A 57,671-nucleotide genomic window follows, 5' to 3' on the forward strand; every position below is an offset into this window, starting at 1 on the left:
TCCTCTAAGGCATACGAATCTTGCGCAAAGATCGCTCCTGTTAAGGCATAGGCTGAAGTTTCATCAACTAATTTCAGAGTCTGATTCCATTCCGCATCTGGATATACATAAACCGTCAACACCGGTCCAAAAATTTCCTCCACCATCGTTCTCGATTTTGGATTATTTGTTAATAAAACCGTCGGCTCCACAAAATAACCCTTCGAATCATCGCAATGACCACCTGCTACAACTGACACATCCGCATCTTGTTTAGCATCCGCAATAAAGCCCGAAATCTTCGCAAAGGCTTTCGCGTCAATCACGGCATTCACAAAATTTCCAAAATCCTCTGTTCCTCCCATGCGAATCGCTGCCAAATCTTCTTTTAAATAAGCCTCCACTTGGGACCATAAAGATGCTGGAACATACGCACGCGACGCAGCCGAACATTTCTGCCCTTGGTATTCAAAAGCTCCACGGATAATCGCTACAGCTAAAGCCTTTGGTTCCGCAGATGGATGCGCAACTACAAAGTCCTTCCCTCCTGTTTCTCCCACGATACGTGGATATGATTTATAATTCGAAATATTATTACCTATGTTTTTCCAAATCGTTTGGAACACGGCTGTAGATCCTGTAAAGTGTACCCCTGCAAAATCACGGTGATTAAAGACGACATCGCCCGCCTCAGGACCATCCGCAAATACTAAATTGATTACACCCGCAGGTAATCCTGCTTCCGTCAAAATATCCATCAATAATCCTGCCGAATACACTTGACTCGGCGATGGCTTCCAAACAACTGTATTTCCCATCAACGCTGGAGCCGCAGGTAAATTACCCGCAATCGCTGTGAAATTGAATGGAGTTAGTGCATAAACAAAACCTTCCAATGCGCGATACTCCACGCGATTCCACACCCCCGGCGAAGATATCGGCTGGTCCGCATAAATCTGCGAAGCATAATGTACATTAAAACGCAAAAAATCTACCCACTCACATGCAGCGTCAATTTCTGCTTGAAAAGCGTTTTTCGATTGCCCCAACATTGTTCGAGCGTTTAAATCCATGCGGTATTTGGTTGCCGACAATTCTGCTGCTTTCAAAAAGATTGCTGCGCGGCGCTCCCAAGGTGTCGCCGACCAGGCTGCATGGGCTGCTAAGGCGGCATCAATCGCTTGGCCAACTTCCTTTTTCCCTCCTTCATAATAATGACCCAAAACATGTTGGTGATCATGCGGACAAGTCATGGCTACCTTTTGAGCACCTTGAACGGATTTCCCGCCGATATACATGGGAATATCGATTTGTTTGGCACGAAGTTCGGCTAATTTATTTTGCAATTGCTCCCGCTCTTTCGATCCGGATGCATATGCTAAAATAGGCTCATTAATAGGTGTAGGTACTTGAAAGAAACCTGTTGACATGGCTTTGTATATTTGTTGATGTGTAATTCCCTCGCAAATTACGGCTTTTAACATAAAATTCAAGGCTCAAAGTTTAAGTAGGGCCTTAGTCGCTCCCAAACGGAGGGCTCAATCAATTTGATTTGAATCAATGCCCCATAATCAGAAATAACGCCATGTTGTTTTCGAAAATTCAAAACGACTTTGGCCTGTGCATAGGGTAAATAAGGATGACGAAATTCATTCCAAATCGCCCGATTCACAAACAAGGGCCGATAAACCCCTTTGCCGAGTTGGAATTTCCGCAAATGCTGCTTTACCCAAATTGTATCTATTCCATATACCTCTTTCAATTGTTCGGCGGATGCAAAACCACCCAAACGCTCACGAAAGGTCAATATACGTTTGGCAAAGCCTGGGCCAATTCCCGGCAAAGCCACCCAGGCCGCGGAATCCGCCTCATTGATATTGATCTTCCATTCTTGGGATTTTTTGACGTAATGCGGATAGGTAAAAGTTCGCTTATATATAGGATGACTTTTGTATACAAAATTCAGTTTTCGATTTGCGGTCTTTTGGGCAATGTAAATTTCCTCAAAGTGCTTGGGATTAATCAAGTCGACTTCCGACTGTAATTCAACATATTGATATATCGCATGTATCCCCATCCCAAGCATAACCAAGCCCATCAAGAAATAAATGCCTAGTATTTCTTGTCGGGTCATACCGAGCGTAAAGCGGAGGTAAAATTTTAGTCGGGGGAGCATGGGGGAACAGTTATCAGTGGGCAGTAATCAGTCGTCAGTCGCTAGTCGCTAGTCAAATGTATTTTAAAATTCATAACGAAAGAGCTCCTATTGCATTGTATCAATTAGTTGATAAACAATTCATGGGTTAAGAGGGAAGAGTTGAGAGGGAAGAGCGAAAAGTGAGGAGCTGAGAGTGAAGAGTTGAAAGGGAAGAGTGAAGAACTAAGAATTAAGAGTGAAGAGTTAAGAAGTAAGAGGTAAGATATGTTCGGTGTTCGGTGCTCACTGACCACTGACAACTAGTGACTTCCTCCGGACTTCGGACAGCCCACTGACAACTGATGACTAGTGACTAGTGACTAGTGACTATCGACTACTTCGGACTTCATGCTAGGTAAGAACTAAGAGTGAAGAAAGAATATCTTCCTTCGGACTATTTCCCTCCGGACTTCGGACTATTTCCCTTCGGACTCCGGACTGCCCACTGCCAACTGATGACTAGCGACTGCCGACTAGCGACTAGTGACTACTTCGGCCTATTTCCCTCCGGACCTCGGACTATTTTCCTCCGGACTTCGGACTGCCCACTGCCAACTGATGACTAGCGACTGCCGACTAGCGACTAGTGACTACTTCGGCCTATTTCCCTCCGGACCGTCGGACTATTTTCCTCCGGACTTCCCACTGACAACTGATGACTAGCGACTAGTGACTAGTGACTATCGACTACTTCGGACTTCATGCTAGGTAAGAACTAAGAGTGAATATCTTCCTTCGGACTATTTCCCTTCGGACTCCGGACTGCCCACTGCCAACTGATGACTAGCGACTGCCGACTAGCGACTAGTGACTACTTCGGCCTATTTCCCTCCGGACCTCGGACTGCCGACTAGTGACTGCCGACTAGCGACTATTGACCAGCGACTGAAAAAAATCCCTCCCCTATTTGGCAATTAAAAAACTTTTACTAATTTTGCAGGCTATTTTAGGATTAACGCCTCCGGGCGAATCCGCAGATTGTTTTTCTGAAACACAATTCTCTTATCGTAGGGGAGGCGCAAAGGGAAATCCAATCTGATCTCTACGAGGCATTCAGCTTTTAATTTTCGTCGGAAACGGCGAGAAATTGCGCCCACGGGCCATTTTTCATTTTAATTTAAAACGTATAAAGCCTTGAGTAACATCACTGCCACAGGAAGACACAGCTTTGCGAAAACGCAGTCTGTGATCAATTATCCAGATTTTCTGGATATCCAAGTCCAATCCTTCCAGGATTTTTTCCAGCTAGAGACAGCTGCTGAAAACCGTACTGACGAAGGTTTATTTAAAGTGTTTGCTGAAAATTTTCCTATCGCGGATTCGCGTGAAAATTTCGTTTTGTCGTTTGTCGACTACTCAGTAGATCCACCGAAATATTCGGTAGATGAGTGTATCGACCGCGGTTTGACGTATTCAGTACCTTTAAAAGCGAAATTGCGTTTGATCTGTAACGATACAGACAACGAGGATTTCCAAACCATCGAACAAGAGGTTTTCTTAGGAAACATCCCTTACATGACCGAGCGTGGATCATTCGTGATCAACGGTGCGGAGCGTGTAATCGTTTCTCAGCTACACCGTTCACCAGGTGTGTTCTTCGCGCAATCGAAGCACACAAACGGAACGAAATTGTATTCGGCGCGTATCATTCCATTCAAGGGTTCTTGGATTGAATTTGCTACGGACGTTAACAATGTGATGTATGCGTACATCGACCGTAAGAAAAAGTTCCCTGTAACCGTATTGCTTCGTGCCATTGGTTACGGAAATGATAAGGATATCTTGGATTTATTTGGCTTAGCTGAAGAAATCAAGGTTGATAAAAAAGCTGTGAAAGGCATCGTAGGTCGTCGTTTGGCGGCACGAGTTTTGAAAACATGGCAAGAAGACTTCGTAGATGAAGATACAGGTGAGGTAGTTTCTATCGACCGTAACGAAATCTTGATCGAACGTGATACCGTTATCACGGAGAACGAAGTAGAGACGATCTTAGAATCAGGTTCTGCAACGGTTATCTTGCACAAAGATGACGTGAACGTTTCTGACTACAACATCATTTACAATACGTTGCAAAAAGATACTTCAAACTCTGAGAAAGAGGCCGTTGAAGTTATCTACAAGCAATTACGTAATACAGATGCTCCCGATGAGCAAACGGCACGTGACATCATCCAAAACTTGTTCTTCTCAGACAAGCGTTACGATTTGGGTGAAGTAGGTCGTTACCGTATCAATAAAAAATTAGGTCATGATATCCCAATGGATGTTAAAGTCTTGACCAAAGAAGATATCATCTCAATCGTGAAGTATTTGATCGGTTTGATCAACTCACGTGCGGTAGTCGATGATATTGACCACTTATCTAACCGTCGTGTTCGTACCGTAGGTGAGCAATTATATGCTCAATTCGGTGTAGGTCTTGCACGTATGGCGCGTACGATCAAAGAACGTATGAATGTTCGTGACAACGAAGATTTCAAACCGGTTGACTTGATCAATGCTCGTACATTATCGTCGGTGATTAACTCGTTCTTTGGAACAAACCAACTATCTCAATTCATGGATCAAACGAATCCATTGGCTGAGATTACGCACAAGCGTCGTATGTCGGCACTAGGGCCAGGTGGTCTTTCTCGTGAAAGAGCAGGTTTCGAGGTTCGTGACGTTCACTATACGCACTACGGTCGTCTTTGTACGATTGAAACACCCGAGGGACCCAACATTGGTTTGATTTCTTCTCTATGTGTTCACGCGAAAGTAAACTCAATGGGCTTCATCGAAACACCTTACCGTTTGATCGATGGTGGTAAAGTAGATACAACAAGCCGCGTAGAATATTTAACTGCAGAAGAGGAAGATGGTAAAAACATCGTTCAAGCGAATGCTCCTATCGACATGAAATCAGGTAAATTCTTATCTGACCGTGTGAAGGCTCGTTTTGAAGGTGATTTCCCATTGGTAAATCCAGCGGATGCACAATACATGGACGTTGCTCCTAACCAAATCGTTTCGGTTGCCGCTTCATTGATTCCTTTCTTGGAGCATGATGATGCCAACCGTGCCTTGATGGGATCCAACATGCAACGCCAAGCGGTACCGCTTTTACGTCCTGAAGCTCCTATCGTAGGAACAGGTCTTGAGCACCGTGTGGCGATTGACTCTCGTACGTTAGTTGTAGCTGAAGGTGATGGTGTGATTGAATACGTTGACGCATTGAAAATTGTTGTTAACTACGATCAAACTGAATCAGAAGCGCTTATCAGCTTTGACGGATCATTGAAAACATACGAATTGATCAAATTCCGCAGAACGAACCAAGATACAACGATCAACTTAAAGCCGATCGTGTTCAAAGGTGAGAAAGTGAAGAAAGGTCAAGCGCTTTGCCAAGGTTATGCAACAGAGGCAGGTGAATTAGCATTAGGCCGTAACATGAAAGTGGCGTTCATGCCATGGCAAGGTTACAACTTTGAGGATGCGATCGTAATCTCAGAAAAAGTTGTTCGTGACGATATCTTTACTTCGATCCACATTGAAGAATTCGAATTAGAAGTTCGTGATACAAAACGTGGTGAAGAGGAATTGACATCTGAAATTCCAAACGTATCTGAAGAAACAGTTCGTAACCTAGACGAGAACGGTGTTGTTCGCGTAGGTGCTGAAGTGAAAGAAGGAGATATCTTGATTGGTAAGATCACACCAAAAGGTGAGTCGGATCCAACACCAGAAGAAAAATTATTACGTGCCATCTTTGGGGACAAAGCGGGTGATGTGAAAGATGCTTCGAAGAAAGCGCCACCATCATTAAAAGGTGTGGTAATCGATACGAAGTTGTTCTCCCGTCCTAAGAAGGATAAAGAAGAGCGTGAGAAATCGAAAGCTGAATTGAAGAAGTTAATGAAGGAATACAGCAAAGACCTTTTGGAGATTCGTCGCCAAATGATCGAAAAAACTGTTGCCATCTTAGCGGGTAAAACTTGCGCAGGTATTAAGCACAAATTCGGTACGGTTATCGTAGAGAAGGGTGTTAAATTCTCAGCAAAGAACATCGAAGAATTATTATTCCCAGATAAAAACTTGTATCGTGATGAGTCTACTTACGCAGTTCAAGAAGAAGCAAACTTGCTTTCTGACTTGATCGTTGAAGAAGCTACTTCTGATGCAGTATTGAACAAATTGTTCATGAACCTTATTAAGAACTTCAACGTGAAGCGTAATGAAATCGCTGGTCGATTCAAGCGTGAGCGTTTCGTTCTTGAAGTAGGTGATGAATTACCTGCTGGAATCGTGAAGTTGGCGAAAGTCTACATCGCAAAGAAACGTAAGTTGAAAGTAGGTGATAAGATGGCGGGCCGTCACGGTAATAAGGGTGTTGTAGCTCGTATCGTTCGTGAAGAAGATATGCCATTCTTAGAAGATGGAACACCGGTAGATATCGTATTGAATCCACTAGGGGTACCATCTCGTATGAACTTAGGTCAAATTTACGAGACTGTATTAGGTTGGGCTGGTCAAAAATTAGGTAAGCGTTATGCTACGCCAATTTTCGACGGTGGAACTGAGGCAGAAGTTGCGGCAGAATTAACGGCAGCTGGTCTACCAGATTGGGGTCGTACTTACCTATACAATGGTTTAACGGGAGATAAATTTGATCAACCGGTCACTGTGGGTATCATTTACATGTTGAAACTTGGTCACTTGGTAGATGATAAAATGCACGCACGTTCAATTGGACCATACTCATTGATTACACAACAACCATTGGGTGGTAAAGCTCAATTCGGTGGTCAGCGTTTCGGTGAGATGGAGGTTTGGGCACTTGAGGCCTTCGGAGCAGCGAATATCTTGCAAGAGATCTTAACTGTGAAGTCGGATGACGTGATCGGCCGTGCCAAAGCGTACGAGGCAATTGTGAAAGGCGAGAATATGCCTAAGCCAAACATTCCAGAATCATTCAACGTATTGATTCACGAATTGAGAGGTTTAGCTCTTGAAATCACACTTGAGTAATCATTTATCGGGCCGCTAACACCGGCCCTTAAAAAGAAATCATTTTCCAATTAAATACATCGAAAATGTCATTTAAAAAGACGAGAAAACTGAACAGCGATTTCCAAAAAGTGACCATCTCATTGGCATCACCGGAGTCGATTCTTGAAAGTTCAAACGGTGAGGTAACTCAACCGGAGACAATTAACTACCGTACCTACAAACCCGAAATGGGTGGTTTGTTCTGCGAGCGTATTTTTGGTCCAACAAAGGACTGGGAGTGTCATTGCGGGAAATATAAGCGTATTCGTTACAAAGGCATCATCTGCGACCGTTGCGGTGTAGAGGTGACTGAGAAAAAAGTACGTCGTGAGCGTATGGGCCACATCGAATTAGTGGTTCCAGTTGCACACATCTGGTACTTCCGTAGCTTACCGAACAAAATCGGTTACATGCTTGGATTATCAACGAAGAAATTAGATCAAATTATCTACTACGAGCGGTATTGTGTCGTTCAAGCAGGTATGTACGCGGAAGAAGGAAAGATTGGTAGCCAATACCTTGATTTCTTAACAGAAGACGAGTACTTAGATATCTTAGACAAATTACCACGCGAAAACCAACACCTTCCTGATGAAGATCCACAGAAATTCATCGCGAAAATGGGTGCTGACGCATTAAATATGTTGTTGACGCGTATCGACTTAGACAGCTTATCGGCTGATTTACGTCACTCGGCGGACACAGAATCTTCACAACAACGTAAGGCTGAAGCCTTGAAGCGTTTGAAAGTGGTAGAAGCGTTCCGTGAGTCGATCGGTCGTATCGACAACCGTCCAGAGTGGATGATCATCAAAATGGTTCCTGTAATTCCACCAGAATTACGTCCATTGGTGCCATTGGATGGAGGTCGTTTTGCGACATCTGACTTGAACGATTTATATCGTCGTGTAATTATCCGTAACAACCGTTTGAAGCGTTTGATCGAGATCAAAGCGCCAGAGGTAATCTTACGTAACGAAAAACGTATGTTGCAAGAGGCTGTTGACAGCTTATTTGACAACTCACGTAAAGTAAATGCGGTTCGTTCAGAAGGTAACCGTGCCTTGAAATCTCTTTCAGATATGTTGAAAGGTAAGCAAGGTCGTTTCCGTCAAAACTTATTAGGTAAGCGTGTCGATTATTCTGGTCGTTCGGTTATCGTCGTAGGTCCAGAATTGAAAATGCACGAATGTGGTCTTCCAAAAGATATGGCGGCTGAATTATTCAAGCCGTTTGTTATCCGTAAGTTGATCGAACGTGGAATTGTAAAAACAGTTAAGTCTGCGAAGAAAATTGTTGATCGTAAAGATCCAGTGGTTTGGGATATTTTGGAAAATGTGATGAAAGGACACCCCGTTCTTTTAAACCGTGCTCCTACCCTTCACCGTTTGGGTATCCAAGCTTTCCAACCGAAATTAATCGAAGGAAAAGCGATCCAATTGCACCCATTAACGTGTACGGCATTTAACGCCGATTTCGATGGTGACCAGATGGCGGTTCACGTTCCACTAGGACATGAAGCGATTTTGGAAGCCTCGTTATTAATGCTTGCATCACATAACATCTTGAACCCAGCGAATGGTGCGCCAATTACGGTACCATCTCAGGACATGGTGTTAGGTTTATATTATGTAACAAAAGGACGTAAGTCGACTCCAGATCACAAAGTAGCAGGTGAAGGATCTCGTTTCTACGGATTTGAGGAGGTTGTTATCGCCTTGAACGAGAAGAAATTATCGAAGCACGCGAACATCGTGGTGAAAGCTACGGTTCGTAAGGAAGATGGTACATTGGTTCAAGAAATGGTGGAAACTGTTGCGGGACGTGTATTGTTCAACTTATGTGTTCCAGAGGCAGTAGGTTACATCAATGAGTTATTGACGAAGAAGAAGTTGCAACAAATCATCTCACATGTTCATAAGATCTGTGGTATGGCTCGTACAGCACAATTCTTGGATGATATCAAAGAATTAGGTTTCCAACAAGCCTTCCACGGTGGTTTATCGATGGGTATTGGTGATGTTCAAATTCCTGCTGAAAAAGCTTCATTAGTGAAGAAAGCACAGGAAGATGTTCAAGCGGTTTGGGACAACTACTTAATGGGTTTAATCACAGATAACGAGCGTTACAACGCAGTTATTGACATCTGGACAAAAGTTAACTCGAAAATTACCGAGACTTTGATGAAGCAGATGGAAGAGGATAACCAAGGATTTAACGCCATCTACATGATGATGCACTCGGGAGCCCGTGGTTCTCGTGAGCAAATTCGTCAACTAGGTGGTATGCGTGGTTTGATGGCGAAACCTCAGAAGAACTTACAAGGTTCAGTAGGTGAAATCATCGAAAACCCAATCCTTTCTAACTTTAAAGAAGGTCTTGACGTATTAGAGTACTTTATCTCAACACACGGTGCGCGTAAAGGTTTGGCAGATACTGCCTTGAAAACAGCCGATGCGGGTTACTTGACTCGTCGTTTACATGACGTAGCGCAAGACGTTATCGTGAATGAAGAAGATTGTGGTACTTTACGTGGTATCGAAGTATTCCCATTGAAAGACAATGAGGAAATCATCGAACCATTATCAGAGCGTATCTTAGGTCGTGTATCTGTACATGATGTAATTGATCCAGTTTCTGGCGAAATGATCGTGGCTTCAGGCGATGAAATCACGGAGATCGCAGCACAGAAAATCGACGAAACAGCTATCGATTCAGTAGAAATTCGTTCCGTATTAACTTGCGAAACACGTAGTGGTGTTTGTGCGAAGTGTTACGGACGTAACCTTTCTACCGCTCGTATGGTGAACATCGGTGAGGCAGTAGGTGTAATTGCATCGCAGTCAATCGGTGAGCCAGGAACGCAGTTGACTTTACGTACATTCCACGTTGGGGGTACAGCACAAAACGTTTCCTTGGATGCGAGTGTGAAAGCGAAATTTGATGGTGTCATCAATTTTGAAGAAGTTCGTTCGGTAAGCTCAACGGATTCAGACGGTAACCCAACTGAAATCGTGATGGGTCGTTCGGGTGAGGTTCAAATTGTTAACCCAGCAAACAAGCAGGTGTTGATTTCGAACAACGTACCTTACGGTTCATTCTTACGAGTGAAAGAAGGACAAACGATCAAAAAAGGCGAAGAAATTTGCGTTTGGGATCCATACAATGCCGTTATCTTATCTGAAGCAGAAGGTAAAGTAGAATTCGAGGCAATCGAAGAAAACAATACATACAAAGAGGAAGCGGATGAGCAAACAGGTATGCGTGAGAAGGTAATTATCGAATCGAAAGATAAGACGAAAAACCCATCCGTATTAGTTGTTGCGAAAGGCAAAGAAAACTTAGTTTACAACGTACCAGTAGGTGCACGTTTAGCTATCGACGAAGGAGATAAAATCAAAGCGGGTCAAATCATCGCGAAGATTCCACGTGCGGCAGGTAAAACGCGTGACATTACGGGAGGTCTACCACGTGTAACGGAATTATTCGAGGCACGTAACCCATCTAACCCAGCGGTTGTTTCTGAAATCGATGGTGTTATTTCATACGGTGTGATCAAACGTGGTAACCGTGAGATTATCGTTACTCCGAAAGAAGGAACGGAACGTCGTTACTTGGTGCCATTGACTCGTTTCATCTTGGTACAAAACAATGACTTCGTACGTGCAGGTATGCCATTATCTGACGGCGCGATTACGCCATCAGATATCTTGAAAATCAAAGGACCTACAGCGGTTCAAGAATACTTAGTCAATGAGATTCAAGATGTATACCGTTTACAAGGTGTAAAAATCAATGATAAACACATTGAATGTATCGTTCGTCAAATGATGCAAAAAGTGGAGATCCTTGAACCAGGTGATACGCAATTCTTGCAAGGTCAAAACGTAGATCGTTTTGTCTTCCGCTTAGAAAATGATACCATCTTGGATAAGAAGGTCATCACAGATGCAGGTGAATCAGATAAGTACAAAGCAGGTATGATTCTTTCAGCACGTGCTTTACGTGATGAGAATTCATCATTGAAGCGTCGTGACTTGAAATTGATGAAAGTACGTGATGCGCAAGCAGCGGTATCTTCATCTAACTTACAAGGTATCACACAAGCTTCATTGGGTACTGATTCATTCATCTCAGCAGCATCGTTCCAGGAAACAACGAAAGTTCTTTCTGAAGCATCGATTCGTGCGAAACAAGATACCTTAGACGGCTTGAAAGAGAACGTTATCGTAGGTCACTTGATTCCAGCGGGTACAGGTGTTCGTCGCTATCTAAACATTTTAGTAAACTCATCTGATGAGTTGAAAACCTTGGAAAAAGCGACTGCAACGGAAGTTGAAGAAGTGAAAGAAACAGCAGCAAGCAACTAATTTCTGCTTGTAGCTTACGATTACAGAACCCCGGACGGCAACGTTCGGGGTTCTTTTTTTATCAGCATCTTGATAAATGCTTTTTTCGAATAAGGTTTCCTCCTAATGTGTGCCAAATTCAGGCATGGTTAAGATCAAACAACAGGATATCAAAGACTGCGGCATTGCTTGTCTCGCATCCGTGGGACAACATTATGGTTTACACATCCCGCAAGCTAAAATTCGCCATTGGGCACAAACCGACTTACATGGAACAAATCTCATGGGGATGTTACATGCGGCTTCCTGCATGGGATTGGAGGCGAAAGCGCTGCGCGGAACACGGCAAAACTTAACGCATATTCCACTGCCTGGTATTGTACATGGCGTTTTAGAGAACAATTTGAGCCATTTCATGGTGCTGGACCGCTTCAATGAGCAGCGGGTCTATGTGATGGACCCTAGCGATGGCTCAGCACGGAAAATGACCTGGGAGGAGTTCGGTCGCTTTTGGACGGGGATCATTATCTTGCTGAAACCCGGCGAAAATTTCAATGCTTATCAGGAACAGTCCTCCAGCTATGCGCGCATCTGGGAGCTTATCCGACCACATAAATTCCGATTTATTTTCACTTGGCTCCTAGCCCTTGTCTATACCGTATTGGGGCTAACGATGAGTTTATTCATCCAGCAGCTATCTGATGTGATTATCCCGCTAAAACAGTATGCTTTATTGCAAAGCTATTCGTTGGCGATGCTTGGTATATTAGTCTTGCAATTCGCTTTACAGGCATATAAAACGAAGACCATGCTGGCCGTGGGCCAACAACTCGATTATGGAATTATGCGTGGTTATTTCAGCCATATTTTCACCTTACCGCAACGTTTTTTTGATACGTTCAGAGTGGGGGAAATTATGTCTCGCGTCAGTGATGCCGTTAAGATCAGGCAATTTATCAATGAAGTGATGATCGATCTTTTTCTGAATGCCAGCATTGTTCTTTCTGCCTATGCCCTCTTGTTCTGGTGGGATAAACGACTTGCGTGGTTGATGCTCCCGCTCATACCCCTGCATGCGGCCGTTTATGGAATTACCAACCGCTGGAACCGTGAGCAAGAGCGGCAAATGATGGAAAATACCGCCAATTTAGAAAATCATTTAGTCGAATCGATTGGTCAGGCCAAGACTGTCAAAATGTATGGAATACATGAATTCCTTCAAGCGCAAACACAGGCATTATTAAGTACGTTCCTCGGAGAAGCCTATGCATCCAAACGAGTCAATTATATCTCGGAATGGGCTGTCCAAGGCATGCGCGCGCTTTTTATTTTATTATTGCTTTGGCAAGGGGGTCAATTGGTCATGCAGGATCGCTTGAGCATGGGAGAGCTTTTTGCCTTGTTCGCGTTGTATAATTATTTTTCAGGTCCATTAGCGCAGTTAACTCAAGTCAACAAATCTTGGCAAGCGGCAAAAATAGCTAGTGAACGTCTGTATGATATTTTAGATACCAACGTGGAGGATATGGGAAATCGGGTCCCGCTAAATCTTGGGACTTCCTTGGCATTTCAGCAAGTGAATTTTCAATATGGTTTTCGAAAGCACATTCTACAAAATGTAAGTTTGGAATGCCGCATGGGAGAATTTACCGGTATCGTTGGTGAAAGTGGTTCTGGCAAAAGCACCCTCTTTCATCTGATGCAGAAACTATACCCCATTTCATCCGGTCGAATCACGTGGAATGGAGAATCAATTGAGCGATTGTCGACGGAGGTACTCCGACAAAAAATTGCCTGCGTCCCACAAGAAATCGAATTGTTCAATGGAAGCATTGCTGCCAACATCGCCTTAGGGGATTTACATCCAAATCAGGAGCGAATGAAGGAAATCGTAGATGCCTTAGGATTAGGCGATCTTATTAAACAACTAGACCATGGATTCGAAACGCTTGTTGGCGACCATGGAATCGCCCTATCCGGTGGCCAAAAACAACGTTTAGGTATTGCTAGGGCGTTATATCGCCAACCGGAGGTCATCCTACTTGATGAGGCAACTGCGGCATTAGACACGGCAGCTGAAATGCAAGTATTACGAACCATAAGGGAACGGGTGGGCACCGTTGTATTGATTAGCCATCGCATGCAGAATTTTCGAGACGCTCATTGCATCTATGTTATGCAAGCTGGAACCTGCGTCGAATCAGGTTCACACATCGAATTAATGCGGGAAGGGACAGCCTATTTTGCGCTACTGGAAAAACAAAATGGCCAATTGGTTTAATCTCTCCTTGCACTTTTGTAAATTCAAAACTTATAACAATTGATTATGGAAAATCCCACAGACGAGAACCAACTGAATATCGAATTACCTGAAGAATTGGCGGAAGGCGCTTATGTAAATTTAGCCTTGATTGCCCACTCACCATCTGAATTTGTCATGGATTTTATCCGCATTTTACCGGGCATTCCGAAAGGAAAAGTCAAGTCGCGCGTAGTCATGACGCCAGATCATGCTTACCGACTATTACAAGCTTTGCAAGAGAATGTACAACGCTATGAAGATAGTTTTGGACCTATTAATAAGGACGGAGGAGATGGGGGCTTTCAATTTCCGATGAGCTATAATGGCCCAATAGGAGAAGCGTAATCGTTTTAGATTTTTTATTATTCCCAAAGCCCGAAAAACTTCGGGCTTTTTGGGTAAAAATGGGGCTTATTCGCCTTTTAAGAGGAAAGAACAACAATAGCAGTAGGCATGGCCATATTAAATAGACAAAATTTAACAGCAGGATTTAGCTCCAAGATTTCAGTTCAAACCCCGAATCCAGCGGTTTTCGATTACCCTGAAAAAGTATTGCAATTTGGGACGGGCGTTTTGTTACGTGGATTATGTGATTTCTTTATTGACAAAGCCAATCGCGCGGGCCAATTTAAAGGGCGGGTTGTGGTGGTTAAATCCACTGACCGACCAGGTGCTGACGCTTTTACTGAACAAGATGGATTATTTACCCATTGCATCAAAGGAATCGAAGATGGTGTTGCGATCGAAGAAACGGTCATTAATGCCAGTATCTCACGAACTATTACCGCTGCAACAGCTTGGAATGAAATTTTAGCTTGCGCTGCGAGTAGTGACATGCAGGTCATTATTTCCAACACAACGGAAGTTGGCATTCAATACCATGCAAATGACCCCATCGATGGAGGCTGCCCAAAATCATTCCCTGCGAAGCTTTTGGCATTTTTATATGCCCGTTGGCAACATTTCAACGGCACATCTGAATCGGGAATGATCATCATCCCGACCGAATTAATCATTAACAATGGCGATGTGCTGAAAGAAATCGTCTTGAAATTAGCGGCAGATCATCAATTGCCAGAGGCATTTGTCGCTTGGTTACAAGACGCGAACCATTTCTGCAACTCCTTGGTAGATCGCATTGTACCCGGCACACCGGATGCAGCGACATCAGCCGCAATTTGTGCGGATTTGGGCTACGAAGACAAGAACTTAATCATTTCCGAAGTCTATCGCTTGTGGGCGATTCAAGGAGGAGCGAAAGTACGAGAAGTACTCAGTTTCGCGAAGGCAGATGCAGGTGTCGTCATCGCTGATGACATCGAAATTTACCGAGAATTAAAATTACGCTTATTGAATGGCACGCATACCTTGATGTGCGGGATGTCATTTTTATTGGGTTTCCGTCTTGTAAAAGATGTGATGGCCAATGGTTATTTGAGCAAATTAGTGATGAACTTAATGCTCAGCGAATTAGCCTTAGCCATTCCGTATAAAATGGATTTCAAGGTGGCTGATCGATTTGGCCGTTCGGTGCTCGATCGTTTCCGCAATCCTTTTATCAATCACAAGTTGATTGACATTACGGTCCAATACACGACCAAAATGCGTATGCGTAATATTCCATTACTCGTTCAATACTACCAAGAATTCGGAAAAGCACCGGAATTATTTGCCATGGGTTTTGCGGCCTATTTGCAATTCATGCATGCGGTGAAGGAAGAAAATGGTAAGTATTATGGAGATGCCAACGGTGAGTTGTATCCTATCAACTGTGATTACGCAGCCCATTTTTACGAGGCGTGGAAAGATTTTGATTTGAAAAAAGTATTAGCAGATACGAGTCTTTGGGGTGCTGATTTAAGCGCATTGCCCGGATTTGAGGCAGCTGTACAGAAATACATATAATAACCTATGAAGGCTTTTTTAAACGAAGATTTTTTATTGCAAACGCCTACGGCGCAGACGCTATATCACGATTTTGCGGCCAAGATGCCCATCATCGATTACCATAATCACTTGGTTCCGCAGCAGATCGCAGAAGACAAGCAATTTGATAACATTACCCAAATCTGGTTGTACGGCGACCATTACAAATGGCGTGCGATGCGTGCACATGGTGTCAATGAAAAATACATCACAGGTAATGCAAGTGATGAAGAAAAATTCATGAAATGGGCGGAAACCGTTCCTTACACGATGCGAAATCCTTTGTACCATTGGACGCACCTGGAATTACAGCGCTATTTCGGTGTAACGGAATTATTGAACAAAGACTCCGCGAAACGCATTTATGATCATTGTTCAGCATTACTTCGCACAAAGGAGTATTCTGTACGGAATTTGTTGTTGAAAATGAACGTGAAAGCGCTTTGTACGACGGATGATCCGATCGACAACTTGAGCTATCACAAGCAAATCGCAGCCAGTGGATTTGAGATTAAGGTCTTACCTACTTTCCGTCCCGACAAAGCGATGGGCGTGGATGATGAACTTATTTTTGTGGAATATGTCAACGCGTTAGCTACGGCAGCGGGCCAATCCATTCGCAGCTTGGCGGATTACAAAGCAGCGATTAAAGCAAGACATGATTTCTTCCATGAAGCCGGTTGCCGCTTAAGCGATCATGGTTTAGAACATATCTATGCCGAAGAATTTACGGAGGAAGAAATCGAATTGATTTTTGAGCGTTTAATCACAGGAAAGTTAATCAGCAAGAAAGAAAAATGGCAATTTAAGTCGGCGATGTTAGTCTACCTCGCACACTTAGATCATGCACGCGGCTGGACCCAACAATTTCATTTGGGTGCGATTCGCAATAACAATGCGCGTTTATTAGGTGCACTTGGCCCAGACACAGGATTTGATTCGATAGGAGATTTTGAACAAGCGAAACCGCTTTCGGCATTTTTGAATCACTTGGATTCAACGAATCAATTGGCCAAAACGATTCTTTACAATTTGAATCCACGGGACAATGAATTGCTAGCAACCATGACCGGCAACTTCCAAGATGGAACCATCGTAGGCAAGATGCAATTCGGTTCTGGTTGGTGGTTTTTGGACCAAAAAGATGGCATGGAGAAGCAAATCAATGCGCTGTCCAACATGGGAATGTTGAGCCACTTTGTGGGGATGTTGACGGACTCACGCAGCTTCTTATCTTTCCCAAGACATGAATATTTCCGCAGAATCTTGTGTAATTTACTCGGCCAAGATGTGGAGAATGGAGAATTGCCAGCCGACATCGCTTGGTTAGGTAAACTCGTAGAGGATATTTCGTACAAAAATGCATCAGCGTTTTTTAACTTTGAATAAAGCATGAAAAAAGTAGTCACGTTTGGGGAAATCATGGGACGTTTAAGTCCTCCGGGCTATTCCCGTATTGTGCAAACACAGTCATTTAACATCACCTATGGGGGTGGCGAGGCGAACGTTGCGGGCGGATTAGCCCATTTGGGGATTCCCGCAAAACATGTTACCCGTTTTCCAAATAACGAATTAGGAAAAGCTGCAGCAGGATATTATGCACAAGTAGGCGTTGACACGAGCGACATTGTCTACGGCGAAGGCCGATTAGGCTTGTATTTTGTGGAATTTGGTGCAGCCATGCGCCCGAGCAAAGTGACTTATGATCGCGCGGATTCGGCATTTGCCAACTTGAGTCCGTCTGAATTCAACTGGCAGGAGATTTTCAAGGATGCTTGTTGGTTCCACTGGACGGGTATCAGTCCGGCCATATCGGAATCGGCGGCACAAGCCTTGCGCGAAGCTATTTCAGTGGCAAACGCCTTAGGAATCACGGTTTCCGCGGACGTCAATTATCGTAAGAATCTTTGGCAATATGGGAAATCCGTACAAGAAGTCATGCCGGAACTGATTGAAGGTTGTGACATCATCGTATGTGGTAAAGGCGATGCGGAAGACATATTAGGCATTGTTCCCGATGGCAGCACGAAAAGCGGTTGGCATTCCATCTGCAAACAAATCAAGGCGCAATTCCCTCGTCTGAAAAAAATCATCAATACAAAACGCGGTCAAATATCTGCTTCTCAGAATACGCTAAGTGCCGTTTCATTCGATGGAGATAAAGTTTTAAAATCAGACACGGTTGAAATTAGCCAAATTGTCGATCGGATTGGTGGCGGTGACGCCTTCATGGCCGGGTATATTTATGGGAATTTGATCTATGGTGACGAGGCACAATCCTTGGCATTTGGTGTTGCGGCCTCCGCGTTAAAACATACCATTGAAGGCGATATTAATCGGGCAAATTTGGATGAAATTGAACTAGTAATGAAAGGCGACCTAAGTGGTCGTTTAAACCGATAATTATGGCAAGAAATAGCTCTTCCGTTGTATACCAACGCATCTCTGAAACTCCCATTATCCCCTTATTTTTCAATGCGGATTTAGGTGTGGCGCAATCTGTATTAAAAGCCTGTTATGATGGGGGAATTCGCGTGTTTGAATTCACGAATCGGGGTGCGGAAGCGCCAGCCATTTTTGCCAATTTAATTGGCTTTTGTGAAAAGGAATGTCCGGATTTGGTACTCGGAATCGGTACGATATACGATGCCAAACAAGCATCTGAATTCATTCAAATGGGGGCTGATTTCATGTTGCAACCCTTCACAACGCCAGAAGTAGGTGAGGTTTGTGCGAAACATGATATCCCATGGATGCCAGGAACGATGACCTTGACGGAGATTCGTAATGCGGAAGTATTAGGAGCGAAAATCGTTAAAATATTTCCAGGTAATGTGGTAGGACCCGGTTTTGTGAAAGCGATCAAAGGACCTATGCCGCATAGTAAAATCATGGTGACGGGTGGTGTTGAACCCACGCATGAAAGTATGAAAACCTGGTTTGATGCAGGTGCTTCGGCGGTCGGAATGGGATCACAATTATTCCCCCCAGCGCTGATAGCAAAACAAGATTACCAAAGTATATCGAATACGATTAGTGATTTAATAACAATTTATAAGGGTCTAAAATAACCCGAACAAATCCCTCTAAACCATGAATAAAATAGGAACGTATCGCTGGCGAATTTGCGCCTTGCTCTTTTTCGCGACGACGATCAACTACCTGGATCGCCAGGTAATTGGTTTATTAAAGCCCGTTTTGGAAGACCAATTTAACTGGTCGGAAACTGACTACTCCAACATCGTTATCACCTTCCAGGCGGCTTATGCCATTAGTTTATTGGGATTCGGTGGAATCATCGATCGCATTGGGACCAAATTAGGTTATACCATTTCGATCATCGTTTGGAGTATTGCGGCGATGTTACATGCCTTGGCAACAGGAACCTTGAGCTTCGCTTTCATGCGCGGACTTTTAGGACTAGGTGAAGCGGGCAATTTCCCAGCGGCGATTAAGACGACTGCGGAATGGTTTCCTAAAAACGAACGGGCATTAGCGACTGGAATTTTTAATTCGGGAGCCAACATTGGCGCTGTAGCAGCACCTATATTAGTACCTTGGATTTTGGGAGTTTACGGTTGGGAAATGGCTTTTATCGTCACAGGAGCAATCGGTTTTATTTGGTTGATTTTCTGGTGGTTCTATTACGAAGTACCTTCCAAACACAAGATGTTATCCAAAGAGGAATTTGACTACATCCATGCGGACAAAGAAGAAAAAGATGAGAATCAAGATCCGGTGAAATGGGGTCGTTTATTTGGCTTTAAACAAACCTACGCGTTCGTGTTTGGAAAAATGTTGACAGATCCCATTTGGTGGTTTTTCTTATTCTGGTTGCCATCGTATTTCAATGAGCGTTTCCATTTAGACTTGAAAAAGCCGAGTATTGAGTTAATCATTGTTTATACGGCGACGACCATTGGCAGTATTGGCGGAGGTTGGTTGTCGGGCTGGTTGATCAACAAAGGATGGCCTTCGTTCAAGGCACGTAAATATTCCATGTTGGGCTTCGCCTTAGCTGTTGTACCTATTATGATGGCGCGTTATTGCGATAACATTTGGCAAGCGGTAGCGTTAATTTCCTTAGCAGCTGCGGCACACCAAGCCTGGAGTGCAAACATCTATTCGATTGCGACGGATATGTTCCCGAAGAAAGCAGTTAGTTCGGTGATTGGGATCGGAGGAATGGCTGGATCCGTGGGAGGTATTTTCTTCCCAATGATTGTTGGATTCTTGTTGGACAAATACAAATTAGCCGGAGATATCAACGACGGTTATAACATCATCTTCTTGCTCTGTGGAAGTGCGTATGTATTAGCTTGGGCGATTATTTATACGCTTGCGCCTAAATTAGAAACTGCGAATATCGATTAGTTGATATAATTTTTTGATATCCCCTTCGTTAGCTTTGCCAAACCTTTAAGGATTGGCAAAGCTTAAGGGCGATGTCATTTTTGCTTGCCAAAGGCAATTGCAGTTCCTCCCCATCCGCTCGGAAAATGGTCACTTGATTCGTATCGGTTCCAAATCCCGCTCCTGCGTCGCGCATGGAATTCAACACAATGTAATCGAGATTTTTACGGATTAATTTGGCCTTTGCATTCGCCTCCTCATTTTCCGTTTCTAATGCAAAGCCTACCAATACTTGATCAGACCGTTTCAACGCTCCCATTTGGGCTAAGATATCTGTGGTTTTTTCTAAGTCGATAGACCAGGCCTCCATCTGTTTTTTAATTTTTTCATTTGCTACCTGAACTGGCCGATAATCCGCTACCGCGGCAGCCATGATGCAGATGTCAGCTGCTGAAAATGCAGCCAAACAAGCTGTTTCCATTTCGGCAGCCGTTGTTACGGGAATAATTTGAATCTCGGAATATTGAGGCTTGCTAGGCATGGGCCCTGCGACGAAAGTCACATCTGCCCCGAGAAGGTACATCGCTTCCGCTAAAGCAATTCCCATTTTTCCTGATGAGTGATTTGATATAAAGCGAACAGGGTCAAGTGCTTCCTGGGTTGGACCAGCAGAAATCAACACGCGTTTCCCCGCAAAGTCTTGTTGGCGAAATACCTGCGAACACATCGCTTGAATAATCTCTTCCGGTTCCGTCATACGGCCAGGTCCCGACAAACCCGAAGCGAGCGAACCCGTATTAACATCCAAAACATGCGTTCCTCTAGAACGTAAAGTGGCGAGTGACGCCTGAGTTGCCGCGTGCAAAAACATATCCTCATCCATCGCAGGTGCGACCATCACGGGGCACCGCGCGGAAAGAAAAGTGGCTAAGACCAAATTGTCACACAAGCCATTCGCCATTTTCCCTAAGGTATGACAAGTGGCCGGGGCAATTAACATCAGATCCCCCCAAAGCCCTAACTCCACATGGTTATTCCAGTTGTTATGCTCATGAAATTCGATCCAAACAGGATGCTTCGAGAAGGTGCTTAACACCAAAGGCGAGACAAAATCTTGTGCGGCTTTCGTCATGACCACGCGAACTTCGGCACCTTGTTTGGTCAATAATCGAACCAACATGATGCATTTATAAGCGGCAATACTACCTGTAATGCCTAGAATTATTCGTTTCCCCTGTAACATAAGGCCAAAAATAGGTAATATTGCCTGATATTTTATTCAATGAAACAATTCCTAACACAAGATGCCTTAAAATCCTACCTGCAAAACAAAGGTGGGAGCATTGGTTTTGTCCCAACGATGGGGGCATTGCACGAAGGACATCTCGCCCTTATTAAGGCGGCAAAAGCACAATGTGAACAAGTGGTTTGCAGCATATTTGTCAATCCGACGCAATTCAACGACCCTAGCGATTTTGAAAAATACCCTAAAACCTTAGCGAACGATATAAAATTATTAACGGAAACAGGTTGTGATATCGTCTATACACCGGAAGTAGATGATTTGTATCCATCCGGCATGAAGAATTTACCACATTATCCCCTCGGCCGTTTGGAGGAATTACTCGAAGGCGCGCACCGTCCAGGCCATTTTCAGGGCGTTTGTGTCGTTGTGGACCGACTATTACAGGCTGTGCAACCTAGCCATTTATATATGGGGCAAAAGGATTTTCAGCAAATCGCAATTATCCGAAAAATGCTTGAAATCACGAAATCTAATGTGAATTTAATCGAGTGTCCTACTGTTCGTGAATCGAGCGGATTAGCCATGAGTAGTCGGAATAGCCGACTAAGTGCTGAACAAAAAACACAAGCCTTAGCAATCTTTCAAGGATTTAATAGCCCATCAGCAGCGGCATTTGAATCGGCATTAGTAGCAAACGGTTTTGAGACCGTTGACTATGTTGCTTGCTGTGATCCCATAACATTAGAAAATAAACCTTGGGACGAACGTCCCTGTCAGATTTTGGTCGCCGCGTTTATCGGTGGTGTCCGACTGATCGATAATCAATTCATGCCATGAGCTACTTAAAAGAATTCAAAAAAATCACCACGCACAGTTTGTTGCAGATGAAGCAACAAAACGAACGCATTTCGATGCTCACCTGTTACGATTATTCGATGGCCTTGTTGTTGGATTCCGCAGGGGTCGATTGCCTACTCGTAGGGGATAGTGCTAGCAATGTCATGGCGGGGCACGAAACTACATTGCCTATTACCTTAGACCAAATGATTTATCACGCACAATGTGTTGTTCGAGGAACGAATCGTGCACTTGTCATTGTGGATTTGCCTTTTGGTTCTTATCAATCCAACTCGGAGATTGCCCTATCTTCTGCCATTCGCATCATGAAGGAAACAGGAGCGCATGCCATCAAATTAGAGGGCGGTTTAGAGGTGGTCGATAGTATTAAAAAGATTGTTGGCGCAGGCATTCCCGTTATGGGACATTTGGGATTAACTCCTCAGAGTATTTATCAATTTGGATCTTACGGCGTTCGTGCCAAAGAAGCGGATGAGGCCAATAAACTACTAGCAGAAGCGCAACTCTTGCAAGAGGCTGGGTGTTTTGGATTGGTTTTGGAAAAAATCCCAGCGGAACTGGCGAAACAAGTGAGTGAGCAACTCCGCATCCCGACCATCGGGATAGGCGCGGGTAACGCTTGCGATGGCCAGGTACTTGTGATGCATGACATGCTTGGAATTAATACGGAATTTAAACCGCGTTTTTTACGCCGCTATTTAAATTTAGGCGAATTAATTCCGCAGGCAGTCAAAGCCTATGTTGCTGATGTGAAAAGTCAAGATTTCCCGAACGCGGGAGAATCGTATTAGACTAGACGGTTAGCTGCGTTAGGAAAAACAACTGTGGGTTTGAAGGTTTTGGCTAGTTCAAAATCCATCAAGGCATAGGAAATAATGATGACAATGTCACCTACGACAGCCTTGCGAGCTGCAGGGCCATTCAAACAAATAATTCCTGAGCCTCGTTCGCCTTTGATTAGGTAGGTTTCGATACGTTCCCCGTTGTTGACATTCACCACTTGGATTTTCTCATGCTCAAGCATGTTGGCGGCTTCCATTAAATCGGCATCCATGGTTAGGCTCCCTACGTAATCGATATTCGCTTCTGTAACCGTTGCACGGTGAACTTTTGATTTTAATATTTGTATTTGATACATAATTAGGCGGTCGTTTTGAGGCACAAAATTACCAAATATTAATTTGAATGAAATGAAACTGTTATTAGATTTTGGGAATACGCGCTTAAAATATGCCGTTTATGAGGGTCATACGAAAATAAACGCAGGAATTATCGCTGATTTAACGGTAGAGAGCATCCGCCAAATACCCTATTTCGCGCAGGTTGAGTCCATTCATCTGAGCACGGTCATCGATATACCTAGCCCATTATCGAAATTGTTTTCTGCCAAATTGGTTCCAAATCAGTTGGTCATTCCCGGAAAAGACTACGATGTAAGCAGCTTGGGAGAGGATCGAATCTTATTGGCCTTAGGAGCCGGACCGAGTCATTTAACCATCTGTTTGGGGACTTGCATCACCTATAATTTAACAGATGAATCCCATGCATTTGTCGGGGGAGCCATCAGTCCTGGCATAGGCATGCGAGGTAAGGCGATGCATGAACAAACAGCCAAATTACCTCATTTAATACCACAAATAAACTATCCCCATTTTGGAGATAATACCGCAAGCAATCTACTTGCAGGTGTGATGGCCGGTGTTGAGTTTGAAATAAAAGGTTTCGTGGAGGAAGCACAAAAAAGAATACCAAACCTTCAGATTGTTTTAACTGGAGGGGACGCGCAATACTTTGAACACCTCTACCCTGTCGATCCGGATTTAGTTTGGAAGGGGATGCTGATTTGAATATCAATTAAGTGATATAATTTTTTTCTTCTTCCCACGTTAGCTTTGGCAAACCTTTAAGGATTGCCAAAGCTTAAGGGGGGGGGAATTATTTAACCATATACTGGCCTAACTGTTGATTGTACCACAGGTTATCATCGAAATCTTGTTCTTCGATAATTTCTCCATCCTTCATTTTTACTAAAGTAACCCCAGATAAGTTCATCTTATTCCCTGTCGCATTGTGTTTGCCCTGAAAATTCCAATGCTTTATTAATTTATCTCCATGACCCCATACGTCGATAAAGGTGAATTTAATGTCGGAGAATGTAGTCAAATAATAATTAAATGCATTTTTAAATCCTTCGATTCCCGTTGCACGGATTCCCTCTTTTTGATTCAGTAAGATAACATCCTTCGCAAAATTCGTATCGTTGATGGCATCAATATCGCGGTGATTCAAGATTTTATCCCAGATCTCCGTATACATTTTCACATTAGCCGCGACCTGATTTTCTGCGTCAAGTAGCTCTTTACATTCTTTTTTAGATTGGGCTTGGGCGTTTAAGCCAACAAGCGTGAATAATAAAATCACTAATTTTTTCATAATACCTTCATTTGTTTGATTCCAAAGGTACTTGAATAGGGATAAGGACTACCGTATCAGGAGGTTCGACTTGTTCCCCATTGCACAAACAGGAACATAGGTGCAAATGAATTAACGATTCGATAATTTATAGGTAACACACTAGGCTCGGCGCACATGTACTTTTGGTAAACGAAAATACATGCCATGCGGCCAACCTACAAGACAATCGTCATTTCCGACTTACACCTAGGGAGTAAAGGAGCAAAAGCAAAAGAAGTTAACGAATTTCTGAAGTCCAATTCTTGTCATCAATTGATTCTCAATGGAGATATCATCGATGGATGGCAATTGAAAAAAGGAGGTTCTTGGAAAAAGAAACACACCGGTTTTTTCCGCGCGGTGTTGAAAATGATGGACCGTTTCGATACAGAGGTCATTTACCTTCGCGGAAACCACGATGATTTTTTGGATCAAATCTTGCCTTTGAAAATTGGGAAGCAATTCTCCATCCGACAAGACTACATGCTAAACACGCATGGCAAAAAGTATTTCATCACACACGGCGATATATTTGATAGCATTACCAGCCAAATGAAATGGTTGGCCTATCTAGGAGACATAGGATATACGTTTCTTCTGTGGCTAAACAAATGGTATAATCAATACCGTTCGTGGCAAGGCAAGCCTTATTATTCTTTATCGCAAGTCATCAAGCAAAAGGTGAAGGCAGCCGTGAATTTCATTTCGGATTTCGAGGAGAAGTTGGCAGAATTAGCCAAGGCCAAAGGAGCCGATGGCATCATCTGTGGGCACATTCACAAAGCGGAAATTAAGCAAATCGACGGGATAACCTACATGAACTCGGGGGACTGGGTGGAATCCTTAACGGCCTTGGTGGAGACACATGCGGGCGAATGGCTATTAATTGATTATCCAAGTTTTGATCTTAAATCTGAATTAACAAGCATATGGGCAGATTCATCTTTACCATCCAAGGAGAAGGTCGCGGTCATTTAACGCAAGCGATTTCCTTAACTCAAATCGCACGCGAGGCTGGACACGAAGTGATAGGCTATGCAGTCGGTTCATTTGAAGGAAGAAAAATCCCATGCTTCTTTGCTGATTTCATTGGTAATACGCCCATCATTCAGTACGAAAGTCCTTCCATTAATTATGGCAAAGGAAAATCGGTCCAACTGGGTAAAACGGCGATGCAAGCATTTACGAAATTCGGTACCTATTGGAAGAGCGCTACGCAATTGGGTGAATTCATCGAAGCATTGCAACCGGATGGAATCGTTAATTTTTATGAATCCATTACGGGATTATACAATTTAAAGTCGGGCTCAAAAGTGCCTTGTATGTCCATTGGACATCAATACCTGCTTTTAAATGAAAACTTTGAGTCCATCGCAGAAAAAGCGTTAGATCGTTTTTTATTAAACATCAACACTAAGATTACGGCTATTGGTTCGAAAAAACTTTTGGGTTTATCGTTTCGCTATATCCCAAACGATACGAAAAGAAACATCATCACGGTCCCACCGTTGTTACGCCAAGAGGTGAAATCGATACAGCCACAGTCGGGTGAAAGCTGGTTGGCTTATTTAACCCACCACCGTCTAGCCGATGAAATCATGGCATGGTCGGAAAAACATCCGTCCGTTAAATTGGATTGTTTTTGGGATCACCCAAGTCATAAAAGTGTCTACGCATATTCGGAATCCTTGACTTTCCATCCAATTGATGCCGAAAAGTATTTGGCGAAAATGACGCATTGTGCCGGATTAATCTCGACGGCTGGTTTTGAATCCGTGGCTGAAGCGATGTATTTGGGCAAGCCGGTTATGATGGTACCTGTACCGAATCACATTGAGCAGATGATCAATGCGCATGATGGCGAATTGTCTGGAGCCGGCGTGAAAGCGAAAACCTTTGATTTAGATATATTTCATGCCTATCTACCGAAACATGTTTCGGTTCAGGATAATTACCAGCATTGGGTACATCAGGCTAATTTTGCGTATCAATTAACTGATTTAATTCGTAAACCAGTTGAAAATCCTAGATTCAGCCCGCGGAATGAGAGTGGATTATCGGCGAGTTGGTAGTTGTTTAGGCAGGATTATTACCTGCCTAAACAACAATCCTTAGAAATTAACTTGCGCTTGGATACGCAACAAATTTCCCGTTTGTAAATTCTCTTGTAATTTAAAATCTTCGGCGCGTTTCGTTGCCATGGTATACATAGTAACTAATTCAAAGTTTTTATTGGGTTGCCATTCAAGGCCAATTTCTGTTTCATCAATGCGATAGCTACGTGCATCTAATTCATGTTTTTTCCCACCTTCGTAATGCTGAACACGGACAAAAGGGATGAGCACTTGCTTGGCAATATCGAGTTTATACGAAAATGTTGCATATCCACCTGATAGCTTTTTATTCTCAATACTTCCCGTTGCTTTATTGAATTCAGGACCTGTTCCTACATTGTACTCAGCTTGAATACCAAACGGCTTTGGATATAATACAAAACTAGCAGCAACTCGTTCGTCTAAATAAGTCTTCGTGCTATTCACTTTCACACCCGTACTTAACTGATCAGAAGCCATCGTCCATTGACCGGAATATGCTTGGATTCCCGCTTCAACAATTTGATTTTTAATTTGAACGGGGTAGCTTAAGCGTGCAACAATATGCGGTGCGTCATTTCCTTCAGGCTTATTGGCTGTTTGTCCATTATAAGCTCCGATTCCGAAAACACCGTAATCGCCAGAACCTTTAAGTCCATCATTCACTAATGAACTAAACAATTTGCGTGTTTTGGCAGGAGCCCAATAGAAAAACACACCTAAATCACGTTCATTTGAGACGGCGCTGTTAAGTGCGTCATTGCGATCCAAAGGCAGTCGATTTTGACTAGACTGCATATTTTCAAATCCAAAAGGTACTTTACTTTGGCCTACACGAAAACGGAATTCATTGTGTTTATCTAGGCCTAAATCAAAATAAGCATCCCGAATTTGACCAAAATGTAATCCAGTGGAGGACGCACTACTTGCAAAGTCTGGTTGGATATAAAAATAAACACGCTCATTTACCTGTCCACTGAAAATGATGCGCAGTCGGCGAATGAAAAACCCACCATTATCACCAACACTTTTGTCCCCTTGTTCTGATTTGAGTTTATCGTTGGTTTCAAACAAACGATTGTAACGTACTTGACCATAGCCACGAATGCTGAAAGAATCATACCATTTTTTGGTAGCAGGTGTTGTTTGAGCGGGCGCTTGTGCCTGCGAAACTAAAGACCAAAGCATAGCTAAGGCCCCTAGCAATAGGGGTAATTTTTTCATTTTTATATTGGTGTGTAGTAAATGGGGCATCCTGAAGATGCCCCCAGAAATTATATTATGCGATAATCCAGCGGAATGAAACAAATAATAGCGCTGATAAGATGATCGTTACAGGCAAGGTCAAAACCCAAGCAAGTACAATACTCTTAACTGTACCTCCTTGCAAGTTTTTGATTCCACGTGAGGCAACCATCGTTCCTGCAATACCCGAAGACAATACGTGTGTCGTACTAACAGGCCATTTATATGCCGTAGCTAACCCAATGGTTAACGAGGCAATTAATTCTGCAGAAGCGCCTTGTGCATAAGTCAAATGGTTTTTACCAATTTTCTCTCCAATGGTGACAACAATTCGTCTCCAACCCACCATCGTACCTAAGCCTAATGAAAGTGCAACAATCCACATCACCCATGCAGGTGCAAAATCCGTCACACCAGCGATTCCGGAAGAAGAAGTCGAGCCAAAACTAAAGAATGGAGCTTTGTCGCCTTGCGTAGCCTTCTTTAAGATTTTTTTATCTCCAGAAGATAAAGCCACCGATTCACTTTCAAGCAATTTCTTTGATTGCTTGTTGATCGTCAAAGCAGCTTTACGAACATCAAATTTTTGAGTAGTCGACATCGTTGCCGTTGTTACACCTGAAGCTAATATCTTATCTAGGTCTGCCGAAGATTTCACTAATTTATTATAGCTTTCACGTTCTTTCTCAGATAGAGGTAGCGTGTCTATTTTAGCCGTAATGGACTTAACGGAAGTTAAGCTTGTTTGAACTTGCGCAAGATCCAAGTTTGTATTAACAGCAAAGTAGCCTGGTAAAAACGCAATCAAAATCACCATGACAAGTCCAATTCCTTTTTGGCCATCATTCCGACCGTGGAAGAAAGAAACCAATGTACATGTCGTAACCAAAATGGCACGAATCCACATGGGTGGTGGCGATTGTTTTTTTGGCTCCTTAAAAATTTCCTTATTCTTAACAGTCTTCTTTAGGATGTACATCAAGATAATTGCTAAGGCAAAACCAAAAAGGGGAGAAAGCAATAAAGCTTGACCAATTTCAATGGCCTTGTCCCAGTTGATTGCAGAAATACCTTTATTTGAATTTTCAGGCAATAAAGCATGACCCACTCCGATGCCAATAATCGATCCAATAAGCGTGTGGGAACTAGATGCAGGAATTCCGAAATACCATGTTCCTAAATTCCACATGATCGCTGAAAGTAATAAAGCCAAAGCCATCGCCATAGAATGATACACATCGGCATCCATGAGGAGTTCCGTGGGTAGGAGTCCGATAATACTCATCGTTACACCAACACCACCAGTCAAAAGACCCAAGAAATTCATGAAGCCTGACCAAACCACCGCTTGGGTTGGCTTTAGGGAGTGTGTGTAAATTACAGTTGCTACTGCATTAGCCGTATCGTGAAATCCATTTACGAATTCAAACGCACAAGCGGCGAAAAGGCAGAAAAATAACAAGAATAACAAGGTTGGATCGAGTCCGAACATGATAGGGTTGTTTATATTGGTGATAATCTCGACACAAAAATAAGACATCCCAACAATTCCAATGTTAAGGAATTGTTAACCATTTATTATAGAATTATTAATCATGATGATTTGCTAACCTTGTGATTTAAGTTAAAATGGTGCAAAACATGGCCAAAACAACAATTAAACACTGATTTACTTTACAATTTGATTACATAGGCATAACGATTGACTAATGTTAAATCCGCAACTTCGTAATGAATTAAATTGAACTGTTGGATCATGTTGAAAAGTAAAAAATATGACTTAATTGTCGTTGGGGCCGGCATCACAGGTACATTTTGTGCCTTACATGCGCTTAACAAGAAAAAGTCGGTATTATTAATCGAAAAGGACAATTCCCCATTTGAATCAAGTTTTCGAAACCTTGGACATATTAATCCATCCGGGCAATCGTTCGCAAAATGGTTTGACATTAGTCGGAAATCCCTACGCATTTACCAGGGGCTTCAAGAGAACTTTGACCTGACTTTTTCCAAAACAGGTACATGTTATATTGCAAAGAGCACGCAAGAATTAACCCTACTGCACGAATTACAAGCACTTTTTGAAGAACGAAATTATCCAGCCCAATTATATTCTCCAGCCGATTGTAAGCAACTTAATCCTGCATTAATCACGAATAAAATCTTTGGCGGAATTCACCTGCCGAATGAAGGGGTGGTGGATTCGAAAGAAATGACACATCGCTTGAGAAACCATCTCATAAGTGAACTGGGGCTACATTACAAGCATAATACACTCGTAGTTGATGTAGAAAAGCGAAGAGGTATCGCTAAGATCGTAACGTCTCAACAGGAAACAATTTGGGCTGACCACATTATCTTAGCTTGTGGAAATCAAACGCAATTGCTGCTCCCAAATCATTATCCTACTGAGCTATTGCAAAAATGTCAGTCCCAAATAATTAAACTATCTCCACAACGTACCCAATTGAAAAACACATTGATTTCGGGAGCTTCTGTTGAGTGCTTTTCAAGTAGCCAATCTTGCCCTTCATTTGACAATTCTTTGCCGCAAGATGAAATTAAACTAACCATTAAACAATTGAAAGACGGTTCTGTTTTGCTAGGTGAAACGGTCAGGTCAACATGCATTCAAAAGCAATCTGATCTGGGATTTGAGTTGTCTATGGAAGCAAATAGCCGACTAATTGAAAAGGCAAAAACCTTCATTGATTTACCCGCATGGGATATTGAATCAACCTGGACAAATACATATTTAGAACACGTAGGTGATGGTGTATTTTCAAAAACAGTGGACGATATCATTCACATACTGGCGGGAATGGGAAATAAAAGTATTACTACAAGCCCTGCTTACACGCAAATGTATATCAATCAACTTTATCAATAAAGCTTAATCAACCATCCAGCGAAATAATAGAAACAAAATCGTGGATAAAATGATGGTCACAGGCAAGGTCAATACCCAAGCTAAAACAATGCTGCGTACCGTGCCACCTTGCAAGTTTTTGATTCCGCGTTGCGCAACCATCGTCCCAGCAATACCCGAACTTAATACGTGTGTCGTACTCACCGGCCATTTATAAGCAGTTGCTAATCCAATCGTTAAAGATGCAATTAACTCAGCGGATGCCCCTTGTGCATAAGTCAAATGATCCTTCCCGATTTTCTCGCCGATCGTAATCACGATGCGCTTCCAACCAATCATCGTACCCAAACCTAAAGATAAGGCAATCATCCACATCACCCAATTAGGCGCAAAATCGGTCACACTAGCTAAACCTGAACTGGAACTTGATCCGTAGGTGAAAAAGGGAGCTTTAGACCCTGCCGTTGCTTTTTTCCATGCTTGCTTATCATTCTCAGATAAAGCAACAGATTCGCTTTCAATCAACTTCTTTGAATGCTTGTTAATCGTCAAAGCCGCTTTGCGAATCGCAAATTTTTGATCCGTTGTTAAGGTCGATATCCCAGGATTCTTGGATGTAATAACAAAAAGGTCCTGTGAGGACGACTTAATCTTGGCTAAGGCATCTTGCTCTTTGATTGACAAGGCAGACGAATCAATCTTTGCGGTTATTTGCTGTACGGTAGACAAATGTGTTCGCAACGCATTTAAGTCAAGCGAAGTATTGACCGCAAAGAAACCAGGCAAAAACGCAATTAATATAACCATCACCAAGCCGATTCCTTTTTGGCCATCATTTCTCCCGTGAAAAAAAGAAACCAAGGTACAGGTAGCAATTAATATCGAACGAATCCACAAAGGAGGAGGTGATTTCTTCTTCGGTTCCTTGAAGATTTCTTTGTTAGTTACCGACTTCTTTAAAATGTACATCAAAATGATTGCCAAGGCAAAACCAAATAAAGGAGACAACAACAAGGCTTGCCCAATCTCAATCACCTTATCCCAGTTCAATGATGAAAGCCCTTTGTTGGAAGCCTCTGGCAACAATGCATGCCCCACTCCAATACCAATAATGGAACCAATCAAGGTATGAGAACTAGATGCGGGAATTCCTAAATACCAGGTGCCTAAATTCCACATAATTGCAGAAATCAACAGCGCTAATGCCATCGCCATGGAATGATAGACATTGGTATCCACTAATAATTCGGTTGGCAATAGGCCAATGATACTCATCGTAACACCAACTCCGCCGGTTAGCAGCCCAAGAAAGTTCATAAACCCTGACCATACAACTGCTTGAGTAGGCTTCAATGAGTGTGTATATATGACAGTTGCTACGGCGTTAGCCGTATCATGAAATCCGTTAACAAACTCAAAAGCACATGCCGCAACTAAGCAAAAGCATAATAGGAATAACAGCGTAGGATCTAGACCAAACATAAGTTTATTATTAAAACATTGCGAAGGTAAGCATCTCATGACCGATGGATGTTACCAAATTATTAAATACTAGTTGGGCCTACTGCTAAAAGGAATCTCCATGATCTTAGCAACAAAATGAATCAAGTCTTTTTGATACACTTGTTCTGGGGATTGTACCTCACCCAACCTAGGGACTTTGGCCCCCAGCATGGCATACCAAATCTCATGGCAATCTTTCACCTTCTCTCCATGTGATGTCCATTCATATTTATTCTTATCTCCTCTACCATGATCCGTCGTGATTAATAGGGTCGTTTTACCTTTGTATAAGGGGTCTGATTCAACGAATCGCCAAATATCAGCCAACCAAGCGTCGAATTGATGCGCCGCATTCAGGTAATGTCCATAATGGCCTTCATGTGCAAATTCGTCCGTTTCGCCGTAGGAAATGAACATGGCTTTGGGTTTCTTATTTTTCAAATAATCCATCGCTTGGTAATGCATAAACCCATCCAAAACCTCCGCATCCCCAAACGCGCGGAAAGAATCCTTCGTCATGCGTGAAAGTAAATCGCTATCCTTGCTTTTTACATAGGAATTATAATCATCAAAAGCATTAATAACCGGAAAACCCGCACGCTTTTCATTTAAAATTCGATCAAACGCATCCCAAGCTCCAAAAGCCGCAACCGAACCTTTATAGGCGTTTAGGCTATTCAAGTACTCAAAAAAGTTCGTATTGGGATTCGCCTTGTAATCATTCGAATTCACGGACGTATCAACCTGGCCTGTTAATAACTCACTGTATCCTGGATAGGAAAACCAATAGGGATTTGCAACATTCACAAGTGATCCTTTGCTACGATTACCATGAATCTGGCCCTGTTTAGCAATCGTATTCCAAAAAAAGGGTAATAATTTTTCACGGCGAGTCTCAGCAACTGGTGCCCAATACTGCTTAACTAAGCGCGCGCTATCCCCGTGGTGGAAACGCTTCACTTTTACAATGGATGAATCCATTCCTCCGAAAACTTCTTGCCAACGAAACCCGTCGGTCATGATGACGATAACACGGTGGTCGGCCAACTTTTGACTGTATGCCGGCGAAATAAACAAAGTCATCAACAAAGAAAAAAATAAAACTTGACGCATAAGATTGATAAATAGGTTTCCTTTAAACTTGTTCTAAATTACACGAAAATTTATCATTTCAATTCGCTCCAAACAAGAAATGTCGACAGGAGACCTGCCGACATTTGCTATATTACACCAATATAAAATCGTGGGTTACAAACCCGATATCCTAGAAACCCAATTATGGGTTTTTTTGTCATATTTTAGTGTCGAATCTGGCCATTCCACATAATGTTTCATGGGCAAATACGCGTTTAAATTTCCTTCACGAACAAGTGCCTTAAATAAAAAAGCCCCACGTTCCTTCACGGTTTCGTCATCAAAATGCGGCGTGTTAACAACCTCTTCAAAAGCAAGTATTTCCGTAGATTCAGGTTTTAAGATGAATCGACCTACGACTCCCCTTCGTAAATCCTTTCGACCCGCCACGGGCCGACTAATTAAATAAAAATAAGTACCCGCTTCATCTTTGGTCAAATGAACAAAATGATAGAGTGGTAAACGGCTAACATATTCAGGTCTGAATTGTGCCTGAAATTTTGTTGAATCTGTTGAATAGGTAGCTTTTTCTCCCATGTACGTAATGATATTCGTCAACAGCGTATCACGTTCAGCGTCAGAAAAATAGTAGCCTACTTCGTCTTTGGAATGACAGGAAGCCAATAGCATGACGCCTGCAAAAAAAGTTAATATATTTTTTATCATTGGTGTAAAAAAAAGGACGTTGCCTCATTTGGCAACGTCCTAGCTAATTATAAATTACTTAATGTAAAGTACTGAGTTAGGCGAGAATTCAGCCCAACCAGCAGTCCAATCTGAATCTTTGAATGCACCGATATAATCCGTTGCAGTCATACCTGGCAATGTAGGTAAAGCAGTACCGATCAATGATTCTGAAGTTCCAGCCGTTAAAGTTAACGTTGGACGAGCTGACCATAATGTAGCAGCAATACCTGTATTCGCTGTCGATGTCAACACTTTGTTACCAGCGATTGCCTTGAACCAATCAGATGCTTTAACACCTGTACCGATTTCGATAGGCTTCGTAGCAACTGTTCCTGCAGAACCTGTCTTAGCAACTTGCTCTTCATCCGCTACCGCAACACCGAAACCGTATACGTTCGTATTCAATGCTGTGAAACCTGAAGTTCCCCATCCTGAAGTACCCGCAATAATGACGTTCTTAACAACTAAGTCACCATTTGCTGCGTTTGTTTTCGCAGAACCTTTTTGGCTATCGATATACAAACCTGTTGGGTAACCTGTAATGAATGTGTTATATACTTTCAACTTATTGTTACGACGTAATTGCGCACCATTTTGGAAGTTGAAATCCAAATAAGATGAAGCCGTTCCTTTGGCACCAATGATTGACATGTTTGCAAATGTTGCAGAAGTAAATGGTGTTGCAGCATCTCCATTTGAGTTGTTATCAACTTCAAATCCGTTTGATCCTGAAGCATCCGCTAAGTTACCATCACGGTATCCTAAACCGAATTGAACGTTTCCTGAATATCCGTTATCCACATCAAAGTCATCATCTGTTCCTTTGTAAGCAACCAAATATTTTGCATTCACCGTTCCACCGAACCACTCAAATGAATCATCCAATCCAAATGACGCTTGGATATATTCAATAGTCGTCCCTGAACCTACTGAACCCATCGTTAATGAGTTAATTTCTTGGTTTGGATTCAAAGGAATACCCGCGTATTCAATACGAACATACTTTAATGAACCCGAGTTATCTGCTGCATCCGTACCACCGTGGTAACCTTTGTAACCACCTTCTAATTCTACTGTACCCGTTAAATTGTTTGGTGCTTTTCCACAAAGAACAACTCCACCCCAATCGCCTGGAGCACGGTTGCCTACACCTTCAGCAGATGTAAATACAATCGGAGCAGCAGCAGTACCATTCGCGATCAATTTAGAACCGCGGTGTACAACCAAAGTTCCCTTAGTAGCTTTATCTCCGATGATAACCGTACCTGCTTGGATAGTCAATTGACCAACCTTCGTAATGGTACCAAAAGTAGCTTCTTCACCTACTCGTACATAACCTTTCAAACGGTAAATTTTATCCGCAGTCCATGTCACGTTTCCTTCGATCACACCTTCTACATCCACAATGGTTTTAGGAGGTACGACAGAAACGGTTACGGGAATTGATACCAACGAAGAAACTTGGTTTTGGTTATCTGTAACCTGTACCGTAAAGTTCACCGTTGAACCTGCTGTTCCTTCAATCACATAATCCTTTGAATACTCAGCTGTTTTTTCGCCAGCCATTATTTTTGAATCAAAAGCCGCACCGTTTTTCAAAACCGTAATCGACTTAATACCTGCAGGCGCATTGATTGTCGCCTTAACTGTAATGGTCGCACCCGGAATTCCCGCAAGCGTTCCCGACGTCGAGATTGTTGGCACAGGAAAAACTTCCTCTTCTGTCGCACAACCCGCTAATGTAACTACCGCAATAGTTAACATAGCGAAAACTTTAAACATGTTTGTTTGTAAGCGTTTCATCACTTTTGTTTGATTAAATTGTTTGATTAATTAAATGGAGAAATAATAAGTCCTAATGAAGCTACACGACCAGGCGCATAGTTTTGAATGGTCTGATCTTGGTTACGATCAAAAACCTGATCTTGGTTACCATCTTGTAAAATCGTATTTCCTTGATTCAAGATATCGCTCACACCACCTTTAAGCATGATCGCTTTTGTCAATTGCTTTGAAAAACTAAAATCAATCACGTTACGTGGCATCTCAAACCAATCTGGGTATGGAGACCCAAAGTTGTTACCCACAGCGAAAATACGTTTACCAATGACGTTATAATTAAAATTCAATTGTAAACCCTTTTTGGCATCATTATAATTCAAACCAGCATTCACAATATAAGGCGATTGACCTTGCAATGGACGGTTGTCAGATTGATCTTTCGCTACCGTCGCATCCAATTTAACGCGGCTAAAAATGTATGTACCGTTGAATACAAAACTTGTTCTTCCTAAAATTGTATTCGGCTGATTCGCGTTTAAGTTCTTGCGGAATTCTGCTTCGATACCTGTTGAATAGGCCGACTTCGCATTAGAGAAATTCAAGATTGGGTTAGCACCTGAAGCAAACACAACTTCAATCGGGTTTGTGAAGTCCTTGTAGAATGCAGCAATACTTACTAACTCCGTCGGTGTAGGATAAAATTCATAACGGAAATCAAAGTTTTGAATCTCAGCATTCTTCAAAGTTGGATTACCTGAAACCGTACGGTTATTAACAAAATCATAGAAAGAGAAAGGAGCTAACTCGCGGAATTCTGGACGATTCAATGTCTTTCCGTAAGCCAAACGTAACAAGGACTTCTCCGTGAAATTATACGTCAAGTTCAAGGATGGCAACACATCCAAACGCGTGTTATCGTAGTTGATGGCCTTCCCTACCAAATCCGCTGAATTCAGCTTCTGGCTATTTTGTTCTGCACGAACACCCACAATAGCATTAAACTTCTTGCCTAAGGCATAATTCGCAGAGACATAAGCGGCAAACAAATTGTTTGTTGCATTGTATGAGTCATTCGGATTCGTTTGCTCATCAATCTTTATACCTGTTCTCGAGTTGAAGTTTTGTGGAGAAAACAATTGGTCAATAGGCAAGGTCGTCTGGAACGATGGCGTCGATTTCACATAACCAATGTTACGTGCACCGAAATCACGTACCTTATCTTCATAGAATAAACCTGCTTTGAAATCCAATTCCTTCTCATCGCCTACTTTGATTCGTTTATCAAGATTAAACGCCGCTGTATAAGATGACTCGTCCATGTTGATGTAGGTACGACCCAACAAAAATGTCTGTGCAGCACCGTTTGGTATAAATAAGCTGCTCGATGAACCATCTACATTGTAACGGAAACGTTTGTAATCCGGCTGGTTACGATAAGCTGAATTGTAACCTACCATCCAATCCGTTTTTAGGCTACCCTCTTGAAATTCATGACGGCCGGTCAACTGACCCGTGTAAATACCTCTGAATACCTGATCGAATGAACGAATATCCCAGTTCGAACCATTGTCAAATCCTGAACGCTGAATGTATTGTGTATTCGCTAATTGATTAAATAAATTTTTGAATTCAATTACAGATCCACCTGCGAAACGCGCCGACCAGTTGTGTGAAACACCTAAACGAATCGCATTTGAATATTGATTATCAACATAATTGAAAATCTCATCTGGCTCTCCTGTCGTTTGGATATTACTATATCCCCAGTCATTACGCTCCATTTTAAAGATAGAACGCGTGTTAGAATAGTTGACAGCCGTCACATTACCAATACGAACGGAACCCAAATCAAATTTAAGTCCACCCGCTAAGGATGCACGCATGTCAGGCATTGCATTAGATTCTACCGGCACCCAATTGTTCTTCAAGGAAGCACCAATGGCATCAATACCTGAAGCTCCCGTATTGATTAAGGCGCTACGATTGATTGGGAAAGACTTAGGCAAATCAAAATAGCCTTGATCAAAACCTGTCCAAGCCATGTTGGCATTTTTTGTGGCAAAAAATGCAGCACCGGTTGTTCCTTCGCGGTAAGCGCTTGAGATATCAAGTGTTAAGAAGTTATTTTCCGGAATAGATTTGGTAAAGATTTTCACAACACCCCCAGCAAATTCACCTGGAATTTCAGCTGATGGAGATTTGAATACCAAAATACGGTCAATTTGACCCGCAGGAATAATGTCAAATGAGAACGAACGAACATCCGTTTCCATTGATGGTGCAAATGCATTATTTAATTGAACGGTGTTGTAACGCTCATTCAAACCACGAATGTTGATGAAGCGCTCGCCGAAAATCGTAACACCCGGAACGCGTTTCACAACTTCAGCAGCCGTACGATCCAATGTCTTTGTGATTTGTGCGGCAGAAATACCACTAACGACCAATTGAGCCGCCTTAATTTCCGAAATCACAGATTGCTCTGTATTCGTTAATTTCTGAGCGACTACTTTCACCTCGGCTAACGTTGCCGACTCTTCTGCTAACGAAAGATTAAGTTCGGTTACTTGATTAGCCGCAACCTTAACACCTTCATAGATTTTAGATTCGTAGCCTACGAATGAAATTTTCAATGAATAAGAGCCTACAGGCAATTTGCCGAAAGAGAAAAAACCGTTGATGTCAGTAGCAGCACCCTTATTAATTCCCTGAACGAGAATCGTTGCTCCGATAATGTCTTCTTTTGTTTTTGAATCTTTAATAGTACCTCGGATGGTACCTCCATCTTGTGCGATGGCTGTTACTGTTGATAAAACGAATAATACTAATACTTTAATGGTTTTCATGTGATTTTAATACTGGTGAATTTTACGATGCAAAACTACCCTGAAAAACCACCAGCGCTATTACGAGTTAATTAACGAAGTATTACAAAATCGTTAAAAGGAATACCTATTCCTTAACAATTTGATAACATTGAAATTGGGGCTCATGAAAATCCGGTACACATTTGCACAATTCCCTGAATTATAATTTTTTTAAGAAGAACTTTCTTGAAAAAATCAAATTTTACACGGATTTAATTTGTGGCTAATCCATAAAGCCTAGATTTGAGCCAACAAACGGAAATATTTCCGCCTAAGTATTTTAAAATCAAACGAGTATGAAAAAGTACATCATCAATGCAATGGCTCTTGCCTTCTTCGCAACGAGCATGTCCATGACTCCCCAAGCAATGGCAACCGGATTAAGCTTACCTGTTAGCATCAACCAAGTGGGAAGAATGAAATTCCTAGTTAGCGCTGAACCGAATTCGAAACTTGTAGTCATCATTTACGATGCAGACCAAAATATCATCCACCAAGAAGTAATCGCAAGCAAGAAGTTGTACAACTTCGCAAACCTTTTGGACGGAAAGTATAAAATGGAAATCCTAAATGCCAAAAAACAGGTCATTCAATCCAAAACATTCAACATCCTAACGGAAGTAAAACGCGATTTAGTCGCTGTCCAATAGGTAAGTCAACAAGTGAAAGATTAAGGGTAAAAGGGCGCGGACATTCTGCGCCTTTTTTTATCAATTTACACATCGAATTACCCGTCAAAATTTCCTATTTTTGCTCCCCCCAATTGAATTTAAATTATACCCTATGGATTACCTGGCAGGTCTGAATGAGCCCCAACGACAAGCAGTCGAACACATCGATGGTCCCCTAATGATCATTGCTGGTGCCGGCTCGGGAAAAACCCGCGTGCTGACCTACCGCACAGCCCATTTAATCGATAAGGGCGTCGATCCATTCAGTATTCTGCTTTTAACCTTTACGAATAAGGCCGCCGGCGAAATGCGCCATCGGATCGAAAGTGTCATCGGGACGCAAGCCAAAAACATCTGGATGGGTACTTTCCACTCCGTCTTTGCCAAAATCCTACGCTTTGAAGGGGAACGTTTGGGCTATACCTCCAATTTTTCCATCTACGATACCGACGATGCCAAATCCCTCATCCGGACGCTCATCAAAGAGCAAAATCTAGATGATAAAATTTATAAGGTCAATTTGGTCTTAAACCGAATCTCCAATGCGAAAAACCGGCTGATTGGCCCCGAACAATACATCAACAGCCCCGTTTTAGAACAGGAAGATCGTTACGCCAAAATCCCCATGATGGGACAGCTTTACAAATTATATTGTACGCGCTGCTTCCAGGCAAATGCCATGGATTTTGATGATTTGCTCTTTCAGACAAATATTCTTTTCCGCGATCACCTGGATGTGTTGCACAAATACCAACACAAATTCAAGCATGTCATGGTGGATGAATTTCAAGATACCAACGTATCCCAATATCTCATCACCAAAAAGCTTTCCGCCGTTCATCAAAACATCTGTGTTGTAGGTGACGATGCGCAGAGTATTTATGCCTTCCGCGGGGCCGACATCCAAAATATCCTCAATTTCGAGCGTGACTACCCCGATTTAACGACGATCAAACTCGAAGAGAACTACCGTTCCACGAAAGCCATCGTCGCTGTGGCGAACTCAGTCATCGCACGGAATAAAAACCAATTAAAGAAAGACGTCTTTACCTCGAATGAAGATGGCGATCAGATCGAAATCATTCGTGCCGGAAGCGATAACGAAGAAGGACGCATCATTGCTTCCAACATATTTGAAACCTGTCAAAAGGAAGGTTTACGCTTCTCCGACTTTGCCATTCTGTATCGGACCAATGCTCAATCTCGCTCCTTTGAGGAATCCTTGCGTCGCTTAAATATCAAGTATCGGATTATCGGCGGTTTATCTTTCTACCAACGGAAGGAAATCAAGGATGTCTTGGGCTACTTACGTTTTGTGGTAAACCAACAAGATGAAGAAGCTTTCAAGCGTATCATTAATTTACCGAAACGCGGGATTGGAGATACCACCATCGCCAAAATTTCCTTAACTGCCGGTGAGCAAAGTTCAACGGTTTGGGATGTGGTCGCAAATATTAATCAATTCCAAGGCGTGCGCGGCACGGCACCGATTGAACAATTCGCCGACTTGATCAAGTCATATAAATTGATGGTCGAGGTGGAACAAAAAGATGCCTACGAAATCGCTAGTCACGTTGCTAAAACATCGGGATTGGTTCGTGAATTATATGAAGACAAAACGGTTGAAGGCTTAGCGCGCTACCAAAACGTACAAGAATTACTGAACGCCATCAAGCAATTTGTGGATTCTGAAGAAAATGAGGACAAATCGTTGTCAACTTTCTTGCAGTCGGTTTCCCTGCTCACAAACGCTGACACCACCGAAGACCCGAACGATAAGGACAAAGTAACCTTGATGACGGTTCACTCAGCCAAAGGACTGGAGTTTAAGCATGTATTTTTAGTAGGATTAGAGGAAGATTTATTCCCGAGTCAAATGATGTTGCAAAGCCAAGCGGATCTCGAAGAAGAACGTCGCTTGTTCTATGTTGCCATCACACGAGCGGAGAAAAAACTGATGATTTCCTATGCGGAATCCCGTTATCAATTCGGCCGATTAAAAAGTTGTGAGCCGAGTCGGTTCATCGATGAACTTGACAGCACCTACCTCAAAATGGCGAAAACGCCAGGAAAGAAGGACACATCCAATTTTAGACCCGTTCAAAAAACGGGTTTCGTGGAGAAATCCACCAGTGCAAGTGCCGCTCAATTGATTCAAAAACCGAAGCAGAATACGAATTACCAACATGTCCCTTCAGCGAATTTTGTGCAATCGGACGCATTGAGTTTAGCTGCTGGACAGCGGGTAGAACATCAGAAATTTGGTTTTGGGACGATTCAGAAGTTGGAGGTCAATGGCGCCGAACGCAAAGCACACATTTTGTTCGAACAAGGCGTGGGGGAAAAAACCTTGCTATTAAGTTTCGCGAAACTAATGATTATCGCTTAGCGGTGTAATGCAAGTGCGCTGGACTCGATAAACTTGCAATCTCCGAGATGCTTGCATAGCCTTGATTCATGCCGTCAAAAGCCAAAGCTTCCCCTTGTGGTTCAAGTATACTAGGAACAATACGCGGCGTCCGACGAAGCGCGTCTGCAATGCTTTCATGTTTTTGCTTTTTCCAGTAATAAATTTCCAAGTAATTGCGGATAATGATTTCTTCGTTGGAAGATGCCACATTCCCATCCGTAATGAAATACAATTGCTTAAGCAAGCTGAGGTCTGACGTGGGAATGGAGAAATTCAATTCGTAGATAAACTGAGCTTTCTGAATTCCCTTGGACGCAAATGCTTCTGCAGGCAAGCGATATAAACGCTTGTGATCTTCCCGTTTGGAGATAAAATAAAGATCGCCGGTAACCTGATCAATCAGCATGCATTCCATATCACGTGAGCCGTCAGGCAACGTAAATTCCAAACTTTGGGTGTGTTTAATAACTCGGCGCAAAGGATCTGTTAATTTCAAAGATGGCTCTAAAAAGCGGTGAACTTGATAGCTAGCATTTTGAGCAAAATTATCCCCGATATCCGCTACATACAAATAGGTTTGACCTGTCCGATTCTGCCAGCGGCCCATCGCCTCCCAGTCGCGATTATGTAAGCCCAATAGGCTAAATTCGGCTTTCCCTTGACCTGTTTCACTGACTAAAAACATACGATTCAAATCCTTCGAATCATTGATAACCCAAAAATTTCCTGGATTTCGAAGGGAGGCAACCATGCCGGATGCCTCATCGATTTCAATATTAGCCAAGACTCCTACATCCTTCGTATTCGAAAAGCGCGTTTGAGATTGGTCGGAATCCCCAATGTAAAAAGATTGACATGCCCAAACGAGCAAGCCCATCACAAATACCTGTATCCGACTTCTATTTCTCACTTTTTCTTATAATAATACAGGTGAGCAGGCACTAAATCAGGTGATTCTGAAAGGGTGTAATACCCTGAACCATCTAAAGAAAACGTTACTCCTTCTCCTTGGGGCTCTAATAAATAAGGTACAGCCTTCGCGGGACGCAGAAGCGCCTCCGGAATACTTTCCCCCGTTTTGCGCCTCCAGTAATAGATGCCAATGTAATTACGAATCAGTATTTCCGAATTATCCGGAGAAACACTTCCTCCGGTTAAGAAATAGGCTTGTTGGATTTTTGCATCACTCGAAAACGGTGTCGAGAAGGTTAAATCTTGAATATATTCCGCTGTGACTGTCGTCCCATTCAGCACCCTCGCTGCGGGTATTTTATATAAACGCTTACTATTTTCCCGCTTCGTAATCACAAATATATCTTTGGATTTCTGATCAATTAACAAGGTTTCCATATCACGAAAGCCATCTGGCAAGCGAAAGGTTAATTTATTAATATCCGTTAATACCGTGTAGGGATTTGATGTAATAGCTAAATCTTTAAACCAATAAATAGCATAATTCGGGTTGTCTTGAAAATTATCGCCAAAATCAGCCACGTAAACAGTGGCAGAACCATCGGATTCCGTTACGACAGCCAAATCTTCCCAATCCCGGTGGGTTGCTCCACTCAATAAATATTCCTTTTTCCCTTTGCCCAAGGAGTCGATCAGATACAACATCGGGCCTTGAACATCTGAATCGTTTGTTACCCAAAAGTAGCCCGGATTTTTTCTACTCGCACCTATGCCCGATGCCTCCATGATTCTAGGATTATCCAAAGCACCTCGATCAACGGCATTCTCAAAGGAAGATTCCCCTTGTGTGGGGTCTGGCGGTTCAGGCAGCACGGTGATACACGCTGAAAAGCTCATCCCAACAAGTAATATAGACAGAAAGGACTTGTATCTAATTATCATTTTCAGCAGTAAGCGTATCATTCTTCTTATTCGTAACCTTCACCTTTTTAACGCGTCGAGCATCCACAGATTGAATTTTAAATTCAAAATCCTCCCAGGCCATTTCTTCACCGGAATTTGGAATCCGACCAAATAACTCGATCATTAAACCTCCCAAGGTTTCGCTTTCTCCTTTTGCCTTTTCAAAATAAACGACATCTAAATCGAAAACCCGACAAAAATCATTTAAGGACGTTTTAGCCTCAAACAGATAATTTTGTTCGTCCAGGCGTTTATAATCAGCGGTTTCATCATCGAATTCATCGTTGATTTCTCCCACAATTTCCTCAATAATATCCTCCATGGTTACGAGTCCCTCTGTCTCCCCATATTCGTTCACCACGACCGCCATGTGCACCCGCTTCTCTTGAAAATCGTAAAGCAAGTCATCAATTTTCTTGTTTTCAGGCACAAAAAACGGTTGGTGCAACAACGAAATCCAATCAAATTTCTCGTCTTCTTCTACATGAACCAACAAATCTTTGATGTATAAGATCCCTTCAATTTTATCAATGGTTTCCTTGAAAACAGGCACACGTGAATATCCATTTTTATTGATTTTATCCATCAATTCATGGAAGTCCATTTCCGTATCAAAGGCGACAATGTCGCGTCGGGCTTTCATGACGGATTTAACGGATGTATTGCCAAAATTCAAGATGCCACGCAGAATATCCTTCTCCTGTTCCGTTGTATTCTCGTCGGTCGTTATCTCCAACGCATGGTTCAATTCGTGCGCGGTCAATGTGTAAGATTTCTTTTCAATTCGCTTTTCAATCAAATTGGAAATAGCCAATAAAGATCTTGAAAGTGGAGTAAAAACCACGTTAAAAAATTGAATTAACGTAGCAGAGAACGTCGCAAAGCGAATATTATTTTGTTGTGCCCAAACTTTTGGAATCAATTCGCCGAAAAATGTGATGATGAACGTGACACCGAACAATAAGAATAAAGTCACGACTAAAGTCCCTACTGATTGTGGTCCTAAAATCATTTCTGTCAAATAGTTGGACAGCGTAATGAAGATGATATTAACAAAGTTAATAGCAATCAACAAGGTCGCCAAAAGCTGTTGGGGTTTATCCAAAAGTAGACTCACCGCCTTCTCCGCAGGATTATCGCTATCACGAAGCGCCGCCCGCTGATCCGCATTCAGGGAAAAGAAGGCAACTTCCGAACCTGCCAATAGGGCAGAAAGAAAAAGCAAAGCAATCAAAATAATCCCGATGAAAAACACCGAACTTAAAGGAAGGTTGGGATCAATGACAGTAAGTAAATGAATGGGAAAGGGGTCAGCCTCCATATTTTAATGTGCACAGTACGCACAAATTTAAGAAAAAGGGAATACAGTCATCCTATATTCCCTCTTCTTATTGAAAATTTAAAATGGCAAATCATCGCCTTCCTCCTGCATTACCGTAGGAAAAGGGTTCACATTCGCCGCAGGGGCATTTAAGTTAACCGCTTCTGGCTTTGGACGTTCTGGCGCATCAGCTCCCTTTTCATTGCGTCCTCCAATCAAATTCATGTTTGTTGCACGAATACGATAACCACGCACCGTGGCGCCGGTCTTATCTTGCCACTCTTCTGAACGTATTTTTCCTTCGATATATACTTGATTCCCTTTTCGCAAATATTGTTCGGCAATGTTGGCCAAATTATCCCATAATTCCACACGATGCCATTCTGTTTGCTCGACACGCTGGCCATCTTTCCCCGTATAAGCTTCCGATGTTGCGATATTGATATTCGCCACTTTTACCCCATTGGGTAATGCACGCACTTCAGGATCTCCGCCTAAATTGCCTAATAAAATCACTTTGTTTACGCCTGCCATAATTGTATTGTTTAAAGGTTAGGTAATTGAACAGCCAAATGTACATCTTCTAGCCTTCCAATATTTCCTTCAATGCAATATTATCAGTAATCAGATTTAATAACAACACCGGCTTACCCAATTGCTCGAATTCGGATGACAAAATCCACTGATAATCTGACGGTTTTTCAAACTTGAAATTCGAAGGTAATTGTACCAACCAGGCGGCTGAAATGATTTTCTGATGACTTAATACATGGACTCCGGGCGCTTGTAAAGCCACAGCATGTCCCATGAGTGGTGACAAAAATGGATGTAAATTAATCGCTTCCTGCAGGTCGGGTGATTCCACGCAAAAGAACTCCCACAATCCTTGCCAAATATCTTTGGCTTGCCGCTGATGAACGAGCACTTTCCCTGCCTGCTCGATGATAAAATATTGAAAATGGCGAATTCGTTGGGGTTTCGCTTTCGACTTAACGGGTAACTGGTTAACCCGCTCTTCCCGGTAGGCGAAACAGGAGCTGATTAGCGGACAACTTCCACAATCGGGACTTGGGCTACATTGTAAAGAGCCAAACTCCATGATGGCCTGGTTGAATCGGGCTGGATCCGAGTTTGGAATTAATTCTTGTGCCAATGCCGTAAACTCTTTGCGGGCAGAAGCATGCAGAATATCCGTTTCAATTCCGAAATAACGGGCTAAAATGCGATAGACATTCCCATCGACGACAGGACTTGCTTCACCGAAGGCAAATGAAGCAATGGCCGCTGCCGTGTAAGGACCTACGCCTGGCAATTTAATTAACTCGGAATAGGTCTCAGGGAATTTCCCGTCAAGCATATCAACCACATGTTTGGCTGTTTTGTGCAAATTTCGAGCTCTACTGTAATAGCCTAAGCCTTGCCAGTGACGAAATAACGTTGTTTCATCCGCTGCAGCTAAATCGTATACAGTAGGAAAAGCCTCCGTCAAGGTATAAAAATACGGTAAGCCTTGGGCGATACGCGTTTGTTGGAGAATAATCTCCGACAACCAAATCACATAAGGGTCATTCGTTCTTCGCCAAGGCAAATCTCGGGCATGATCTTTGTACCAAGTAATTAATGTTTCGGCAAAGGGGTGATTTGTAACTTTCTTCATGAAAGCATCAAAGATAATGGGCTACCTAAAAGCAAAAAAATAAATATCGCTTTTTCATTTGCCCCTTTTAAAGAAAAACCTTACTTTTGTGTCCCTTTTGAAAGCAAGGGGGAACGAAATAGAATCAACGAATCAATAAAGACTCATTACCGTGACTAAGGCAGATGTAATTGCTGAGATTTCCAGCAAAACAGGGATAGATAAAAAAGATGTATCTGAAACGTTAGAAAACTTCTTTGAAGTAGTAAAGGATAACCTAGCGAAACAAGAAAATATTTATGTTCGTGGATTCGGAAGTTTTATCAATAAGAAAAGAGCGAAGAAAATCGCGCGTAATATTTCGAAAAACACGTCCATTACCATTGATGAGCACTATGTGCCAAGCTTCAAGCCTGCAAAAGTGTTCATAGAACAAGTTAAAACAAGCACTGACCCTGCGAAAGCTTAATTCAATTTGATTAAGCAAATAGGTCAATAAAATGAATAAAACGCTTGCGATCATTTTATGTGTTGGCCTTGGTTTAGTAGCCCTCATTTTCCAATTACCCAAGGGAAATGTGAGCAATAAAACAGAAAACTCCGTGGCAGGAGGGGCAAATCGAGATGCTGCAGCGAAAGAAACTGCGCAAACAGAAACTGAAAATAGCCATGCTACTCCCTTAACTCCGGAACAGCAAAAACAAATTGCAGCATTAAAAGTAATCCTGCAACAAGCCAAAACTGAGGCACAAGAAGTATCCGCATTGGAGAAATTGGCAACAGCTTTTATTGGCGCCGACAAATACGATAGTGCTGCATATTACGCAGCGGAATATGCAAATAAACATGCGACATTGACGCATATTTTACGTGCAGGCCAATTGTATTTTGAAGCACAAACCTACGCAATCAATGCTAAAAAGGGTCAAATCCTAGGCGAAAAAGCGCGTAACTATTTTGAAAAAGCGTTATCGCTCGATCCGAATAACCTAATGGTTAAGACGAATATGGCGATGACTTATGTAGATACACCTACACCGATGAAAGGCATTAGCCTTTTAAGGGAAGTGATTGAACAAGAGCCGACTTTCGTGCCGGCGATATTCAATTTAGGTATATTAGCCATTAAATCGAATCAATTTGGCAAAGGTCAAGAACGATTCACCCAGATATTGAAGCTGGAACCAAACAACTACAAAGCCGCATTAAACCTCGGATTTTGTTTGGCCCAGTTAGATAAAAAAGAAGAGGCTAAAAAGATTCTGAAGCGCGTTCTGAACGAAAGTAAAGATGCTGAGGAGAAAAAAGCCGCAAACGAATTGCTTGCAGAAATGCAGCATTAAATACTGTAGAGATGCGATTTACGTGTCTTCACAACAATAGAAAGCTGAAAGTCAGCTTGGTAAATTATTAAAAACTTAAACGCTCAAAGCTATGCCTTGCGGAAAGAAAAGAAAACGTCACAAGATTTCAACACACAAAAGAAAAAAACGTCTTCGTAAGAATCGTCATAAGAAGAAATAATATAAGGTTTACAGTTTCATTTTGAGATTGTTAGCAAAACCCAAGAACAGGCATTTTATCTAACAATAAATAGCCTGTTTTTGGCGTTTAATTTCCTGTATATTAAATATTCGGGCGTTAGCCCTTATAAAACATTCTTCTTGTCAACATTGTGAGTAATGAATTAATCATTAATTCTACACCCAAGGGTGATAGAATAGCCCTTTTGCAAGACAAAAGGATCGTAGAATACCACATTGAACAATCGGAACCACAATTCTCTGTTGGAGATATTTACTTGGGTACGATTAAAAAATTGGTTTCTGGATTAAACGCCGCATTTATTGATATTGGTTATGAAAAAGATGCATTCTTGCATTACCATGACCTAGGTCCTAATTTAAATACACTTCAAAAATTCACCCGTGACGTCTTAACCAAAAAAGGCAAGACCATCAAGTTGGAGAATTACAAACTGGAGTCGGAAATTGACAAATTAGGCAAAATCGATAAAGTACTGACTCGTGGACAATTAGCCTTAGTGCAAGTTGTCAAAGAGCCTATCTCTACGAAGGGCCCACGCCTTTCCTGCGATATTTCCATAGCTGGACGCTTTTTGGTATTGGTACCGTTCTCAAACGGGGTCAACATCTCAAAGAAAATTACGTCAAAAGCTGAGCGCAACCGCCTTCAAAAATTAATGACGTCCATCAAACCCAAAAATTATGGGGTGATTGTACGTACAGTAGCTGAAGGAAAAGCGGTGGAAGAAATGGAGCGTGACTTGAAAGAGTCTATCGCGAAATGGGAAGAAGGCATCAAAAAATTAGTTGATGCAAAACCGACCGAACGAATCATTGGAGAAATGAGTCGGGCGACATCTATGTTGCGCGATTTATTAAACAACGATTTTGACAATGTTATTGTTGATAGCCAAGACCTTTATAACGAAGCGAAAGACTATGTACATAACGTCGCTCCGGAGAAAGAAAAGATTGTTAAGCTTCACACGGGCAAAACAAAGTTGTTCGAACAAGTAGGCATCGAAAAGCAATTGAAAATGCTTTTTGGCCGCTCGGTATCTTTACCCGGTGGTGGCTATTTGATCGTTGAACATACCGAAGCATTGCACGTTATCGATGTCAATTCAGGCAATAAATCGAATTCGGAAGAAGATCAAGAAGCTACGGCCTTGAGTGTCAACCGCGAAGCTGCCAAAGAAATTGCACGTCAATTACGTTTACGTGATATGGGCGGAATCATTGTGATCGACTTCATCGATATGAAGAAGGCAGAAAATCGCAAAATGATTCAAGATATCATGCGTGATGAGATGCGTGGTGATCGTTCAAAATATACCATTCTACCGTTAACGAAGTTTGGTTTGATGCAGATTACGCGTCAACGTGTTCGTCCGGAGATGAACGTTTCGACACATGAAACATGCCCAAGTTGCGGTGGGACAGGCACGATTACAGCAAGTATTGCGGTATCTGAGATTGTTGCCCAGCATGTGGAACATTTGGTATTGAAGCAAAATGAAAAGAAATTGACATTATTGGTTCATCCATTCTTGCATGCGTATTTCACGAAAGGATTCCCATCCATTCGAATGAATTGGTTTTTCAAATACAAAACCTGGATTTCCATCATGGAAGACTCCTCGTTTGGCATTACAGAATTTAAATTCTTAAACCAAAACGGAGATGCAATTGAAATCTCATCTTAGGATATTTATTTTATTCTTGTTAACACTACCATTGGCCTTTCAAGCAGAGGGCCAATGGTGGAAGTTAACGGAAGAAGCCGAAAAAGAGCGCTCAAAAGGCATGCTCCTACTCACCTCTGAAGTACAAATTGAAGCCACCACGGCCATCAATCAAATGTACAATTTCCACTTCCCCGAAGCGGAACGCGAATTCAATTACCTGAAGGTTAAATATCCGAATCATCCCCTTCCCGACTTCCTTCTAGGACTCATGCAGTGGTGGAAAATTGTGCCTAATACCGGCAATGAAGTCTATGATGAACACTTGATCGAGTACATGGACAGCAGCATCGATAAGGCGGAAAAGATTTGGGATGAAACGGAAAATCCAGAAGCGGCCTTTTTCATGGCTGCCGCATATGGATTTAAAGGACGCTTACATGCCGAACGCAAGAATTGGACACGAGCGACCCTCGCTGCCAAAAATGCCTTAAAATACCTCGAATATTCGCGGAATTTTGCGGATTTCAGCCCCGAGTTGATGTTTGGGGACGGCTTGTACAATTACTATTATCACTTCATCAAACAGAACTTTCCCTTATTAAGACCCGTGCTTTGGCTTTTCCCGAAGGCGAATAAAATGCAAGGTGTGGCCCAACTAGAAAAGGTTAGCTACCAGGCATTTTACACGCGGACCGAGGCACGCTATTTTCTCTTGCAGATTTACGCCATGGAAAATATGACGGATAAATCGTATGATTTAGCTAAGTACACCCACGAAAACTACCCCGATAATCCTTTCTTCCATCGCTACCATGCCCGCGCGGCATTCATCGTAGGGCGCATGGACGAAGCGATGGAACAATCCAAGGCCATATTGAATCGCATCGCACAGCATCAAGTGGGATACGAAGCGGTTTCGGGCAGGTATGCCAGTTACATTTTGGGTTATTATCAATTGTATGTTTATAAAAACAGACCTGAAGCGAAGCAATATTTCCAACAATGCATGGATTTCAGCAAGCAAACAGATTCGTTTGAATCTGGCTATTATTGGGCATCTGTGCTAGGACTTGCGCGCATCTCTTATCAAGAAAATGATTTTGATAAGACCGTTGATTACTGCAAAGAGGTCTTAGATAAGGCGGAAAAGAAATCGGCCCAACATATAGAGGCAAAAAAATTATTAGCTGAAGCCAAGAAGGCGCGGCGCAAAAGGAGATAAGGACCTTTAATGGAAATTCGTACCTTTGATATCACATGGAAATGAACGCAGCATTAATCAAAAAATACTTTCCGGAAATAACGGAAGAGCAGGAAGCACAATTTGACCAACTTTTACCCTTGTACAACGAGTGGAATGAAAAAATCAATGTGGTTTCACGCAAGGATATCGAAAATTTGATGTTGCACCATGTGTTACATTCCTTGGCCATCGCCAAATTCCTTCCCTTTCGTCCAGGCACAGAAGTCTTAGATGTAGGAACAGGAGGCGGTTTTCCAGGAATACCCTTAGCCATTTTATTCCCTGAAACGCAATTTTTACTTGTCGATAGCATTGGTAAAAAAATCAAGGTTGTGGAAGGAGTTGCTGAAGCACTTGGATTAAGTAATGTCCAAGCCAAACACATGCGCGCAGAAGATGTAGATCAAGATTTTGAGTTTATTATTAGTCGGGCCGTAACGCGCCTCACCCCGTTCTATTACTGGGTGAAAAATAAAATCAGTCCTAACCATTTTCACACGCAACGCAATGGCTTACTGCTCTTAAAAGGGGGTGAACTAACGGAAGAAATTGCTGAATTAGGCAAAAAAGCGAAGGTGACTGACCTTACGTCGTATTTCAAAGAAGATTTTTTCGAAACCAAAAAACTAGTTTACGTTCCGATGTAATTTAGGAGACTATGCAGAAAATATCCGTCGCATTGTGCACATTTAATGGTGCGGAGTTCCTATCCAAACAATTGGAATCCATCAAGCAACAAACCATGCCTATTCATGAGTTAGTTGTTTGTGACGATGGTTCATCAGATGAAACACTCGCGATTATTGAACGTTTTAGCAAACAGGTTGTATTTCCTGTGCAAGTTCACCGTAATCCTGTCAATTTAGGAAGTAGCAAGAATTTTGAACAATGTATGGCATTATGCCAGGGCGACTTGATTTTTCTATGCGATCAAGATGACGTTTGGATGCCGGAGAAAGTTGAAAAAATCGTCAACTACCTAGCTGAAAATCCAGATAAAGAAGCCGTATTCTCAAACGCTACGATGATTGACCAAGCCGGTTTTCCGACGGGCAAGACATCCTTTGAACAAATTGAATTCACTGCTGAGGTACAAAATCTGTGGCAAGCGGGAGGGTCCTTCCGAATACTTTTAAAAGGCTATGTGGTAACCGGGGCGGCATTAGCCGTTAAGAAACGTGCCCTACCAAAAATTGGAGCTGTACCCAATATTACCAAAGAACTCATACACGATGGATGGATTGCACTCAACTTAAGTATGGCCAACCAAATTGGGTTTATCAATACCTGTTTGATTCAATACCGCGAACATTCCAATCAGCAAGTTGGCTTTAAAAGTAAGCCGGCCCATGTATCACTTTTGCAACGATTTACGAGGTCACGGGAAGATAAATTAGGTACACTTCGCAAAAAGGCTGATATCGCACATGCACTTCTGAAACACTTTGAAGACGAAAAAGAAGTGAATGCTGAAATTACCACAGCCTTACTCCGCCGTGAGGCATTTTATCGCATGCGTGCAAATCTACCAGCAAACAGACTTCTTCGATTCATTCCGGTTGTAAAACACGCTATAAGAGGATCTTACCAACTAGAAGAAGGCGGAAAATGGTGGAGACCTTTATTGGGAGATCTATTTGAATAAGCATGGAAAAGGTCGCAGTCATCATTCCCCTTTATCAAACAACGTTAAACCCACAAGAAGCGGTTTCACTAAGGCAATGTGTCCGAGTATTGGGAAAACATCCCATGATCTTTGTTGCGCCTGAGTCGTTAAATCTTTCCTTTTTAAGTTCATATGGTATTACTCCAAATACTATACGATTCAGCGACGAATACTTTACGAGTACAAAATCCTATAATAAGCTTCTGACCAGCCCAATTTTTTACGAAGCATTTCCCAACTTCGATTACATCTTAATTTATCAATTAGATGCCTATGTATTCGAAGATAATTTGTTGGCATGGTGTGACAAAGGATATGATTACATCGGAGCACCGAAGCTACGCAAACACCATCTAGCGGGCCAAGCAAGTTGCAATCCTGTATTATTTAATGGAGGGCTTTCCTTACGTCGGGTAAAACCATTGTTGCGTTATATTAAAATCTACCAACTTTTTTTCAAGGAATGGCTGGCCAATGAAGATGCTATGTTTTCATTTGCCCAGAAAAGAGCTATTCCCTTTCGATTTTTGCTTCGATTGCCACATTGGAAGGAAGCCTTATCCTTTGCAATCGAACAAAATCCAAAAATTTCGTATGAGTTATTGGGCGAATTACCCTTTGGATGCCACGCGTGGGAACGCTACAATCCTTCATTCTGGAAACAATTTATTCCGCAGGACTAAACCTCGGCGCCTTGAAATAAGAGTCGCATCGAGCGTACCTTGCGTCTTGAAATCGGAATGATTTCGTCGTTAATTAAACGAATTGCTTTTTGTGATTTGAAATCAATGTGCTGGATCGCAGCAGGATTAATTAATGCCGACTTAGATGGGCGAATAAATCCGCCAAGCTCAAGGACATCAGCGAAATATTTCAAGGTTCTACAAGACAAAAATCTCCGACCATCCTTGAGAATCACATGCGAATAATTACCTTCTCCTCGGACGAGTAAAATATCGAGCGGCAATACCTCAGTACCATCAAGTACAAAAGCAGGTAACACATGTAACTTTTCTTCAAATAGCATAAAGACGCTTTAAATTCAGCAATTTGCTTATTCGAAATTAGACTACTCAAACACGAAATTTGAGTATAATTGAGTTATTTGCGTTATTGCTATTTTAAACTCCCTAATCGTTTATTAAAAGGTAAATCAAAAAATGTAAAATTTGTGTTTAAACACATTTTACTGCCAATAAGGGTCAATTAGGCGTGTGGTTCTCGTAAATAAAACAACATAAAGCAGATAGTAAACACATGAAAAAACGATATTATTGCGACGGAAAAAAGAACATACATATGAAAACAAGACGATTTGGTCGGACCAACTGGCAGGTAAGTGAACTGGGATATGGTATGTGGGGACTCGCTGGTTGGACAGGTTCCGACATTGAAGAAGTGAATGCCTCGTTAGAAAAAGCGGTGTCTTTAGGCGCAAATTTTTTTGATACCGCATGGGGTTATGCAGAAGGAAAGAGTGAGCAAATATTAGGAGCGTTGATAAAGCGCCATCCCGATAAAAAACTATATGCAGCCACGAAAATTCCACCTAAAAATTTTACCTGGCCATCTAAATCTCATTTTACAATCGAAGCATGTTTTCCAGCAGAACATATCATTGAATACACCGAAAAAAGTTTAAAGAATTTGGGTGTAGAGCAAATTGATCTCCAACAATTTCATGTTTGGGAGGATGCATGGGCGAATTCAGAAGAGTGGCAAAAGGCTGTTGAACAATTAACCGCAGCAGGAAAAGTTGCTCACTGGGGAATTTCAGTGAACCGCTGGGAACCCAACAACTGTCTAAAAACGCTAGAAACGGGATTAATCTCGTCCGTTCAGGTCATCTATAATATCTTCGACCAAAATCCTGAAGATCTTTTATTCCCATTATGTAAGAAATTGGATGTGGGTGTTATCGCGCGTGTTCCTTTTGATGAAGGAAGCTTAACAGGTCTAATGACCTATGAAACGAAATTCCCTGCCGATGATTGGCGTTCAACGTATTTCGTCCCGGAGAATTTAACATCGAGTGTCGATCACGCGAATGCCTTAAAACCCTTATTACCTGAAGGAATGAATTTGCCCGAAATGGCTTTACGATTCATATTAGCTAACCCAGATGTAGGAACCATCATTCCTGGCATGCGCAAAATCAAGCACGTGGAAAGCAATATCGCATGCTCAGATGGAGCAGCACTGCCGGCAACATTACTAACCGAATTAAGAAATCACCGCTGGGAGCGCCAACCTACTGAATGGTCCCAGTAGCTTGATCAAATAGTTCTTTGAGCTTCGGCTCTTCTCGGAATCCCGATGTTTTTTGGATTAATTTTCCCTTGCGAAAAACCAGAAAACTCGGGATTTCGTCTACCCCACTTGCCTGCAAGATCGCCTGATTTCCATCAGCCTCCACTTTAATGACAGTTACCTTTCCCGTGTATTCTCCAGCCAACTTATCGACCATCGGCATCATTTTTAGACATGGAGCGCACCATTTAGCATAAAAATCCACAACGACGGCATCACTTTCTTTCGCCAATTTTTCGAAATCCGCCAAATTCCAAGCGGCATCATGCTTCACAGTAGGCACTCCTTCCAAGGGCATCAATTTAGTCGTCCATTTTAAGTATCCGCCTTTTAATTCGGTTACCTGAAAGCCCTTCGCGCGCATCATTTCTGCGGCTTGCGCGGAGCGGCCACCGGATAGGCAGTAGATTAAAACCGGTTTTGATTTATCCAGTTTATCAATTTCCTTCGAAAAGCCCTCAGACCGAAAATCTATATTGGTTGCTTTGGGCAAATGCCCTCCACCAAACTCCCCAGAGGTCCGAACGTCTAACAATAATGCCTGCGGCGTCTCGGTTATTTTATTCGAAAATGATTCAACGTCAAGCACTTGCGCAAATAAAGGACCTACGGATAAGGCTAAAAACAGGATTAGAAGCGAATATTTTTTCATTTTGAAGGGATGTCAGGTTATATAATCATGATAAAACACAAAAACCACGGAAATTATCCAAATTTTGCGTTATTTTGCAAGGCAATTTAAGCAATTACATCGTAATCATTTATTCACAATAACAATAAAAAGATGAGTGCAATACAGTACGTACACGCCAGACAAATTTTAGATTCACGCGGAAATCCAACAATCGAGGTTGATATCAAGACTGAAGACGGAGCTTTCGGTAGAGCTGCAGTTCCTTCAGGAGCTTCAACAGGTATCCACGAGGCTGTTGAGCTTCGCGATGAAGACAAATCAGTTTACGTTGGTAAAGGGGTTTTGAAGGCTGTTGAGAACGTAAACAGAGCTATTGCTGAAGAATTATGGGGCTTAGAAGTTTCTGAGCAAAACATGATCGACCGTTTAATGATTGAATTAGATGGTACTCCAAACAAAGGAAAATTAGGCGCAAACGCAATCTTAGGTGTTTCGATGGCCGTTGCTAAAGCAGCAGCACAAGAAGCAGGTTTGCCTTTATATCGTTACATCGGTGGTGTTAACGCAAATACATTGCCAGTTCCGATGATGAACATCTTGAACGGTGGTTCTCACGCGGATAACTCGATCGATTTCCAAGAATTCATGGTGATGCCAGCGAAAGCTGAATCATTCTCACACGCATTGCGTATGGGTACTGAGGTTTTCCATGCATTGAAAGGTGTGTTAAAATCAAAAGGATATTCAACAAACGTAGGTGATGAAGGTGGTTTTGCACCAAACATCAAGTCGAACGAAGAGGCAATCGAAATCGTATTGCAATCAATCGAGAAAGCAGGTTACAAACCAGGCGAAGAAATCTTCATCGCGATGGATGCTGCTGCATCTGAATTCTACGATGAGAAAACAGGTCTTTATACCTTCAAAAAATCAGATGGCAAGCAATTGAACAACATGGAAATGGCTGCGTACTGGAAGACTTGGGCTGACAAATACCCAATCATTTCGATCGAAGATGGTATGGCTGAAGACGATTGGGCTGGCTGGGCTGAGCAAACGAAATTGATTGGTTCTAAATGCCAATTAGTTGGTGACGATTTATTCGTTACAAACGTGAAGCGTTTACAAGAAGGTATCGAAAAAGGCGTAGCGAATGCAGTATTGGTTAAAGTAAACCAAATTGGTTCATTAACTGAAACAATCGATACGGTTAACTTAGCGAAACGTAATTCATACAAAAACATCATGTCACACCGTTCAGGAGAGACAGAAGATGCAACAATCGCTGACTTAGCAGTTGCATTGAACACAGGCCAAATTAAAACAGGTTCTGCGTCACGCTCTGACCGTATGGCTAAATACAACCAATTGCTTCGTATTGAGGAGGAATTGGGAGCTAATGCATATTTTCCAGGTTTAAATTTCTAAGCATTCGTGAATCGCATCAAGCAACTATTTCTTGGGCCGAACAAATTTTATTGGATTTCAGCGAGCATCCTCTTCGTGTGGATGTTCGTGCTGGATTCCAATGATGTAACTGTTCAGTTTCGCCTTTGGAATGAATTAAGACAGCTTGAAAACGAGAAAACGTATTACCAACAAAAAACCAAAGAGCTGGAAAAAGAGCGCCGCATGGTAATCGGAAATCCATCGTTGTTGGAAAAATATGCCAGGGAAAAATATCTGATGAAGAAACCGAAAGAAGATATTTTTGTGATTGTGGACGAAAACAATCAACCCATCGAGCACTAACAAAAAAGCCCTTCAGTCGTAATGAAGGGCTTTTTTTATATCTTAATGTCTTTACTCGAAATGG

At 42.3% G+C, this 57,671-nt stretch carries 47 protein-coding genes (2 of these 47 running past the window's edge); 27 read left to right on the forward strand and 20 right to left on the reverse strand.

From position 1 onward, the window contains the following. Together pruA and PQG45_RS08695 are read right to left on the reverse strand one after the other, a co-directional pair. Nucleotides 1-1,409 carry the 5' portion of an L-glutamate gamma-semialdehyde dehydrogenase gene (pruA, locus tag PQG45_RS08690; RefSeq protein WP_315575078.1) on the reverse strand. 217 nt of this gene lie to the left of the window's left edge, so only the first 1,409 of its 1,626 coding nucleotides appear in the window; its start codon is at nucleotides 1,407-1,409; its stop codon lies off the left edge, out of view. A gap of 59 nt (nucleotides 1,410-1,468) precedes the next feature. Continuing rightward, nucleotides 1,469-2,113, reverse strand: a complete 645-nt coding sequence (locus PQG45_RS08695; RefSeq protein WP_315574244.1) for a helix-hairpin-helix domain-containing protein — start codon at nucleotides 2,111-2,113, stop codon at nucleotides 1,469-1,471. A gap of 1,197 nt (nucleotides 2,114-3,310) precedes the next feature. Here PQG45_RS08695 and rpoB point away from each other — a divergent pair. From rpoB to PQG45_RS08740, 9 genes are all read left to right on the forward strand, one after another. Further along, nucleotides 3,311-7,186, forward strand: coding sequence for a DNA-directed RNA polymerase subunit beta (rpoB, locus tag PQG45_RS08700; protein ID WP_315574245.1), 3,876 nt, complete (start codon nucleotides 3,311-3,313; stop codon nucleotides 7,184-7,186). A gap of 65 nt (nucleotides 7,187-7,251) precedes the next feature. Further along, entirely contained in the window at nucleotides 7,252-11,577 is a 4,326-nt protein-coding gene (rpoC, locus tag PQG45_RS08705; protein WP_315574246.1) for a DNA-directed RNA polymerase subunit beta', read from the forward strand. 124 nt (nucleotides 11,578-11,701) lie between these two features. Next, a complete protein-coding gene (locus PQG45_RS08710) occupies nucleotides 11,702-13,837 on the forward strand; it encodes a peptidase domain-containing ABC transporter (RefSeq protein ID WP_315574247.1) in 2,136 nt (711 codons plus the stop codon). Nucleotides 13,838-13,882: 45 nt separating this feature from the next. Next, nucleotides 13,883-14,203, forward strand: a complete 321-nt coding sequence (locus PQG45_RS08715) for a DUF3467 domain-containing protein (protein ID WP_315574248.1) — start codon at nucleotides 13,883-13,885, stop codon at nucleotides 14,201-14,203. Nucleotides 14,204-14,311: 108 nt separating this feature from the next. Then, a complete protein-coding gene (locus tag PQG45_RS08720; RefSeq protein WP_315574249.1) occupies nucleotides 14,312-15,763 on the forward strand; it encodes a tagaturonate reductase in 1,452 nt (483 codons plus the stop codon). A gap of 6 nt (nucleotides 15,764-15,769) precedes the next feature. After that, the gene (uxaC, locus tag PQG45_RS08725; protein ID WP_315574250.1) at nucleotides 15,770-17,173 is read left to right on the forward strand and encodes a glucuronate isomerase; all 1,404 of its coding nucleotides are present in this window, start codon (nucleotides 15,770-15,772) and stop codon (nucleotides 17,171-17,173) included. Nucleotides 17,174-17,176: 3 nt separating this feature from the next. Further along, a complete protein-coding gene (locus PQG45_RS08730; RefSeq protein ID WP_315574251.1) occupies nucleotides 17,177-18,187 on the forward strand; it encodes a sugar kinase in 1,011 nt (336 codons plus the stop codon). Between the two features lie 2 nt (nucleotides 18,188-18,189). Next, nucleotides 18,190-18,855, forward strand: a complete 666-nt coding sequence (locus PQG45_RS08735) for a bifunctional 4-hydroxy-2-oxoglutarate aldolase/2-dehydro-3-deoxy-phosphogluconate aldolase (RefSeq protein WP_315574252.1) — start codon at nucleotides 18,190-18,192, stop codon at nucleotides 18,853-18,855. Between the two features lie 22 nt (nucleotides 18,856-18,877). After that, entirely contained in the window at nucleotides 18,878-20,158 is a 1,281-nt protein-coding gene (locus tag PQG45_RS08740; RefSeq protein ID WP_316070692.1) for an MFS transporter, read from the forward strand. 28 nt (nucleotides 20,159-20,186) lie between these two features. Here the strand turns inward: PQG45_RS08740 and coaBC are convergent, their stop codons facing one another. Further along, complete coding sequence (gene coaBC, locus PQG45_RS08745) at nucleotides 20,187-21,380, reverse strand: bifunctional phosphopantothenoylcysteine decarboxylase/phosphopantothenate--cysteine ligase CoaBC (RefSeq protein ID WP_315574254.1); 1,194 nt, start codon at nucleotides 21,378-21,380, stop codon at nucleotides 20,187-20,189. A gap of 39 nt (nucleotides 21,381-21,419) precedes the next feature. Between coaBC and panC the strand changes: the two genes are divergently transcribed. Together panC and panB are read left to right on the forward strand one after the other, a co-directional pair. Beyond that, nucleotides 21,420-22,220 (forward strand): pantoate--beta-alanine ligase, encoded by an 801-nt coding sequence (gene panC, locus PQG45_RS08750; RefSeq protein WP_316070693.1) that lies wholly within the window; start codon nucleotides 21,420-21,422, stop codon nucleotides 22,218-22,220. Beyond that, nucleotides 22,217-23,032 carry a 3-methyl-2-oxobutanoate hydroxymethyltransferase gene (panB, locus tag PQG45_RS08755; RefSeq protein ID WP_315574256.1) on the forward strand — a complete coding sequence of 272 codons (816 nt, stop codon included), beginning with the start codon at nucleotides 22,217-22,219 and terminating at the stop codon, nucleotides 23,030-23,032. Before panC ends, panB begins: the two co-directional genes overlap by 4 nt. On the opposite strand, the gene panD is transcribed toward panB, so the two are convergent. Next, nucleotides 23,029-23,379, reverse strand: a complete 351-nt coding sequence (panD, locus tag PQG45_RS08760) for an aspartate 1-decarboxylase (RefSeq protein WP_315574257.1) — start codon at nucleotides 23,377-23,379, stop codon at nucleotides 23,029-23,031. The two genes, panB and panD, sit on opposite strands and share 4 nt — an antisense overlap. A 52-nt stretch (nucleotides 23,380-23,431) precedes the next feature. Between panD and PQG45_RS08765 the strand changes: the two genes are divergently transcribed. Beyond that, nucleotides 23,432-24,088: a type III pantothenate kinase gene (locus PQG45_RS08765; protein WP_316070694.1), complete on the forward strand. Its 657-nt coding sequence runs from the start codon at nucleotides 23,432-23,434 to the stop codon at nucleotides 24,086-24,088. A gap of 88 nt (nucleotides 24,089-24,176) precedes the next feature. Here PQG45_RS08765 and PQG45_RS08770 read toward each other — a convergent pair whose 3' ends face one another. Then, entirely contained in the window at nucleotides 24,177-24,674 is a 498-nt protein-coding gene (locus tag PQG45_RS08770; protein ID WP_316070695.1) for an ester cyclase, read from the reverse strand. A gap of 186 nt (nucleotides 24,675-24,860) precedes the next feature. On the opposite strand from PQG45_RS08770, the gene PQG45_RS08775 reads away from it, so the two are divergent. Together PQG45_RS08775 and PQG45_RS08780 are read left to right on the forward strand one after the other, a co-directional pair. Beyond that, on the forward strand, nucleotides 24,861-25,673 hold the full coding sequence (locus tag PQG45_RS08775) for a UDP-2,3-diacylglucosamine diphosphatase (RefSeq protein ID WP_316070696.1): 813 nt from the start codon (nucleotides 24,861-24,863) through the stop codon (nucleotides 25,671-25,673). Next, nucleotides 25,625-26,767, forward strand: coding sequence for a glycosyltransferase family protein (locus tag PQG45_RS08780; RefSeq protein WP_316070697.1), 1,143 nt, complete (start codon nucleotides 25,625-25,627; stop codon nucleotides 26,765-26,767). The genes PQG45_RS08775 and PQG45_RS08780 overlap by 49 nt, the downstream gene beginning before the upstream one ends. Before the next feature lie 39 nt (nucleotides 26,768-26,806). On the opposite strand, the gene PQG45_RS08785 is transcribed toward PQG45_RS08780, so the two are convergent. Both PQG45_RS08785 and PQG45_RS08790 read right to left on the reverse strand, forming a co-directional pair. Continuing rightward, nucleotides 26,807-28,012 carry a porin gene (locus PQG45_RS08785; RefSeq protein ID WP_315574262.1) on the reverse strand — a complete coding sequence of 402 codons (1,206 nt, stop codon included), beginning with the start codon at nucleotides 28,010-28,012 and terminating at the stop codon, nucleotides 26,807-26,809. Nucleotides 28,013-28,067: 55 nt separating this feature from the next. Continuing rightward, nucleotides 28,068-29,525 carry an inorganic phosphate transporter gene (locus PQG45_RS08790; protein WP_315574263.1) on the reverse strand — a complete coding sequence of 486 codons (1,458 nt, stop codon included), beginning with the start codon at nucleotides 29,523-29,525 and terminating at the stop codon, nucleotides 28,068-28,070. Between the two features lie 264 nt (nucleotides 29,526-29,789). Here PQG45_RS08790 and PQG45_RS08795 point away from each other — a divergent pair, with 264 nt between their 5' ends. Continuing rightward, entirely contained in the window at nucleotides 29,790-30,923 is a 1,134-nt protein-coding gene (locus PQG45_RS08795) for an NAD(P)/FAD-dependent oxidoreductase (protein WP_316070698.1), read from the forward strand. Between the two features lie 3 nt (nucleotides 30,924-30,926). On the opposite strand, the gene PQG45_RS08800 is transcribed toward PQG45_RS08795, so the two are convergent. From PQG45_RS08800 to PQG45_RS08820, 5 genes are all read right to left on the reverse strand, one after another. Then, a complete protein-coding gene (locus PQG45_RS08800) occupies nucleotides 30,927-32,384 on the reverse strand; it encodes an inorganic phosphate transporter (protein WP_316070699.1) in 1,458 nt (485 codons plus the stop codon). A 69-nt stretch (nucleotides 32,385-32,453) separates the two neighbouring features. Beyond that, nucleotides 32,454-33,518: a phosphoglyceromutase gene (locus PQG45_RS08805; RefSeq protein WP_316070700.1), complete on the reverse strand. Its 1,065-nt coding sequence runs from the start codon at nucleotides 33,516-33,518 to the stop codon at nucleotides 32,454-32,456. Between the two features lie 135 nt (nucleotides 33,519-33,653). Continuing rightward, nucleotides 33,654-34,169 (reverse strand): hypothetical protein, encoded by a 516-nt coding sequence (locus PQG45_RS08810; RefSeq protein WP_316070701.1) that lies wholly within the window; start codon nucleotides 34,167-34,169, stop codon nucleotides 33,654-33,656. A gap of 90 nt (nucleotides 34,170-34,259) precedes the next feature. After that, on the reverse strand, nucleotides 34,260-36,029 hold the full coding sequence (locus PQG45_RS08815; RefSeq protein ID WP_316070702.1) for an Ig-like domain repeat protein: 1,770 nt from the start codon (nucleotides 36,027-36,029) through the stop codon (nucleotides 34,260-34,262). A gap of 26 nt (nucleotides 36,030-36,055) precedes the next feature. Then, nucleotides 36,056-38,854: a TonB-dependent receptor gene (locus PQG45_RS08820; RefSeq protein ID WP_315574269.1), complete on the reverse strand. Its 2,799-nt coding sequence runs from the start codon at nucleotides 38,852-38,854 to the stop codon at nucleotides 36,056-36,058. A gap of 317 nt (nucleotides 38,855-39,171) precedes the next feature. Between PQG45_RS08820 and PQG45_RS08825 the strand changes: the two genes are divergently transcribed. Both PQG45_RS08825 and PQG45_RS08830 read left to right on the forward strand, forming a co-directional pair. Continuing rightward, nucleotides 39,172-39,525, forward strand: a complete 354-nt coding sequence (locus PQG45_RS08825; RefSeq protein WP_316070703.1) for a hypothetical protein — start codon at nucleotides 39,172-39,174, stop codon at nucleotides 39,523-39,525. A gap of 133 nt (nucleotides 39,526-39,658) precedes the next feature. Beyond that, nucleotides 39,659-41,935, forward strand: a complete 2,277-nt coding sequence (locus PQG45_RS08830) for an ATP-dependent helicase (protein ID WP_316070704.1) — start codon at nucleotides 39,659-39,661, stop codon at nucleotides 41,933-41,935. Here the strand turns inward: PQG45_RS08830 and PQG45_RS08835 are convergent. From PQG45_RS08835 to mutY, 5 genes are all read right to left on the reverse strand, one after another. Continuing rightward, entirely contained in the window at nucleotides 41,925-42,866 is a 942-nt protein-coding gene (locus PQG45_RS08835; protein ID WP_316070705.1) for a hypothetical protein, read from the reverse strand. The genes PQG45_RS08830 and PQG45_RS08835 overlap by 11 nt on opposite strands. After that, nucleotides 42,863-43,765: a hypothetical protein gene (locus PQG45_RS08840; protein ID WP_316070706.1), complete on the reverse strand. Its 903-nt coding sequence runs from the start codon at nucleotides 43,763-43,765 to the stop codon at nucleotides 42,863-42,865. The genes PQG45_RS08835 and PQG45_RS08840 overlap by 4 nt, the downstream gene beginning before the upstream one ends. A gap of 34 nt (nucleotides 43,766-43,799) precedes the next feature. Beyond that, nucleotides 43,800-45,152, reverse strand: coding sequence for a gliding motility-associated protein GldE (gene gldE, locus PQG45_RS08845; protein ID WP_316070707.1), 1,353 nt, complete (start codon nucleotides 45,150-45,152; stop codon nucleotides 43,800-43,802). Between the two features lie 78 nt (nucleotides 45,153-45,230). Beyond that, nucleotides 45,231-45,686, reverse strand: a complete 456-nt coding sequence (locus tag PQG45_RS08850) for a single-stranded DNA-binding protein (RefSeq protein WP_316070708.1) — start codon at nucleotides 45,684-45,686, stop codon at nucleotides 45,231-45,233. A gap of 49 nt (nucleotides 45,687-45,735) precedes the next feature. Beyond that, the gene (mutY, locus tag PQG45_RS08855; protein ID WP_316070709.1) at nucleotides 45,736-46,809 is read right to left on the reverse strand and encodes an A/G-specific adenine glycosylase; all 1,074 of its coding nucleotides are present in this window, start codon (nucleotides 46,807-46,809) and stop codon (nucleotides 45,736-45,738) included. Between the two features lie 151 nt (nucleotides 46,810-46,960). On the opposite strand from mutY, the gene PQG45_RS08860 reads away from it, so the two are divergent. The 7 genes from PQG45_RS08860 to PQG45_RS08890 all read left to right on the forward strand — a co-directional run bounded on the left by PQG45_RS08860 (nucleotide 46,961) and on the right by PQG45_RS08890 (nucleotide 53,594). Further along, nucleotides 46,961-47,257, forward strand: a complete 297-nt coding sequence (locus PQG45_RS08860) for an HU family DNA-binding protein (RefSeq protein WP_315574277.1) — start codon at nucleotides 46,961-46,963, stop codon at nucleotides 47,255-47,257. A 31-nt stretch (nucleotides 47,258-47,288) separates the two neighbouring features. Then, on the forward strand, nucleotides 47,289-48,131 hold the full coding sequence (locus PQG45_RS08865) for a tetratricopeptide repeat protein (RefSeq protein ID WP_315574278.1): 843 nt from the start codon (nucleotides 47,289-47,291) through the stop codon (nucleotides 48,129-48,131). A gap of 332 nt (nucleotides 48,132-48,463) precedes the next feature. Beyond that, a complete protein-coding gene (locus PQG45_RS08870) occupies nucleotides 48,464-50,020 on the forward strand; it encodes an Rne/Rng family ribonuclease (RefSeq protein WP_316070710.1) in 1,557 nt (518 codons plus the stop codon). Nucleotides 50,021-50,036: 16 nt separating this feature from the next. After that, the gene (locus PQG45_RS08875; protein ID WP_316070711.1) at nucleotides 50,037-51,224 is read left to right on the forward strand and encodes a tetratricopeptide repeat protein; all 1,188 of its coding nucleotides are present in this window, start codon (nucleotides 50,037-50,039) and stop codon (nucleotides 51,222-51,224) included. A gap of 35 nt (nucleotides 51,225-51,259) precedes the next feature. Further along, nucleotides 51,260-51,892: a 16S rRNA (guanine(527)-N(7))-methyltransferase RsmG gene (rsmG, locus tag PQG45_RS08880; protein WP_390825301.1), complete on the forward strand. Its 633-nt coding sequence runs from the start codon at nucleotides 51,260-51,262 to the stop codon at nucleotides 51,890-51,892. An 11-nt stretch (nucleotides 51,893-51,903) separates the two neighbouring features. Next, nucleotides 51,904-52,890, forward strand: coding sequence for a glycosyltransferase family 2 protein (locus PQG45_RS08885; RefSeq protein WP_315574282.1), 987 nt, complete (start codon nucleotides 51,904-51,906; stop codon nucleotides 52,888-52,890). 2 nt (nucleotides 52,891-52,892) lie between these two features. Then, nucleotides 52,893-53,594 carry a DUF5672 family protein gene (locus tag PQG45_RS08890; RefSeq protein ID WP_315574283.1) on the forward strand — a complete coding sequence of 234 codons (702 nt, stop codon included), beginning with the start codon at nucleotides 52,893-52,895 and terminating at the stop codon, nucleotides 53,592-53,594. Here the strand turns inward: PQG45_RS08890 and PQG45_RS08895 are convergent. Beyond that, complete coding sequence (locus tag PQG45_RS08895; protein ID WP_315574284.1) at nucleotides 53,591-53,938, reverse strand: LytR/AlgR family response regulator transcription factor; 348 nt, start codon at nucleotides 53,936-53,938, stop codon at nucleotides 53,591-53,593. The two genes, PQG45_RS08890 and PQG45_RS08895, sit on opposite strands and share 4 nt — an antisense overlap. 272 nt (nucleotides 53,939-54,210) lie before the next feature. On the opposite strand from PQG45_RS08895, the gene PQG45_RS08900 reads away from it, so the two are divergent. After that, complete coding sequence (locus PQG45_RS08900; RefSeq protein WP_316070712.1) at nucleotides 54,211-55,182, forward strand: aldo/keto reductase; 972 nt, start codon at nucleotides 54,211-54,213, stop codon at nucleotides 55,180-55,182. Here the strand turns inward: PQG45_RS08900 and PQG45_RS08905 are convergent. Beyond that, entirely contained in the window at nucleotides 55,163-55,873 is a 711-nt protein-coding gene (locus PQG45_RS08905) for a thioredoxin domain-containing protein (protein ID WP_315574286.1), read from the reverse strand. The genes PQG45_RS08900 and PQG45_RS08905 overlap by 20 nt on opposite strands. 132 nt (nucleotides 55,874-56,005) lie before the next feature. On the opposite strand from PQG45_RS08905, the gene eno reads away from it, so the two are divergent. Together eno and PQG45_RS08915 are read left to right on the forward strand one after the other, a co-directional pair. Beyond that, nucleotides 56,006-57,283, forward strand: coding sequence for a phosphopyruvate hydratase (gene eno / locus PQG45_RS08910; RefSeq protein WP_315574287.1), 1,278 nt, complete (start codon nucleotides 56,006-56,008; stop codon nucleotides 57,281-57,283). Between the two features lie 6 nt (nucleotides 57,284-57,289). After that, entirely contained in the window at nucleotides 57,290-57,607 is a 318-nt protein-coding gene (locus PQG45_RS08915) for an FtsB family cell division protein (protein ID WP_315574288.1), read from the forward strand. A 35-nt stretch (nucleotides 57,608-57,642) separates the two neighbouring features. On the opposite strand, the gene PQG45_RS08920 is transcribed toward PQG45_RS08915, so the two are convergent. After that, nucleotides 57,643-57,671, reverse strand: the 3' portion of a protein-coding gene (locus tag PQG45_RS08920; protein WP_315574289.1) for an acetyltransferase. The gene runs 631 nt beyond the window's last position; the window shows 29 of its 660 coding nt (coding positions 632-660); the start codon falls outside the window, past its right edge; it ends in the stop codon at nucleotides 57,643-57,645.

The organism is Aquirufa regiilacus, from assembly GCF_032470275.1.
GTDB classification, from domain to species: domain Bacteria; phylum Bacteroidota; class Bacteroidia; order Cytophagales; family Spirosomataceae; genus Aquirufa; species Aquirufa regiilacus.

Excerpts from the sequence above, each read along its gene's own strand:
- eno (WP_315574287.1), top strand. The coding sequence starts at position 56,006 with ATGAGTGCAATACAGTACGTACACGCCAGACAAATTTTAGATTCACGC.
- panB (WP_315574256.1), top strand. The coding sequence starts at position 22,217 with ATGAGCTACTTAAAAGAATTCAAAAAAATCACCACGCACAGTTTGTTG.
- gldE (WP_316070707.1), bottom strand. The coding sequence starts at position 45,152 with ATGGAGGCTGACCCCTTTCCCATTCATTTACTTACTGTCATTGATCCC.
- PQG45_RS08730 (WP_315574251.1), top strand. The coding sequence starts at position 17,177 with ATGAAAAAAGTAGTCACGTTTGGGGAAATCATGGGACGTTTAAGTCCT.
- PQG45_RS08770 (WP_316070695.1), bottom strand. The coding sequence starts at position 24,674 with ATGAAAAAATTAGTGATTTTATTATTCACGCTTGTTGGCTTAAACGCC.
- PQG45_RS08780 (WP_316070697.1), top strand. The coding sequence starts at position 25,625 with ATGGGCAGATTCATCTTTACCATCCAAGGAGAAGGTCGCGGTCATTTA.
- PQG45_RS08820 (WP_315574269.1), bottom strand. The coding sequence starts at position 38,854 with ATGAAAACCATTAAAGTATTAGTATTATTCGTTTTATCAACAGTAACA.
- PQG45_RS08840 (WP_316070706.1), bottom strand. The coding sequence starts at position 43,765 with ATGAGCTTTTCAGCGTGTATCACCGTGCTGCCTGAACCGCCAGACCCC.
- PQG45_RS08800 (WP_316070699.1), bottom strand. The coding sequence starts at position 32,384 with ATGTTTGGTCTAGATCCTACGCTGTTATTCCTATTATGCTTTTGCTTA.
- PQG45_RS08815 (WP_316070702.1), bottom strand. The coding sequence starts at position 36,029 with ATGAAACGCTTACAAACAAACATGTTTAAAGTTTTCGCTATGTTAACT.
- panD (WP_315574257.1), bottom strand. The coding sequence starts at position 23,379 with ATGTATCAAATACAAATATTAAAATCAAAAGTTCACCGTGCAACGGTT.
- PQG45_RS08795 (WP_316070698.1), top strand. The coding sequence starts at position 29,790 with ATGTTGAAAAGTAAAAAATATGACTTAATTGTCGTTGGGGCCGGCATC.
- PQG45_RS08865 (WP_315574278.1), top strand. The coding sequence starts at position 47,289 with ATGAATAAAACGCTTGCGATCATTTTATGTGTTGGCCTTGGTTTAGTA.
- PQG45_RS08765 (WP_316070694.1), top strand. The coding sequence starts at position 23,432 with ATGAAACTGTTATTAGATTTTGGGAATACGCGCTTAAAATATGCCGTT.
- PQG45_RS08790 (WP_315574263.1), bottom strand. The coding sequence starts at position 29,525 with ATGTTCGGACTCGATCCAACCTTGTTATTCTTGTTATTTTTCTGCCTT.
- rpoC (WP_315574246.1), top strand. The coding sequence starts at position 7,252 with ATGTCATTTAAAAAGACGAGAAAACTGAACAGCGATTTCCAAAAAGTG.
- PQG45_RS08905 (WP_315574286.1), bottom strand. The coding sequence starts at position 55,873 with ATGAAAAAATATTCGCTTCTAATCCTGTTTTTAGCCTTATCCGTAGGT.
- PQG45_RS08735 (WP_315574252.1), top strand. The coding sequence starts at position 18,190 with ATGGCAAGAAATAGCTCTTCCGTTGTATACCAACGCATCTCTGAAACT.
- PQG45_RS08810 (WP_316070701.1), bottom strand. The coding sequence starts at position 34,169 with ATGCTATTGGCTTCCTGTCATTCCAAAGACGAAGTAGGCTACTATTTT.
- coaBC (WP_315574254.1), bottom strand. The coding sequence starts at position 21,380 with ATGTTACAGGGGAAACGAATAATTCTAGGCATTACAGGTAGTATTGCC.
- PQG45_RS08740 (WP_316070692.1), top strand. The coding sequence starts at position 18,878 with ATGAATAAAATAGGAACGTATCGCTGGCGAATTTGCGCCTTGCTCTTT.
- PQG45_RS08825 (WP_316070703.1), top strand. The coding sequence starts at position 39,172 with ATGAAAAAGTACATCATCAATGCAATGGCTCTTGCCTTCTTCGCAACG.
- PQG45_RS08785 (WP_315574262.1), bottom strand. The coding sequence starts at position 28,012 with ATGAAAAAATTACCCCTATTGCTAGGGGCCTTAGCTATGCTTTGGTCT.
- PQG45_RS08895 (WP_315574284.1), bottom strand. The coding sequence starts at position 53,938 with ATGCTATTTGAAGAAAAGTTACATGTGTTACCTGCTTTTGTACTTGAT.
- uxaC (WP_315574250.1), top strand. The coding sequence starts at position 15,770 with ATGAAGGCTTTTTTAAACGAAGATTTTTTATTGCAAACGCCTACGGCG.
- PQG45_RS08830 (WP_316070704.1), top strand. The coding sequence starts at position 39,659 with ATGGATTACCTGGCAGGTCTGAATGAGCCCCAACGACAAGCAGTCGAA.
- PQG45_RS08850 (WP_316070708.1), bottom strand. The coding sequence starts at position 45,686 with ATGGCAGGCGTAAACAAAGTGATTTTATTAGGCAATTTAGGCGGAGAT.
- PQG45_RS08715 (WP_315574248.1), top strand. The coding sequence starts at position 13,883 with ATGGAAAATCCCACAGACGAGAACCAACTGAATATCGAATTACCTGAA.
- PQG45_RS08890 (WP_315574283.1), top strand. The coding sequence starts at position 52,893 with ATGGAAAAGGTCGCAGTCATCATTCCCCTTTATCAAACAACGTTAAAC.
- PQG45_RS08805 (WP_316070700.1), bottom strand. The coding sequence starts at position 33,518 with ATGCGTCAAGTTTTATTTTTTTCTTTGTTGATGACTTTGTTTATTTCG.
- mutY (WP_316070709.1), bottom strand. The coding sequence starts at position 46,809 with ATGAAGAAAGTTACAAATCACCCCTTTGCCGAAACATTAATTACTTGG.
- PQG45_RS08900 (WP_316070712.1), top strand. The coding sequence starts at position 54,211 with ATGAAAACAAGACGATTTGGTCGGACCAACTGGCAGGTAAGTGAACTG.
- PQG45_RS08710 (WP_315574247.1), top strand. The coding sequence starts at position 11,702 with ATGGTTAAGATCAAACAACAGGATATCAAAGACTGCGGCATTGCTTGT.
- PQG45_RS08885 (WP_315574282.1), top strand. The coding sequence starts at position 51,904 with ATGCAGAAAATATCCGTCGCATTGTGCACATTTAATGGTGCGGAGTTC.
- rsmG (WP_390825301.1), top strand. The coding sequence starts at position 51,260 with ATGGAAATGAACGCAGCATTAATCAAAAAATACTTTCCGGAAATAACG.
- panC (WP_316070693.1), top strand. The coding sequence starts at position 21,420 with ATGAAACAATTCCTAACACAAGATGCCTTAAAATCCTACCTGCAAAAC.
- PQG45_RS08775 (WP_316070696.1), top strand. The coding sequence starts at position 24,861 with ATGCGGCCAACCTACAAGACAATCGTCATTTCCGACTTACACCTAGGG.
- PQG45_RS08720 (WP_315574249.1), top strand. The coding sequence starts at position 14,312 with ATGGCCATATTAAATAGACAAAATTTAACAGCAGGATTTAGCTCCAAG.
- PQG45_RS08695 (WP_315574244.1), bottom strand. The coding sequence starts at position 2,113 with ATGACCCGACAAGAAATACTAGGCATTTATTTCTTGATGGGCTTGGTT.